Raw genomic sequence first — 57,671 nt, forward strand, 5'->3', positions numbered from 1 at the left:
TATAAATAAAAGTTGATCTGTCTGGCAGCGTAAAAGAGAAATACATCATGGATAAAATGAAAAAAATAGTATCACATTGTAGTTTATTAGCTTTTGTTTTTACCCAATTAATTAGTTGCCAAATGAAAAAAGAATTACCACAATTTCATGTAGAAATGTGCCATCCTGAGAATAAGTATTTAATAGAGCCTGTTTATGATAAAATAAAAACCGTTGAGAATGGCTGGTCTGCTTCGTTCCCGTATGGAGGCTCTTCGGGCGAATGGGGTTCTGCTCATGCGCGATGGACAGAACAGTACGGCACTCCTATAGGGGTCGATGTTACTTATTATGCAAAGTATGAAGATACTTTTTATCGTTTAAATGTTGATTTTCCGGTGGAAACTATACAGGATTTAACCAAAAGATTTTATTCTAATTATGAAGATTTAGAATATAATGACGATATAAAGGAATATGTATATGAGAGAAAATCACATCAAAGAGCTTATACAGGGTTTGGCGATATTATTTTTGGCTTTGCGCCAAAAGGAGTAGTTGTGGTTTGGTTACGATATGGTGCTACCCAAAAAGAACTGGGGCGTTATCAGGCAGAAGCCATAAAAGACGACAAGGCATTAGCAGATAAATTATTTTCTAGCACAATTACAGTTTCTAGGGAGCAAATAAGAAATACCCGACTGATTGGAGATGCAAGCCCTGAAAAATGGGATAATTACCGTAAGAAATATATTTGGCGTCCCGCCATAACTTCTACAAAGCCAAATTTTAAACTCTTTGAGACTATAACAGGATATTTTAATGGGGAATCTGAAATTGCAGTTAGACCTGTATTATTAAATCCTGCTAAGAGAGAAAGGGCTATACCAAGTCATATAACTTTTTTTTGGGAAACGGGTAAAGGAGAAAAATTTGAAGGCAGAGTTTTTTTTAATTGGCAAAAAACCAACGAACAGTTTGAAAATGAGAATACAGGAGATAATGAAATTCAAATAAAAATAAATGAAGATAATAATGGTTTTCAGGTATTTTTAAATAATAAGCCTTTGGAAACCGTAAATAAAAGAGTGTATTTGAGTAGTCAGAATTTTAAGGAATCATATAAGTAATTTTAGTTAATTAGGTAACTATAAAGGATCTTAGTTTAATTAACAACAAAATAGAAAATCTCATTCGCCACAACGAATGGGATTTTTTTATTTAGCAGAAGCCTTATTTAGATTTTTAAATATTCGTTTTAAAGATCCGAGCATTAACTTGTCCGAGTTTCTGTAGAATGTTATATTGTCTATAAGTTTATTTGATTTTTCTGTTTCCCACACAGATTTTGTGTCTTTTTTATGGGCTGTACCAACTACTTTTTGGGAGAAAATAATTTCCTGTAAGTTTAAGTCGTATATCTCTAGCGTTACAGCGCTTTCGTTTTTGCCTCTGTCGCTTTCGTCTTGATAAAGTTCAACAGAAGAAAAATCGCTTTTGTTTTTTGTGGAAACAATATTAATAAAGTAATCAAAGCCAGTTCCGTCTTTAAGTTCTTTTAGTTTTGTTTTGTTGGGTTCTAAAGGAATCTTTCGTGTAATTAATAATCCATTTACATCATTGATATAAGATATTCTTTCGCCTAAGTTCTTCTTGAAATATTCTAGAGTCTCAGAAGTTAATTTGTCTTTAGAATTTTTAGGACAATTTAATTCGTTAAGCAGCCATTTTCCAGATGTAAAATCTACACCCGTTTTTGGCCCAGGCATTGTTAGATACGATGATGATTCGCATGATGAAATAATGAAGAGAAAAATGAAAGGTATTAATCTTAAGCTTTTCATAACTATATTTTTGTTGGCTTCAAATGTAGTTTAAAAAAGGAGTTTCTTTAAAGATTTTGACTACAAAATTAAAAATCCCATTTGCCGTAACAAATGGGATTTCTTTTATTTCAATCTGAAAAGGTATTTTAAAACTGACTATTGTTTTTGAATACCTCTTGGTTTACTTCGTCGATATAGTTTAAGACATCATCTTTACCAGTAGATTCTGTTGCTGATGTTACAAAATAATGAGGCATTTCGGCCCAGTTATTAGCGAACATTTTCTTTTTGTAAGCGGCAATATGCGAATCGATTTTTACTTTACTGATTTTGTCAGCTTTTGTAAAAATGATGCAAAACGGAATTTCGCTTTCTCCCATGTACGACATAAATTCAATGTCGATGGCTTGGGCTTCATGGCGAATATCAATCAAAACAAAAGCGCAAACTAATTGTTCGCGAGTTTCAAAATAATCGGTAATGAACTGTTGGAAAACAGATTTTGTTTTCTTAGAAACTTTAGCATAACCATATCCTGGTAAATCGACAAGGAACCAATTGTTGTTAATCAGGAAATGATTTATCAATTGTGTTTTCCCAGGGCGACCAGAAGTTTTTGCTAGGTTTTTATGATTGGTCAACATGTTGATCAAAGAAGACTTTCCTACATTTGATCTTCCTATAAAAGCATATTCTGGCAAGAAGTCCTTAGGACATTTGCTTACATCAGAATTACTAATTAAAAATTCGGCGGTATTTATTTTCATATCTATACTATTTCTAAAACCTCCTCAAATTCGAAAGCGTTTATTATAAATTGGTTTTTTGTAACCACTCTTCAAGAATTTTGTTAAACTCTTCTGGATGTTCCATCATGGCAGCATGTCCACATTTGTCTATCCAATATAAAGAAGAGTTAGGAAGTAATTTGTTAAACTCTTCGGCTACGTCCGGTGGAGTTACTTTGTCATTTTTACCCCAAATGATACAAGTTTCTACTTGCATTTTAGGTAAATCTTTTGCCATGTTATGACGAATGGCACTTTTTGCTATTGTTAGCGTTTTAATTAATTTTATACGATCATTTACCGAAGCGTAAACTTCATCGATAAGTTCGGGAGTTGCAATCTTAGGATCATAAAACACATCTTCAGCTTTTCTTCTTATGTATTCGTAATCTCCTCTTTTAGGATAGCTATCGCCCATTGCACTTTCGTAAAGACCAGAACTTCCAGTTATAACAAGCCCAATTACTTTTTCAGGGTATAATTTGGTGTGGTATAAAGCAATATGTCCTCCTAATGAATTTCCTAATAAGATAACTTTATCAAACCCTTTGAAGGTGATAAAGTCCTTAACATATTTGGCAAAACTTTTTACGTTGGTTTTTAGTATGCTTTGTGTATATATCGGTAAGTCAGGTATTACTATTTTATATCCTCTATTTGAAAAATATTCGGCTACGGCATCGAAGTTACTAAGTCCTCCCATGAGTCCATGTAAAATAACAATAGGTGTCCCTTCTCCAGCTTCATAATAGCTGTATCTGCCTTCTTTTTTGTAATGTTTATCCATCTAACTAAATACCGATTTCAATTTGGACAAATATAGGGTTTAATACATAAATATGGATTTTTGAAAACATTTTTTAACTAGATAATTTTAGTCGAAGAAATAAAAGGCTAAAAATCAGTTGCTAGTTGTTTTGTTTTTTTTCTTTTTCCTTATGAAAATTCCCAAAATTTGATCTGAATTTTCGATAATATCATTTCGTTTTTTGTTATGTAGAATCATTCTTACAAGTATTTTTTGAATAGCTAATGTGTTGACTCTGCATAATTTAAGGCTTTTGGGGCAAAAGTGGTTAAACTTATCAACAAAGTGGTATATAGTGGTAAATTGTGGTAATATTTTTTATATTTTTGCTGTGTAACATATCCATACATTTTTTTGAACACAATTGTCGGGACATATGAGTGTAAAGTCGATGCAAAAGGGAGGCTGTTAATGCCTGCACCTTTAAAAAAGCAGTTGGCGACCTCTCTTCAAAACGGATTTGTTTTGAAGCGTTCTGTTTTTCAGACGTGTCTGGAGTTGTATCCAATGGAAGAATGGGATTTAATGATGCAGAAAATTAATAAACTGAATCGTTTTGTAAAAAAGAACAATGATTTTATCAGAAGGTTTACCGCTGGAGTTAAGATTGTTGAAATTGATGCATTAGGACGTTTATTGGTTCCGAAAGATTTAATGACATTTTCTGGTATTTCAAAAGACGTGGTGTTTTCATCAGCGGTAAATATTGTTGAAATATGGGATAAAGAGTTATACGAAAAATCAATTAGCGGCGAAGATATGGATTTTGCAGATTTAGCCGAAGAAGTAATGGGAAATATAAATGACGACGACAATGGAATATCATAATCCGGTTTTGCTTCATCCAACAGTAGATGGCTTGAATATTAAGCCCGACGGCATTTATGTAGATGTGACGTTTGGTGGTGGGGGACATTCAAAAGAGATTTTAAAAAGGCTAGGGCCAAACGGAAAATTATTTGCTTTTGATCAAGACGAAGACGCTTTAGCGAATGCTTTGCCAGATGAAAGGTTTACTTTGATAAATGAGAATTTTAGATTTATAAAAAGGTTCTTGCGTTTTCATGGTGTAAGAGGAGTAGATGGGATTTTGGCAGACTTAGGTGTTTCATCACACCAGTTTGATGTTCCCGAAAGAGGTTTTTCTACTCGTTTTGATGCTGAGCTAGATATGAGAATGAGTCAGAAGAATGATTTAAACGCATATCGTGTGGTAAATGAATACGACGAGCAGGATTTACGCCGCGTTTTCTTGGATTATGGAGAATTGAAAAATGCACCAGTTTTGTCAAGAACAATTGTAGAGGCAAGAGAGCACAGTCCAATTAAAACCACTGACGAATTAAAAGAAATTTTAGCGAAATATTTACCAGAAAGAGTTCGAAACAAAATATTAGCTCAGATTTATCAGGCCATTCGTATAGAGGTAAATCAGGAAATGGATGTGTTAAAAGAATTTATCGAGCAATCGTTAGAAGTATTAAATCCAGGAGGAAGATTAAGTGTTATTTCATATCACTCATTAGAAGACAGATTGGTGAAACGTTTTATTAAAAACGGAATGTTTGAAGGAGAGCCAGAACGTGATTTTTATGGGAATTTTTCAGTTCCATTTAAGACCATCGGAAAGCTAATAGTACCAGATGATGCAGAGATAAAAATAAACAACAGGGCTAGAAGCGCAAAGCTAAGAATAGCCGAGAAAATATAGTACTATAATAAGGTATAATGAAACACGGAGTATTTGACATATTAAAAGCAAGATTTCTTATTAATGATGACGCAGTGAAAAATTGGCGTTTTATCGTTTTTATCATTTTGCTGGCAATAATAATGATTGCAAATACACAACGATACGAACAAAAGGTTTTTGAAATTGCAAAATTGAATAATGAAGTAAAGGAATTGCGATCAGAGTTTGTAGACAGACGTTCGGAATTGATGAAGTTAAAAATGGAATCGACAGTATCGGAAAAAATGCTTAGTAAAGAAATTTATCCATCGACAGTTCCGCCGATTAAAATTGAAGTGAAGAAAGAAAAAGAAAAGAGCTTTTTTAAACGCATATGGCAGTAGACGATAAAAATATATCCTACAGAATTTATCTGGTAGCAGTTTTCATCTTTTTGATGGCAATTGGTATTGTCGTAAAGTTAACTAATATTCAGTGGGTTGAAGGTGATTATTACAGGAAATTAGCCAAGCAACGTACTGTTAAGAATTTTGTTATTCCTGCAAATAAAGGGAATATTTATTCTGCCGATGGGAGCCTTTTGGCAACCTCTATTCCTAATTACGAAATTAGATTTGATGCGGTTACACCTAAAACTGATGTATTCGAGAAAAATGTAAAATTGCTTTCGGATTCTTTGTCTATTGTTTTAGGAAGACCAAGTGGTTATTATCAAAATGAATTAAGAAAGGCTAGAGCCAATAAAAATAGATATTTTTTGATAGCTCGAAAATTGAGCTATACAGATTATATGAAGATAAAAGGGTTTCCATTATTTAATTTGGGAGCTTATAAAGGAGGAATTATCGTTGAGCAAGAAACGGTAAGAGAACATCCTATTGGTAAAATTGCCGAGCGTACTATTGGGTATGATAAAGGAGGAGTCAATGGAGACTCAATGGGAAAAGGAATTGAATGGGCATTTAGAAAATACCTGAATGGTAAAGATGGTAAAATTCTAAAGCAAAAAATTGCAAAAGGTCAGTGGAAACCTATTCGTGATGTAAACGAAGTAGATCCGCAAGATGGTTACGATGTAATATCGACTATTGATGTTTTTATTCAGGATATCGCGCATCATGCATTGCTAAAACAAGTAGAAGATTACCAGGCAGATCATGGTTGTGTAGTGGTAATGGAAACAGAAACTGGACGTATTAAAGCGATTTCTAACTTAGGTAGAGCAGAGGATGGTTCTTATTATGAGACTACAAATTATGCAGTAGCTGAATCGCACGAGCCAGGATCGACTTTTAAACTAGTTGATTTAATGACAATTTTAGAAGATAAAGTTGCGGATACCAGTACTATTTATGATAGTCAAGGAGGAACAATAAAATATTATGGTCGTTCTGTTAATGATTCGCACAGAGGTGGTTATGGTAAAGTTTCATTAGCTAGAGGGTTTGAGCTTTCGTCAAATACAGTAATGGCTCAGGCGGTTTATGATAATTATAAGAGCAACCCATCCAAATTTGTAAATCATATTAATGGGTACGGATTAAATAAAAGATTAGGGTTACCATTTGAAGGAGAAGGAAGACCATATATTCCACAACCAGGAGATAAACATTGGTCGGGAGTTTCATTGCCATGGATGGCTTTTGGATATGGTGTTTCGGTAACGCCCTTGCAAACTTTGACTTATTATAACTCGGTTGCGAATAACGGAGTAATGGTTAAGCCACAGTTTGTATCGGAGATAAAAGAATGGAATAGAACGATTAAGAAGTTTGATGTAGAAGTTATTAATCCAAAAGTTTGTTCGCAAGAAACCATTAATAAACTAAAAGCTGTTTTGGCGAATGTGGTTAAAAAAGGAACTGGATCTAAGCTGTATTCTAAAGATTTTTCGATGGCAGGAAAAACAGGAACAGTTAAGGTAAATTACGGAAAAGCTGACAAAGGAAATTTTTATTACGCTTCTTCATTTGTAGGATATTTTCCGGCAGATCATCCTAAATATTCTTGTATTGTAGTTGTTCACAAACCAAATACATCTAAGAATAATTATTATGGGGCTGATGTTGCAGGACCCGTTTTTAAAAGAATAGCACAAAAAATATTTACAGATGCACCATCTGCAAATACGATTAAAAAGATAGACGGTAAGATACCAAAACAAGAGGATAATTATAACACATATTATACTCAAGTGCAAAAGAAACAGTCAGTTCCAGACGTAAAAGGAATGCCGGGTATGGATGCCATTGCTTTGCTTGAAAATTTGGGACTTAAAGTAAAAGTTAACGGAGTAGGAAAAGTGAAAAATCAATCACTTCAGGCAGGGCAGAATATAGCCAAAAACACAATTATAATATTAGAATTATCGTGAATATATTAAAAGACATATTATACAAAGTAGCTATTGAATCGGTAACGGGTTCAACTGATATTGCTATTCATAAAATAGATTTCGATTCTAGAAAAATAGAAACGAATGATATTTTTGTTGCTATTAGAGGATCACTTTCTGATGGGCATGATTATATCCAAAAAGCAATTGAACTTGGGGCAACGGCTATTATTTGCGATACATTACCTGAGGTTTTAGCAAAAGAGGTTACCTATATTAAGGTTAAAGACACTAATTCGGCTTTGGCTTTTATGGCAGCTAATTATTTTGATAATCCATCAGAAAAAATAAAATTAGTTGGTATTACAGGAACAAACGGAAAAACTACGATTGCTTCATTGTTATATCAATTATTTAAAAAAGCAGGATTTAAAGTAGGTTTATTATCTACAGTAAAAATATTGGTAGACGAGACGGAGTATAAAGCAACTCATACAACACCAGATTCTATTACAATCAATCATTACTTAAATGAAATGATTGAAGCTGGAGTTACGTATTGTTTTATGGAAGTAAGTTCGCATGGAATTCATCAAAAGCGTACCGAAGCTTTACATTTTGTAGGTGGGATTTTTACAAATTTATCACATGATCATTTGGATTATCATCCAACTTTTGCAGAATATAGAGATGTAAAAAAGTCGTTTTTTGATTCATTACCAAAAACAGCATTTGCATTATCAAATATCGATGATAAAAATGGACCTGTAATGTTGCAAAATACAGTTGCTAAAAAGCGTACTTATGCTTTAAAATCCTATGCAGATTATAAAGCGCAAATTTTAGAAAACCAATTATCAGGATTGTTATTAAAAATTAATGATAATGAAGTTTGGGTAAAATTAATAGGAACATTTAATGCTTATAATTTATTAGCGATCTACGGAACAGCTATTGAATTAGGAATTGATAGCCTTGAAGCGTTGCGTTTATTGTCAGATTTAGAAAGTGTTTCTGGACGTTTTCAATTTATCGTGTCAGATTCTAATATCACAGCAATTGTAGATTATGCACACACACCAGATGCGTTAGAAAACGTATTGAAAACCATAAATGATATTCGTACTAAAAACGAACAATTAATTACGGTTGTAGGTTGTGGAGGAAACAGAGATAAAACCAAGCGCCCGATTATGGCACAAATTGGTTCAGAATTAAGTGATAAGGCAATATTTACATCTGATAACCCTAGAAATGAAGATCCAGAAACTATAATTAGTGAAATGGAAAAAGGTGTTGAACCTCAAAATTATAAAAAAACATTGGCAATTACAGATCGAAAACAAGCTATAAAAACAGCTTGTCAACTTGCTCAGCCTAACGATATTATTTTAATAGCAGGTAAGGGACACGAAACGTACCAAGAAGTAAATGGGGTGCGTCATGATTTTGATGACATGAAGATAGTTAAGGAGATTTTAGCACAACTAAACAAATAAAACAAGATATATGCTATACTATTTATTTGAATATTTAGACAAAACATTAGATGTGCCAGGAACAGGAGTTTTTCAGTACATTACTTTTAGATCGGCTTTAGCTTTCTTGCTTTCGTTGCTTTTATCAACAATCTACGGAAAAAGAATTATCAATTTCCTAAGAAATCAACAAGTAGGCGAAACTGTTCGTGAACTTGGACTTGCTGGTCAAAACGAAAAAGCTGGTACGCCAACAATGGGAGGTTTAATTATCATATTTGCTACCCTTGTGCCTGTTTTGTTGTTTGCTAAACTGCATAATATTTATATCGTATTGCTAATTGTGACCACGCTTTGGATGGGAGTAATTGGTTTTGTGGATGATTATATCAAGATTTTCAAAAAAGACAAACAAGGACTTAAAGGAATTTTTAAAGTTATAGGTCAAGTTGGTTTAGGTATAATTGTAGGGTCAGTGCTTTATTTTAGCCCAAATGTTACCGTAAGAACAGATACTGGTAATAGTGATATTTATAGAGTACAGTCAACAACAAGTGTTATAGTTCCTGCATTAATAGAAGAAAAGTCGACGGTAACAACTATTCCTTTCTTTAAAAATAATGAATTTGATTATGCTGAATTATTGGCTTGGACAGGTGAAGGATATGAAAAATGGGCTTGGTTAATTTTTATACCAGTTGTAATTTTTATTATCACAGCAGTTTCTAATGGAGCTAATTTAACAGATGGAATAGATGGTCTTGCAGCGGGAACTTCGGCAGTGTCCGTCCTCGCGCTCGGGATATTTACGTTTCTATCCGGAAATATTATTTTCTCGAATTACCTCAATATAATGTATATCCCCAATTCGGGAGAAATGACCGTTTTTATATCCGCCTTCGTAGGTGCATTAATTGGGTTTCTATGGTACAATTCATATCCGGCATCTGTTTTTATGGGAGATACGGGAAGTTTAACAATAGGTGGAATCATAGCTGTTCTGGCAATTGCGGTTCGTAAAGAAATGCTGATTGTTTTGTTCTGTGGAATTTTCTTAGCAGAAAGTGCTTCGGTAATTATTCAGGTAGCTTATTTTAAATATACAAAAAAACGTTTTGGCGAAGGACGAAGGATTTTCCTGATGTCGCCATTGCATCATCATTACCAGAAAAAAGGGTATCATGAAAGTAAAATTGTAACCCGTTTTTGGATTGTTGCAATCATGTTAGCCATATTGTCTATCGTAACATTAAAACTAAGATAATATATGAGGTTAGTTGTTTTAGGTGGTGGAGAAAGCGGTGTTGGTACTGCTATTCTTGGAAAAAAGAAAGGATACGATGTTTTTGTTTCCGATTACGGGAAGATAAACGAGAGTTATAAAGAAGTTCTTATTATTAACGGAATTGCCTGGGAAGAAGGAAAGCATACCGAAGACTTGATTTTAAATGCCGATGTCGTCATGAAAAGTCCCGGTATTCCTGATAAATCACCTATAGTTAAGAAGTTAGTAGAAAAAGGAATTAAAGTAATCTCAGAAATTGAGTTTGCAAAACCTTTCACCGAAGCCTTAACAGTTGGAATTACAGGAAGTAATGGTAAGACAACAACAACAATGTTAACCTATCATTTGCTGAAGTCGGCAGGATTAAATGTAGGATTGGGAGGTAATATCGGAAAGAGTTTTGCATGGCAGGTAGCCGAAAACAAATTCGATTTTTATGTGCTTGAGTTAAGCAGTTTTCAATTGGACGGGATTATAGATTACAGGCCAGATATTGCGATTATAACCAATATTAGTCCAGATCATTTAGACAGATATGATTATAAGTATGAAAATTACATTAACTCGAAGTTTCGGGTAACGATGAATCAGACTGAAAGTGATTATCTTATTTATGATGGTGATGATGAAGCATCAGCCGAATGGCTTAAAAATAACGCGACAAAAGCAAAATTAATTCCTTTTTCATTGACAGAAGAATTCAATGAAGGAGCATTTATAAAAAACAACAAAATGGAAATCAAGATTAACCAAGAAGAGTTTACAATGGATACTGAGTACATTGCTTTAGAAGGAAAACATAATTTGAAAAACGCAATGGCAGCAAGTTCAGTAGCTAAGTTGATGCAAATCAGAAACGCAACAATTCGTGAGAGTTTATCTAATTTTCAAGGTGTTGAACACCGCTTAGAAAAAGTTCTGAAAATTCAGAATGTACAATATATTAATGATTCAAAAGCAACAAACGTAAACGCTACATTTTTTGCTTTGGATAGTATGAATGCTCCAACAGTTTGGATTGTTGGTGGTGTTGATAAAGGAAATGATTATAACGAATTAATGTCATTAGTTCGTGAAAAAGTAAAAGCAATTATTTGTCTTGGAGTTGATAACAGAAAAATTATCGATGCTTTTGGAAATGTAGTTGACATTATGGTTGAAGTTAATAATATGAATGACGCTGTAAAAACAGCACAGCGCTTAACCGAAAAAGGTGATGCAGTATTATTATCTCCAGCTTGCGCAAGTTTCGATTTATTCGAAAACTACGAAGACAGAGGTAAGCAATTTAAGCAGGCAGTACACAATCTATAAAAGTTTAAGTTTTAATGTTTAAGGTTGAGCAACTTTGAACATTAAACAAAAATAACTTTAAACAAAATTGAAGATGAAAGAGCTAGTAAACAAATTAAAAGGAGATAGGGTAATATGGTCATTTGTGGCTTTATTGGCTTTGTTTTCGTTTATGCCTGTTTTTAGTGCGAGTAGTAATTTAGCCTATTTAGGTCACGGAACAGGAAATACACTGGGTTATTTGGTAAAACATTTGGCTCATATTTGTATTGGGTTTTTAATTATTTACTGGGTGCACAAAGTGCCATACCATTATTTTAGAGCAATTTCGAAGGTTGCTTTGCCAGTAGTTTGGCTTCTGTTAGCCTATACACTTCTAAAAGGAACTGTTATTGCTGGAGCAAATGCGAGTAGATGGATACAGGTTCCGTTTATCGGGATTACATTCCAGACCTCTACATTGGCATCGATGGTGTTGTTTATTTTTGTGGCGCGTTATTTATCGAAAACCAGAGATGAAGATGAACCTTTTCAGACCTCGTTGATACAGCTTTGGATGCCAGTTTTTGTTACGCTGATGCTTATTTTGCCAGCCAATTTCTCGACAACAGCACTTATCTTTTCGATGGTATTAATGCTTACGTTCATTGGTAAATATCCTTTAAAATATATCGGATTAATTATAGGTTCGGGAGTTGTAATGTTTTTGTTCTTTCTTCTTTTAGCGAAAGCATTTCCAGAATCTCGTTTTTTTAGCAGGGTAGGAACATGGGGAAGTCGAATCGAGAATTTTACGACCGATAAGCCAGATGAAGATGATTATCAGATAGAGAAAGCAAAAATTGCAATTGCATCTGGAAAATTAGGAGGTTTAGGACCAGGAAAAAGTGTTCAGAAGAACTTTTTACCACAATCATCTTCCGATTTTATTTATGCAATTATTGTAGAAGAATACGGTTTAATAGGAGGTTTAACAATCTTGTGTTTGTATTTGTTATTACTGTTTCGATTTGTAATCGCATCGCATAAAGCCAATACACTATTTGGGAAGTTAGTCGTCGTCGGGCTCGGGTTTCCAATGATATTTCAGGCGATGATTAATATGGCTGTTGCGGTCGAATTATTGCCAGTAACAGGACAAACATTACCACTTATTAGTAGTGGAGGTAGTTCGATATGGATGACATGTTTTGCACTTGGAATCATTATTAGTGTTACCAAAAAAGACGAAGAAATTGAAGAAGAGCTGAAAGAAAAAGAAAAAAGAGAAGAAGCACTTCAGAAATTAATTGACAAACAACTAGAAGAAGAGAATGAAGTAAGAAGTAGTCAAGAAGTAACAGCAGCATATTCTATAGAAGACAATGCAAAGAATCCAATGGAAGCTGTTATGAGGTAGTTAGAGTTAAGAAGAGAATATAATAATTTTTAAAATGTAGTAACATTTAAAAATATGACAAAATATAAATTCATATTAAGCGGTGGTGGAACAGGAGGACATATTTATCCTGCAATCGCAATTGCGAATGAATTAAAATTACAATATCCTGATGCTGAGTTTCTATTTGTTGGTGCCAAAGACAAAATGGAAATGCAGAAAGTACCACAAGCAGGATATGAAATAAAAGGTCTTTGGATTGCTGGGTTACAACGAAAATTAACGTTACAGAATGCCATGTTTCCTTTTAAGTTAATGAGTAGTTTATTGCAATCAAGAAAAATAATTAAGGCATTTAAACCAAATGTAGTTATTGGTACAGGAGGTTTTGCTAGTGGGCCGTTATTAAAAATGGCAGGCTCGGCAGGAATTCCAACAGTTATTCAAGAACAAAACTCTTTTCCGGGAATTACAAATAAATTGCTTAGCAAAAAAGCGAGTGCAATTTGTGTAGCATATAAAAATTTAGAACGTTTTTTTCCTGCAGATAAAATTGTTTTAACTGGTAATCCGGTTCGTCAGGATTTAATTGATATTGGTAGCAAAAGAGACGAAGCAATTGCATTTTACAATTTAGATGCAAATAAAAAAACATTGTTGGTTCTTGGCGGAAGTCTTGGTGCTCGAAGAGTGAATCAATTAATAGAAAAAGAATTGCCAAATATGCTATCGCAATATGTTCAGGTAATCTGGCAATGCGGAAAATTATATTTTGAAGATTATAAAAAATACAATCAGCCAAATGTAAAAGTGGTTGATTTTATAGAACGAATGGATTTTGTTTATGCAGCTGCCGATGTGATTATTTCAAGAGCAGGAGCATCGTCGGTTTCGGAATTATGTATAGTTGGAAAGCCAGTCATTTTTATTCCGTCACCTAATGTTGCCGAAGATCATCAAACAAAAAACGCACAAGCTATTGTAGATCAGAATGGTGCGATTTTATTGAAAGAATCTGAGTTAAATAGCGAGTTTAGCATTGTTTTTGAAGCGTTGTTGAAGGATGAAGAAAAGCAAAAACAGCTTAGAGAGAATATAAAAAAATTGGCAATGCCAGGTGCAACAAAAGCAATTGTTGCAGAAATTATAAAGTTGATTAAGTAAAAAAATAGTCATAAAGTTGAAGGTCTACGCGTAAAGCTTAGTTCCTAAAGCCTAAAGCAAAAAAGAAATGAATTTAAACCAAATACAGAACGTCTATTTTATAGGAATTGGAGGCATCGGAATGAGTGCTCTGGCTCGTTATTTCAAGAACATTGGAAAACAAGTTTCAGGTTACGACAAGACACCTTCAACGCTTACAAATGAGCTTATCGAAAGTGGGATTAATATTCATTTTGAAGATAATATCAGTTTAATTCCAAGTGATTATTTTGTAGAAAACACATTGGTTATTATCACGCCAGCAGTTCCGACTTCACATTCGGAGTGGAATTATTTTTTAGAAAGAAATTATCAGGTTAAGAAAAGAGCCGAAGTTTTAGGAATTATTACCCAAGGTACTTTTTCTTTTGCTGTAGCAGGAACACATGGTAAAACAACAACATCTAGTATTTTAGGACATATTCTTTACGAAAGTGGTGCAGATGTTACTGCTTTTGTAGGTGGAATTGTAGAGAATTATAATTCGAACTTAATAGGAAACGGGAAAACTGTTACTGTTGTCGAGGCAGATGAATTTGATCGTTCGTTCTTGCATTTACACCCAAATATTGCTTGCATCACATCTATGGATGCAGATCATTTGGATATTTACGGAACAAGTGAAGCAATTGAAGAATCATTTGTAGAATTTGCTTCAAAAGTTGAGGATAAAAATAATCTTTTTATAACCAAAGAATTACCTCTTGAAGGAGTTCAATGTGCTATAAACGAAGACGCTCCGTTTAAAGCATTTAATGTAAGAATTGAGAAAGGAAGTTATGTTTTTGATGTGCAAACGCCATCAGAAACTATTAAAGATTTGCATTTTGGATTGCCAGGTAAGCATAATTTAATGAATGCTTTAATGGCTATTGCAATGGCAAAAACATACGGAACATCAACCGATGCAATTGCAAAAGCTTTGGCTTCGTTTAAAGGAATAAGAAGACGTTTTTCTTATCAGATTAAAACAGATAAACTGGTTTATATAGATGATTATGCACATCATCCGACAGAAATAAATGCAGTAAATCAAGCGGTTAGAGAGTTGTATCCAGGGCAAAAAGTACTGGCTGTATTTCAGCCTCATTTGTTTAGCAGAACAAGAGATTTTGCAGATGGATTTGCTAAAAGTTTATCCGCATTTGATGAAGTGATTTTATTGGATATTTATCCAGCAAGAGAGTTGCCGATGGAAGGAATTACATCGCAATGGCTAATGGATAAAATGAGTAATTCTAACAGGAAAATAGTTGCTAAAGATGATTTATTAGCATCAATTAAGGCGAGCGATGCGACCATAATTGTGACTATTGGAGCGGGTGATTTAGGAGAATTAGTGCCGTCAATTAAAAACATCTTAAATGAAATTAATTAATTGGATAAATATTCGTTTGATACTCATGTTTGGAGTAGTCATTTTTTTATTTTCGTTTACTTCACATAGAAATGGAGAGCGAAATTTAAAGAAATCTACTGTTGTTTTTGTAGGAGAAAACGCTATTTTTATTAAGCCGGAAGCGGTTAATAAATTGTTAATAGAAAATGAAAAAGATGCTTCTAGCATTAAAAAAGAAGGGTTAGATTTGAATAAGATAGAGAAAGCCCTTAATACGCAAGTGATGATTGAAAAATCGGATGTATTTGTGAGTATTGATGGTATTCTAAAAGCAGTAGTAAAACAGAAGACGCCGATAGCCCGCATTATGAACGGGAATGAGTCGTTTTATATTGATTACGAGGGTAATAAAATGCCTTTGTCGGATAATTTTACGGCTAGAGTTCCTCTTGTTTCGGGGAATATAAATGAGAAAAATAACGAAGAATTAGCTACATTATTCCGCATGATTTTTGACGATGCATTTTTGAAAAAAAATATCATTGCGATTCAAATTATGCCTAATGGTAGCTTAAAATTGCTTAACAGAAATTTTAATTATGAGATAGATTTTGGCAGAACGATAAATGTTGAGCGAAAATTTAATAATTATAAAGCCTTTTTTCAAAAAGCTGTTTTGGATAGTTCGTTATATAAATATAAAAGGATAGATCTTAGGTTTACGGAACAAGTAGTTTGCACAAAATAATAGATAATGGGAAAAGATAATATTGCAGTAGGTCTAGATATTGGTACAACCAAAATTGTTGCCATGATAGGTAAGAAGAATGAATATGGTAAGCTTGAGATTCTAGGAATAGGAAAATCAAAAAGCTTAGGTGTTGCGAGAGGTGTTGTAAACAATATTACTCAAACAATACAATCTATTCAGCAAGCGATACATGAAGCGGAGAATAATTCGGGTTACAAGATTAAAGATGTAGTTGTAGGGATAGCAGGACAGCATATTCGTAGTATTCAGCATACAGACTACATAAGCAGAAGCAATCCTGAAGAGGTAATTGGCGAGAATGACATTCAGCTTTTAATAGACCAAGTTAATAAACTGGCTATGTTACCAGGTGAAGAAATTATTCACGTTTTACCACAGGAATTTAAAATTGATGGACAATCGGAGATTAAAGAACCGATTGGAATGTACGGTGGAAGATTAGAATCTAGTTTTCACGTTGTAGTTGGACAGGCTTCATCTATAAGAAACGTGGGAAGATGTATTCAGAGTTCAGGAATTGAATTATCAGGCTTAACATTAGAGCCATTGGCTTCGGCAGATGCTGTATTGAGTCAGGAAGAAAAAGAAGCAGGAGTAGCACTTATCGATATCGGTGGCGGTACAACAGATTTAGCAATTTTTAAAGACGGAATCATTCGTCATACTGCTGTAATTCCTTTTGGAGGAAATGTAATTACAGATGATATAAAAGAAGGTTGTTCAATTATTGAGAAACAAGCCGAATTATTGAAGATTAAATTTGGATCTGCATGGCCAGGTGAAAACAAAGACAATGAAATTGTTTCGATTCCGGGATTAAGAGGAAGAGAGCCAAAAGAAATTTCTTTGAAAAATTTATCAAAAATAATTCATGCTCGTGTTGTCGAAATTGTAGATCAGGTTTTTACAGAAGTAAAAGCTTATGGACATGAAGATCCTCGTAAAAAATTAATTGCAGGAATTGTTCTTACAGGTGGTGGAGCTCAACTAAAACACATTAAGCAATTAGTAGAGTACATTACAGGAATGGATACCAGAATTGGTTACCCAAATGAGCATTTGGCAGGAAATTCTAACGAAGAAATCTCTAGTCCGTTATACGCTACAGCTGTTGGTTTAGTAATGAACAGCATAGAAAATAGAACTCAAAGTGCCGTAAGATTGGATGTTATAGAACAACCAAAGGCACCAGTACATAGAGCCCCGGTACAACAGCAACATTATGAGGTTGAAGAATCTTATGTAGAAACTGTTGAAGAAGTGAAGAAGGTAGTTAAGGAAGAATCGACTGAAACAAAAATAAGAAGATCCTTTTTTGACCGCTATGTCGATAAAATCAAAGATTTTTTAGACAACGCTGAATAAGCGATTTGAAATAATACAAGAATTAATATTTAATATCAAAAAACCAAAAATATGATGGGCAACTCAGAATTTGGAAGCATTTCATTTGATTTACCAAAGAATCAATCAAATGTAATAAAAGTTATCGGTGTAGGAGGTGGAGGTAGTAATGCCATAAACCATATGTTTAAACAAGGAATTAAAGGAGTAGATTTTATCGTTTGTAATACAGATTCACAAGCGCTACAAAATAGTTCCGTGCCTAATAAAATTCAGTTAGGGGTTAACTTAACAGAAGGTTTAGGAGCAGGTGCCAATCCAGATGTAGGACAACAGTCGGCTATCGAAAGTATTGCAGACATCGAGAAGATGTTGGATCGCAATACCAAGATGGTATTTATTACTGCAGGTATGGGTGGAGGTACCGGTACAGGTGCTGCGCCAGTAATTGCACAATTATCCAAAGAAAGAGAAATTCTTACAGTTGGAATCGTTACTATTCCGTTTCTTTTCGAAGGTAAAGTACGTCAGGAGCAAGCGCTTTTGGGTATCGAAAAGTTACGTAAACAAGTCGATTCATTAATTGTAATTAATAATAATAAATTAAGAGAAGTTTACGGAAATCTTGGTTTTAAAGCAGGATTCTCTAAAGCTGATGAAGTTTTGGCAACAGCCTCAAGAGGTATTGCTGAAGTTATTACGCATCACTATACTCAGAATATCGATTTACGTGACGCTAAAACAGTATTGTCTAATAGTGGAACTGCTATAATGGGATCATCTACTGCATCTGGAGAAAACAGAGCAAAAGATGCTATTATTTCGGCATTAGATTCTCCATTGTTAAATGACAATAAAATTACGGGAGCTAAAAACGTATTGTTGCTTATCGTTTCAGGTTCTAACGAGATTACACTTGATGAAATTGGAGAGATCAATGATCATATCCAGGTAGAGGCAGGTTTTAACGCAAATATCATTATGGGGGTTGGTGAAGACGAAACTCTTGGTGATGCTATTGCTGTTACTATTATTGCGACAGGTTTTGATGTGGAACAACAAAACGAAATCGTAAATACTGAGCCTAAAAAAATTATCCATACGCTAGAAGATGAGCAAAGAAGTGTTCATAATTTAACGAATAAAACAGTTACTACTTTTGATTTGAATGCTGAAACCCCTTCAACACCAAAACCAGAAGATAAAATAGTTTTTGAACTAATCGACGATACACCAGCACCTACACCTGTTGCACCGATTGTTCAAACACCAGTGATTAACGAAGATGAATTAGTTGTAATGTCTGAATTTATTAAAAATTTAGATGTGACTTTTGAAATCGTTTCTCCAATTACAGATATTGATTTTACTATTTCAGCTCCTGAAGTTGCCCCTGTAAGAGCTGTTCAACAGAGAATCATTGAAAAAGAGGAACAAACTACTTTTTCTTTTGACTTGCCTCTTTTTAGAACTGAGCCAGAAGTTAAAGCTCCACCTGTAGTTGAAGATACTAGAGTTTTATTTGAATTATCAAATGAAACACGTGATATTAAAGTAAATCAGCCAGTTCAATTTGTTCCAGTTACAGAACTTTCGGATAAAGGTATTATCAAATATTCTTTGGAAGAGTATATGGAACTTGAGAATGATTTAAGTTCATCAAAACCTGTTGAAAAGGTAATTGAGGAAGTTATTCCAGAAGAACTTAATATTACAGTTCACCAAAGAGCAGTTGTGCCTGAAACTAATTTTTCTGCAGAAGTATCTCCAATGGAGTTAACTATCGAAGAAACATTACGTTTGAGAGCTGACGAAAGAAGAAAGAAATTAAAAGAATTTAACTATAAATTCCATAATAACGTTTCTAGAGTTGAAGAACTAGAGAAAGAGCCAGCCTATAAGAGATTGGGTATTGATCTTTCTAACAGTTCACAGAATAACACAAATTCTAGAATCTCTGTAGGAACAGATAGTAATAATGATTTACAGTTGCGTTCTAACAATTCATTTTTGCATGACAACGTAGATTAATATTATAAAATCAAAATGAGGTAACCCGAAAATTGAATTTAATTTTCGGGTTATTTTTTTTATCTTCGCACAGAATTAAAATCGGCTGAATTTTATACCGATTCTTCGGGATTTTGAATTCAAAAATCAAATTTTCAAATCATATAAGCCTAGCTTATTAAAAAATATAAATCAGATGAGTTTACAAACACAAATCATGGACGAAATTAAAACCGCCATGAGAGCAAAAGATACTGTTGCATTAGAGGCTTTAAGAGCTATCAAATCAGAAATGTTATTGGCTGCTACAGCTTCAGGATCTAAAGAAGAATTAACTGAAGATGATGAAATTAAATTACTTCAGAGATTAGTTAAAACTCGTAAAGAAAGCGCTAGAATTTTTACAGAGCAAAACCGTCCAGATTTAGCAGAGCCAGAATTGGCACAAATTGCTGTAATCGAGAAATTCTTGCCTGCACAATTAAGCGAAGAAGAAGTAGAAGCAGTTATTGCAAAAATCATTGCAGAAACTGGAGCTTCAGGAATTGCTTCAATGGGCAAAGTAATGGGATTGGCTTCTGCTCAATTGGGTGGAACTGCTGAAGGAAAAACCATTTCGACTATTGTAAAGAAATTATTAGTATAAGAATTTTATAGTTTGGATTTTAGATTCCTAATCGGGAATCTAAAATCTGAATTTCAATAATCTATAATCAAAATGACTGCGTAGTTCAACTGGATAGAATATCAGATTTCGACTCTGAGGGTTGTAGGTTCGAACCCTACCGTGGTCACATATTAATTGCTAATTCATTTCAAAACGCCTTATTTTAAAGGCGTTTTTTATTTTAAAATGAATTTAAATCCCACAATAGCCTTCTGAAACAAGGAACTTAGTCAGATATGAATATTTCAAATTTGAACTTCCTTTGTTTTGATAATAACCATGACTGAAAATGATTACTTGTTATTTTTTTGGCTGAATTTGGCGTGTAGAAAGGAACCGGTACAATACAGTTTCTTGAATTGTCGAATAAGATCAAGCTATCAATTTTAACTGTATAATTCTGATTTGTCTGATTGTTCGTTATTTTCTGTTTTTGTGTTGCACAATTTGTAAGTCAGAGAATAAAAATTACTTGTAAATATATTTTGTTCATTTTTTTTGATTAGCGCTAGATTCCTTATTCTGCTGTACAATGACCACAAACGTTTCGCAGCTGGGGACTTTTAAGTAGAGTATTTTTGACTGAACGTAAACGTGATTGTTTACGGTAATTCCACTAAAGCTCCAATCTACCCAAACTGCTGTTGGCGGATGGTATTATCGTTTGTTGGGTTCTAAATCCTTGTTTTTACTCTTCAAAACTTCAAACTCAATTAAATTAACTGGCTTTAGTAGAGGTTCTATTTTGGATGGATATTTCAGTAGCAATTCTTTCGGTCTAATTGGTCTTTTCTCAAATCCACCTCCGCAATTTGGGCAAACATTTTCTAAGAGATTGTCTACACAATCCTTACAATAAGTACATTCAAAAGTACAAATCATTGCTTCTTCACTTTCGTTTGGTAAAGATTTTGCGCAATGTTCACAAATAGGTCTAATTTCTAACATTCTTTTTTTATTTGTTATTCCACGAATAATAATTATGATCTAAGTCCATTGAAAATCCAGCTTTTGGATATAGTTTGTTTCCAACATCGTTTGATTTTGCAGTTTCTAAAACTATTCCACAAGAATTGGTTTCTATGCAAAGTTCTTTTGCTTTATTGATTAACAAAACCGAAACGCCAAGTCCTCTGTGATTATCAACAACAAATAAATCATTCAAAAGCCAAAGTCTTTTCATTCTTGTCGATGAGAAAATTGGATACATTTGAACAAAACCAATTAAGTTGTTTTCTGGATTCTCAGCTACAAAAATCTCGGATTCCTTGTTTTTAATTCTTTCAAGCAGGAATTTCTCTGACCCTTCCAAGTCAGATTCCATTTCATAGAAAATTCGGTAGTCATTAAAAAGCTCGGATAAATTCTTAACGTCATTTAGTTCTATTTTTCGTATTTTCATATGTTTCTTATTGGTACGTACGAATGTTCGTTTCTGCTTGCCGCCAACTTGTATATATGTCTGACGATAGCCGACTTATCTACACTAAATTGGGGCGCTATGTCTGACAGATGTCAGTGTTATTTGTTTTCAAAAATAGAATTTTTATTTCATTAACCACCAAATGGACTTTTTATTTATTAAATACTTTTCGTACTAATACGATTGTAAATCTTGGCGTTATTGTTACTTTGATGAATTAGCGAGAACTCAACTCTAACCAATAGTGATATTAAATTCAAATTGCAAAATTAGACATCATTCAAAATCTTTAAATCTTCCAATAATTGGTTCGGATTTTGTACCGTCAGGGTCACAATTTTCACTTTATTTTAAAAGAAAACGCCTTATTTATAAGGCATTTTCTTTTCTTGTAAACGCACGATTCTAATTCCATACAGCGAAGTCCGTAATTATAGGATATACCAATGTAGGTTTAATTTTCTCTTAATGCATCAGGGTACTTTTTTATAGTCATAATATTCTTTTTATTTATCTTCGTAAGTAATCAAACTCAACAATGGTGCTACTGAAGGTTTATTTCAATAGTCTGAAGTTGATGATATTATTAACCCAAAATAACGAAAATTGATATTCGACAACTTAAATTTATCTGACCAAATTTCATCAGATTTCTTTGAAGATTTTAGTAAACTAATGACTTTTCAGGAATTTCCAAGCAAGCACTTATTACACCGTGAAGGAACTATTTGTAATCAATTTTTTATCCTGCATAAAGGATTGGCAAGAGCATTTTATTACAAGGACGCCAAAGATATCACGGCTCATTTTGCGATAGAAAATACAACTATAACAGCTATTGATAGTTTTATCCAAAGAAAAAAAAGTCGGTATAATATTGAATTATTAGAAGATACTTCTTTGTCATATGTGAACTACTATGATTGGATAAAATTACTAGAAGATAAACCCCATTATGAAAAATATGCTCGTATTTTTCTAGAAAACATCTATATAGATATTGCAGAACGTATTGAAGATTTACTTTTTCACTCAGCAAAAGAGCGTTATGTAAAGCTAAACAACAAATTTCCTTCGCTTCAACAAAGAGTTAATTTAGGATACATTGCATCTTATATAGGTATTACACAAGAAACATTAAGTAGAATTAGAGCCGAAAAATAAAATGCGATTTTGATATTTGTCAAAAAGATACAAATATATTTGACTGAGCTTTGTAAAAAAAGATAATGAAAAATATTGTATTTGAAAGTGCGACAGAGCTCGTTAAAAAAATAAAAGCGAAAGAAATAACAGTTGTAGAAACTGTTACCGCTTTTTTAAACCATATAGAAAAATTTAATCCTAGAATTAATGCTATTTCAGATTTAAGAGAAAAAGAAGAAATTTTAAATGAAGCAAGGGAAAAAGATTTAGCTATTGAACAAGGGAAAAGTCTTGGACTCCTTCATGGATTACCAATAACTGTAAAGGATAGTTTCTTGGTAAATGGATTAAAAAATTCAAATGGAGATCCTCTTTCGAGAAATTATGTTGCTACAGAAGATGCAGAATTGGTTAAAAGATTGAAAGATGCAGGAGCTATTATTATTGGAAAAACAAATACTGCACTTTATTGTCTTGACTGGCAAAGCACTAATTTTTGGAACGGACAAACGAATAATCCGTACGATATTTCGAGAGTTGCAGGAGGAAGTTCTGGTGGTTCAGCAGTTTCGGTAGCTTCAGGTTTTAGTCCTTTGGAATTAGGAGCTGATGCTGGTGGATCGATTAGAGTTCCTGCTCATTTTAATGGTATTTGTGGTTTGCGTCCATCCGAAAATTTTCTTTCTAATAGAGGTCATCTAAAAGTCAAAAACAAACCACAAGGAAGGCGACATATTATTACACCTGGTCCTTTTGCAAAAAATGCTACAGACTTACTTTTAATGATGGAAGTTTTAGGGAATAACACGAAATATGAACTTCCCGAATTGTTTCCAACTAATTTAAACATTAGTGAATGGAACAAACAATCTTTAACTATTGCTTATTCTGAAACCATAAACGATACAGAAGTTGACACTGAATATTTAGAATTGTTTAGGGATTTTATAACCAAGATAAAAAATGAAAATCATATTTTAATTATTGACCACCCAAAATATGACGAACAAAAAGCCTATTTAGAATGCAGTAAAATTATTGGATTTGAAATAGGAATTAACAATCCCAAAGTACCGTTATTAGCCAGCTTTATGTATGCGTTTATTCGTCTGAAATATAGAGACCATTTGTGGGCAAAAGGAATGGCTTTGGGACAACGTTTGTCCAACATCGATTATGCAAAAGCAATAGATTATAAAGATGATTTTTCTAAAATTTATAATGATTTTTTGACAACTTATGACGTTTGGATTACGCCAGTTTGTTCTTTTGAAGCTTATAAACATCAAAATGCGGGAAAACCTTTTACCGTTAATAATAAAAAAATAGGCTATACTAAAGCCCTCGCTTCCTTTAACTTTACTACTGCATTTTCGGGACATCCAATAGTCGTTATCCCGATTGGAAAAAAGAAAAACGGAATGCCTGTTGGAGTTCAAATACATTCCAAAAAATGGACAGATAAGAAATTATTAGAAATTGCTCAATATTTTGAAAAATTCACTAATGGATTTGAAAAACCTATTTCGTACTGAAATAGGTTTTTTAAATTTCTTTAGAAACTTCATCTTATTTATTACTAGAAACAACTCTAGAGTCAGTTATGAAATTGTTCCAAACAGTTAAAGGAATTATATAAGATGTTTGATAACTTGTATCAAAAATAAAGGCTTTGTCTTTTACTCTTAAAGTATCAACATTAAATCTTTTTAGTCTTTTTTGTTGCTTAAATAAATCGATTATATAATGAGTTTTAGGACAGCAGCAATACCCTTCATTTTTTGTAGAATCAAATAATGAATCAAATTCTTTTATTTTCTTTTTATCAAGTATTCTGTCTAATCTAACAAGTTTTGTTGTGTCCTGCCGAGTATCGTCTTTAATTTTATATAGAGAAATTTCTATTCTATCCATTTCATTTCGTAGCTTTTTGAAATGATTTTTGTGATACTCTAAAACTAAATGCTTTTGGTCTTTAACGTCTTGTTCTATCTTTGGTTTTACAACTTCATTTTTTTTATTGCAACTACTGCAAAATATTGCAATTCCAATAATAATCACTTTTCTAAGTTTAATCATATGTATAATTAATGTGTTGCAGATGTATTTTTTGTTTCAAGTTACAGCTAATTTTATATATAATAAAATAGTTTCTGTATCTCTATTTGATAGAGATACAGTTTATTAGCATGTAATTGCTAATGTATAACTATTTTTTTATTAGATCGATTGCCTATTAAAGCAGATCTTGGTAAAAGGTAATGTTACGTACATTTACAGGATCCCAGCCTCCGTTGGAAATACGGTGCAATTCGATATAATAAATTCCTTCTTCCAGATGAACATCTCCCAACTGGTCGATTTGATAGTTGTTGAAATTATTACTAGTTGTAGTAAATGGATATTTAATAGTTGAAACATTATTTATCACCAATTGAAATTTACCTGAATAACCGGATAGTTCGCTTTTCCAATGGTAAATACCTGCTGTATTCACTTTAACTCTCCAAGCTGGATAAGCTGCTGCATTTGTCCATCCGCCAATGTTATAATTTGGAGCATGTTCTATCACGATACCACTTCCGTGTAGTATGGCATTTTGAGCAGGAAGCACAAGCGTTCTATCTGCATTTTGATTGATAATAGGAGTTGTATCGACTGGAAGATGAATCGAAATTTGACGCACATTAACAGGATCCCAACCTCCGTTTGAAATACGATGTAATTCGATGTCATAAACACCAATAGGTAAATTAACTGTTCCTATAGATAAGGTTTGATAATTAGTAAAACCACCTGTTGAAATTGTAAACGGATAAGGTCCTTGATCTACTCCGTTTACTTTCAGAACAAACTGTCCCGAATAGCCAGATACAACAGCATCCAAAATAAAGTTTCCGGGTTGTGTAACTTCCACATGCCAAGTAGCAAATTTAGTATCATCAGTCCATCCGCCAAGATTATAAAGGGGACCATTTTCGATACTGAGTCCACTTACAATAGCATCGACAGCATTCAGATTAAGTGTGCCATCTTTGAATTGCTTAACAAAGTTGATTAGTATATCTATAATTCCTGACATTTCTAAGACAATCGTTGTACTAATACTATCTATAGGGTTGGCAGGTACTGGAATAATATATCCCGAAGCATTTTCATTAGGCGCTATATTCAGTGCTGTTTTGGTAGTATCGGCAAGAAAATAGGCTTTAACAATGCTACCTTCACGAAGGCTAGGAACAACTAAATTTCCATTTTCGGGCCAATTATCAGTAAATACATGTAGGTATAGGTATTGAGTTCCGTCTATAATTTTTCGGGTAGCTCGTCCCCAAGGCAATTGCTTTGTGTATGGACTTGGATCTGCTTTCTCGATAGCCGTTTTATTTATAATCATCCAAGCTGCAAAACCATCAAGTCTGTTTATAGCTTGTGGAGGGAATGTTCCGTCTCCTTCAGGACCAATGTTGAGCAAGAAATTACCTCCTTTACTCACAATATCAATCAATTTTTGAAGCAAATCTGTTTCTGTTTTCCAGCGCGGGTCGTATGCATCATATCCCCAATTATCATTCATGGTCATACATGTTTCCCAATCTGTTCCATTCCCGTTAGGTGGCATACTAGGAATGTTTTGTTCAGGAGTAGCATAGTCTCCAGTCAAACCATCTTCCATTCGGTTATTGAATATCAAGCGGTCTGATCCGGGGATGTTTTTTATTGCCTTCATCATTCGGTAGCGGAATTCGGGTGTGCTACCGCCTCCCATATCCCACCAAAGTAAGTCAACACCATAATCGTTAATCATGGTCTGGATATGAGGTATTACAATGGTATCAGTATATGTTGCTTGATCCTCATAAGAAGCCTCATGACTTGGTGTCGTATTTTGAGGAATCCATCCCATTCCTCCCGGATTCATCCAGTCCAGACATTGCGAATAATAAAACCCAATTTTTAATCCTGCAGCATGAGCTACAGTGACCAGATTTTTTAAAACATCGGCTGTAATATTGGTATCATCCTGAATATTGTATCCTACGTGATGGGTATGCATCAAGGCAAAACCTTCGTGATGTTTGGCAGTAATAACAATATATTTCATGCCAGCATCTTTTGCCATTCTTACCCATTCGGTTGCATCAAAGTTTTGTGCTGTAAAGTTTTGCTGCCAGCGTGATTTGTATTCGACTCTGGGAATTTGAGCTGCAAACATAATCCACTCGGCATATTGACCGCGTTGGTAAGGTTCTCCTGTAGAAGGATCGATTTTAATAGTTCCATCAGGATTGATCCATTCAGGACGATAAGCAGAATAGTAATCTTTCATCCAGTAATCAGGCCCTGTATACGGACCGGATTTCATTAAAGTTGGTCCTTTATAAAATCCTGCAAGTCCAGCGTAAGCACCCCAATGCAAGAATAGTCCAAAACCAGCTTCACGCCACCAGGCCATTCTTGCGTCTTTATGGGCTTTTGTTTCCAGCGTTGCCACATAAAGATTATTACTGAGTTTTGTAAAAAGATTTTGGTTGTCATCTCGTCCTCTTACCGAGAAAAAGTAAATATCAAAAGCATTCAGGTTATGAATGGTGATCGAAGTATGGGCAACATTTTGATGAAAAATACCTTCTTTAAACACATCATACGAAGTGATTCCGGGAAGTTCATCCCACGATAAAGTAATTGAATCTGTTTGTATATCAGTTGCTACAAGTTCTTTAGGATTGTTATTGTAAAAAGGATCAATATCAATTTCGGTATCGCTAAAAGTTAAATTATCAATGTATACAATATCTCCAATGGCACGATTATCAGTAAAATCGGGCTGAATACCAAAAGCCGAGATATCTTTTACTTTATTCGTTAATAAATCAAAGACTGCAACTCCCCATTCGTTTACTTTATCTAATGGACTTTGTGACATGAATTCAGTTGAAATATTAAGTCTAATCTGAGAATTCGGATTATTGCGATAATACTTCATGTACAAATACTTATACTCTGTGAGAGGCTGATTCAGCGTACAGTAAAATCCTGCCCATTTAGCGGTATTATCTGTCCGTTTAAATTTCAGGACTTTATTACTTTGGTTAGATCCTGTTTTATCTGGATTATCTACCACCGTAATTTGCATATCGCGAGCAGGGTTTATGTTTATTTTATCTGTAAAGTTAATTTGTCCATTTTCAAAATTATCAATTATGAGAGGCTCTCTAATTATTGGACGAGGATAATAATCTGGTTTAAAGTTCAGTTTACCAAGAGCGGTCTGAATTTCGGGAGCCGACATAAAGTAATCCCAAAGCAAACCCGAGCGGTAATTTTCGATCATACAAATAATCGGACCTTGATCGATAGCAAGATAACTACCATCGACCCAATTGACAGTTTCATTAAAAGAGTCTATAAATCCTGCTTTTTCGTTCCAGATTTTTGTTCCCAATTTTTCATAAAAATACCTTAGAGCGGCTAATGATTCTTTCGGAGTATAGGGCATTGATGATATGGCTGCGGTTGGAGCAATTACTCCCTTGTCGTTTCCGGGTGAGTGGGCGCTGTAACTTATATTTCCATCAGAGGCAGTTAATCCCCAAGCTTTGTTCTCGCCATATCCTTTATATCCTAGCGGATTTTGTTCGCAATAGGCTCTGTTTATTAGTGTGTGAGCTACATTTTGCTGAAAATAATTTACATCATTATAAGTATCTCTCAAATTTTTAGGGTTGAATCCCAGAAATGAATAATGAGCAAAAAATAGAGGTCCACCTTTTGCATTTCCGTTACCGATAGGAAGTGTAATATCATAAAACTTTTGATTCTTGGTTTTATACGTACCACCAGATGACCAGCCACTTTGCCACAAACTAGGGTCGATGGCATGAGTTGGGGAAGCAATTGCCAAGAGGTAGGTAATCATACATTCGTTCCAACCAACAACTTGTAATTTGAGTGTATTTTGTAACGCATTATCGCAATGCCAGTACAACTTATTAGAACCAAATGTAAAGTAATTCCAGTCGACATTGTTCCAAAGTATATTAATCTTAATAACAAGAGCCTGTTCTATTAATGTAGGTTGGTTAAAATACTGACGTGCCGTAATCAAGCCCTGCATCATATAGGAGGTTTCGACCAAATCACCACCATTATCGTTTGTGCTAAACGGAATTGTTTCACCCGTATTTCCATTAATCCAATGAGCAAAAGCTCCTTTGTAATTAGTAGCGGAGTTGGTTAAGAAATCGACAATTTTTTCAATACGCTGACGACCTTGCTCTCTGGTTATAAATCCTCTCTCTATGCCTACTAAAATAGCCATTACTCCAAATCCAGAACCGCCTGAGGTAACGGTATTTCCAGCTGTTCCCGAAACAGGAATGCGTTCGTGTGCCATTCCTGAACTTGATGCATTATCCCAAAAGTATTTAAACGTGTATTGTTGCGTTTTGGTAAGCAACTGTTCATCCGTAAGCGTAGGTGTTACTAAAGCAGATTCTTTCATAAGATTAATTAATTTTTAGGTTATAAATAATAGTAAGGAAAGCGGTGTGGTATTGTCAATTTTCAAACAACTCGTATAAAATAACTTATATCCTGTTGTAGATGATATTGTAATGGGGAATCCTGATAGCTTATTAGAAACTAAACGCTTATGGTTTTATGTATTTGAAAATCAATACAATACGAATGTATCGATTATTATTGAATAACACAGTATGAAAAATATTATTTATTTAATTTATTTATTTATTTATTCTGTGATGATCTATTTATCTTTAAATTGTTTTCTTTTTTATTTCAAGAAATTGTTTGGAGTAATAGTATCTTGTAGGTAATCAAACTATGTCTTATTTTGTCATAAATAAGGCTATGGATAAATTCTCTATTATCTGCTTTTCTATAAGTTTGTGAAAAATAAATTATTGATTATTAGTTGAGTGTGTTTTTTTTTTGAATAGATGAAGTGTTAATTTGGAAAGGTAAATTGTGAAAAATAAAATTTATGAAAGCTAATTTTTTTCAAATTATAATTATTGGAGTTTTATATTTATTGTCGACTCTTTTGTATAGTGTTTTTTTTGGATTTCCTCCCTTTAATCATGGTTTAGTAATTGGGTATCCTGCAATATATTATCAGTTTTATGTTTCTGAAGGATATAGACAATTTGGTTTTACAGGAATTGGTAATCTAATGGTAAATTGCGCTGTAATTCTTTTTGTATTTTTTATTTTTAAGTTTTTAAAACTAAGTAATAAATGAAAAGAAGTTTTATTATACTGCTGTTAATTTTAATGAATCTAGTCATCATTTTTTATATTGACTATAAGATAAATTTACCCGATTTAGATTATTACCACGGGAAAGACGGTGGGATAATTGTAAGATTTCAAGTAACTATCGTTATGAGTGTTATCTATTTTTTTATCATGAGTAAAAAGAATAAAATTATATATGCTATTTATGGATTAATCATTGGGATATTATCAATGGTTATTTGTTATTTGACTCTAGCAAAGTTTACAAAATTGGATGATGTTTTTTATCAATTAATTGCAACTATAGTTTTTATTTCGGTATTTCATTTTATTGAAAAAATAAATACGGTTCATAAGGCATAAGTAGAGTGATAAAAGGAATGAGGCTAAATATTTAAGAAATAAAATTTTAAAATGGAAAATAATACAATACTAGAAAATATTGATTTAATTCAATATGTATCAAAAAGACCAGCAATGTTTTCTATTCATAATGTAGAATCTTTTTTTATCTTTTTTAGAGGATATTCAAGCGGTAAAAGTGATTCAATAGTCTATGATTTTTTTGAGTCTTTTGGTAATTTTATTCATGAAAAATTTGCGGAAGATGGGTTGAAAAATATTGACCCTGAAAGAATTATTAGACTTTATAGTGCTAATGATAGCTACTCTTTGGAACTTTTAAGAAATTTGATAGAAGAATTTATGGAGTCTGATGTAATAAAGGATAAAGTTTAATTTCATTATCAAAAAGTTAATCTTTAGATTGTCTTTTTGGTAATATCCCAGATTAGAATATTTTATAAAAACTATTAAGATTTATGTCTTTGACTTTCTTTAATCGCTCAGAAATATCGTCTGATTATATGTGGAAATTATTTTACGAATAATTTAAAATTAAAATAAAGAGAATAATTAATGAAAATCATAATTAATATTGCCTTGGTATTGTTTTACACCTTGCTTGTATTTTTTGCCGTAATTTGGTTTCTTGCTCATGGTTCAGGTCACGAAATACCACTCGAAACAGATTTAAGTATAGCAGGATTTATAGTATTAGATATTCTAGTAATACTAGTTTTGAGATTTGCTAAAAAAAGGATTTCAAAAGATGAATAAATTTAATGATTTTGTATTCAGTTAACCAATGAAATACACCAACTGGAATTCACGAAAACAATTAAAAATATGAAGAATTTATATTTAATTATTTTGTTAGGAATTATAACGGGTTGTTCTTCTAAAATTGATGAAAATCAAATAATAGGAAAGTACGAAATAGATAAATTTGTAATAAGAGATTCATTAGTTAAAGTTGAAGAATATAGATTGTTATTATTAAATCGAGACAAAACTTTTGAGCTAAAGAATTATGATAAAAAAGAAAGTTCTAAAGGTACTTGGAAAGCTGAAAAAACTATGAATGATAACGGAATTATCATAGAGTTTAGTTTCTTAAATCGAAAAATAGAAGGAAAATTAAATGGTAGTAGTAACATAATTACTTTTAATCATCCAAATGATTTGTACTTAGGGAAGTATAGTCATTTACTCTACGTAAAACTAAATAAGTAGGGAATAGGTTAAGGTTGTATAATCCTCAAATCCCTAAACACAGACTTAGTGATATCTTTTCGGCAAGGACCGAAATTAGTACTATTTAATTTTCTGTCTTGTATAAGGCGTGTTGCAAAAAAGTAAGTTCCGTTTTTATTCTCGATATAACCAACCCACCAACCCGTATTGATTCCGTTTTCTCTAGTCCAACCCGTTTTAGAGTGAATAGTATATTCCGTATTTTGTTCAGTTATCATTACCTTTTTTACTATTTCGATGTTTCGTTTAGAAAAAGGAAGATTTCCTTCGTAAAGTCTTTTAAGAAATTCAACTTGATTGATTGGCGAAATTCCGAAAGCACCAAAATTCCAGAAGTCAGCATCTGTTTGTGAGAGGTCTAGATTACCGTAATTACAAAGCGTTAAATATTTTTTGTAATTGGCCTTACCAATCTTTTTCGCTAATTCTATAAATGCCCATCCTGCCGAAACTTCAAAAGCTTCTTTTACCGTTATATCGTGGTAAATACTTGGTCGGAAATCATATTTTATAGTATCAGTACTTCCTGGCCATTTTACTATCTCATTCTCGCTGGCAATGGTTTTTGTTTCTAATGCAATAAGAAGATTAATAATCTTAAATGTAGATGCTGGTAAGGTTTCTTTTCTTGTAGTAGTTGTGTCAGATAAAATCCAAGTATGGTTGTTATTATCATAAACAGCAATTGAGCCTTCGGCATTGCAATTATCAAAATGTTTTTTAAAATCCTCACGTATCAGAACTTTATCACTATTTGATGTAATTGAGGAATTGTCTTTTTTCTTGTTTGAAGAACAAGAGAAAAGAAGTCCGATAAATACAAATCCAAAGAATAATTGTTTCAATTTCATTTTGATGCTTTAAAATGTGTTCATGACTATTTTTTAGCCACAGATTAAAATAATTTTGTGGATTTCTTTATAAAAAGGTTTGCCACAAATTACACAGATTTACACTAATGTTTTATGTCAATTGAACATAGTGAATATTCAATTTGAATATTCAGATTTGTGAAAACTTGTGTAATTCATGGCGCCCCCAAAAAAACTAAAAAAAAAATTTACTGTATATTTTATACTTTAAAAATCATTTTCTTTTTATAGAAAACCCAAAGTATAAGTGACCAAAAAATAGCGTATGATATTGCATAAGCTAATGATGCATTTAGCGGATTTTCAAAACAAGGCACTATTCCAAATTTGTAAATCAAGGCTTGAAGATTGATTTCTTCTGCCGCTATATCTGGACTTTGAACTTTAATAGAACTCAAAACTCTAGGGATTATTCCCGAGAAGTAAAATACAATCATTGGGTTTACTCCCCAAATTAAAAACAGTTTAGTCCATTTTGTATAGTTTGCTACATCTATTATATAGTATAAAATGGTTAAGCATATTGTAGCTATACCAGCTGTATATAAAACATAAGAACTTGTCCAGAGTGATTTGTTTATTGGGAATATTATGTTCCAAAGCATACCAATAACCAAGAGTACAATTCCTGAAATGGCTAATTTTTTTAGAATCTCAGTTTTTGTAATTTTTAGGTTTAATATTTGACCTATAAACATTCCGAGAATTCCTGTACCAATTGCTGGTAAAGTACTTAAGATTCCTTCTGGATCCCAAGTTTTAGAGAAACTCCATAAGTGTCCGTTCAAAAGTAAATCGTCTAACCAAGCAGCCAGATTGGTGCCTTTATCAAAATTAGGATCGCCAAATCCGGGAACAGGTACAAAAGCCATTAAAATCCAGTAAATCAACAAAATTGAAGCTGTAACCAGAAGTTGTGTTTTTAAATTTGTTTTTAGATATAATAATGAAGTAAAGAAATATACAATCCCGATACGTTGTAAAACTCCAGGGATTCTTACGTCTTCAAAGGCTTCTATTTTGCTATAAGCTAAAAACAATAGTAAGGCGAAGATCCCAAAAACAAGATATGTTTTAATTTTTAAAGTAAAGTTTCCTAAAAGGGCATAAGCTACTGCAAATGTTATGCTTAACCTAAGAAGCAATAAAGGGATTCCTTCCAGACCAAACAATTGGATTCGGCTGAAATAATTTAAAGATAATCCTAAACAGAATATACGTAACGAACGAACCAAAATTTTATTAAAAACACCTGAATCAAGATGTTTTGTAGGCATTGCAAACGGGATTGCTGTTCCCATTATAAAAATAAAAAAAGGAAAAACTAAATCGGTAGGAGTACAGCCGTGCCATTCGGCATGTTCTAAAGGCGGATATATAGAAGCCCAGCTTCCTGGGTTATTAACAATAGTCATTAATAAAATCGTAAATCCTCTAAATACATCGAGTGATATTAAACGTTCTTTTGTCATTGGTTTAGTTTATTTTTTGGTTTCATTAATTATATAAAAGCGTAAACTTTTAGTAGTTCTTTATTTTAACTAGGAAAAGAAATTTTCCCCATCGATACAGATGGAATTCCTTTGCGTGTTCCAAAATCTGAAGTTCCACCAGAAACAGTTTCGTTTGCTAAAATGGCAAACAATATGGCTTCTTTTGCATCTCCTGAAATTCCTAGAGAATCAGTATTGGAGAAAGTACATGGCAACAATTCTTTAAGCCAACTTACCAGTAATGGATTGTGTGCACCTCCGCCTGACATATAAATTGTAAAACTTTCGGCAGAATATGTTGTGTTGTTTATAGCTGTATGTATAGCACTGGCTATTGTTTCGGCGCTAAATCGGGTTAATGTTGCTAATAAATCTTCAACAGAAATATCGTTTGTATTGCTCTCGGTTTGCGCTTTTCTAACATATTCTATATTAAAAAGTTCAGGTCCTGTAGTCTTCGGGAAAGAGGCAAGGAAGAACTCATCGGCTTTTAAAGCTTCTAAAAGAGAATTATTTACTTTGCCTTGTTTTGCGATTTCGGCATCTTTATCATAGGCTTTATCAGGAAATGAGAGTCTGGTAAAAGCGTCGATTAGTGTATTTCCTGTTCCTGTATCGGTAACAAAAACTTCTTCGGGACTACTGCTTGATGGCAAATAGGTAAAATTTGCAATACCACCCATATTAAGCATGATACGATTTTCGCCTTTTTTCCCAAACAAAAAGTAATCTCCATAAACGGCAAGTGGTGCTCCTTCGCCTCCCGCAGCAAGATGCTTTTGACGAAAGTCTGAAAGGGTTATAATTCCGGTTTTTACAGCAATATGATCACCGTCGCCAATTTGCAAAGTAGCGTTTGGGAATTTATCTTGTTGATGTAAAATCTTTGGTGCATGAAAAACAGTTTGTCCGTGTGAAGCTACCAAATCGACTTTGTTGGTTGGGATTCCCCAACGTTCTAAACATTCCAAAATCATATTGGCATGAAGAACTCCAATCCATTCATTTAATAAAACCAGTTTCTGAAAATCAATTGTTTGTTTAGCAAATACAGTTCTGATTTCCGATTTTATTTCTTCTGAATAATCTACAGTATCAAATTGAACTAATCGAACTTCTGTGCTTTCGCCAGAACCTGAGATTTCGCATAAAGCCACATCAAGACCGTCCAAAGACGTACCAGACATTAATCCGATAATAGTTCGGGAAGGTTTTTGAGCAATTTTATACAGTGATTCCAGATTTGCGTTCATGATTTTTGTTTTTTAATAAATGGAATTATTTTTAACACATAGTAACATAGCTTTTAAATCTCAAAAAATAGACGTTTCACTTATTTAAAAAGCACATAAGCTATCTATGCGAAAGAAATGTTTTTCTTTTTGTATTCTTCTTTAGGAACAAAATCTATGTTTCTATGTGTTAGATAAAAAACTATAAATTATGCCTAATAGGTTTTTATTTTATAATTGCGTCCTGAATTATTCTCTGAATATCTTCTCTGATTTTTCCTCTGGATAATTTATTCTCTTCATTAATAACTTCGGGATAGGTTCTGTTGGATAAAAACACATAAACAATTTCTGTTTCTGGGTCAACCCAAGCTATGTCTCCTGTAAATCCGGTATGTCCAAAACTAGACTCAGAAACACAACCGCAAGTAGGACCATCTTTTCCAACTCTTTTATCAAAACCTAAACCTCTTAAAACTCCTTTGTCTTTGTAATAACAAGTATTAAAAGTATCAAATGTTTGCTCAGAGAAATATTGTTTGTTACCGTAATTTCCTTTTTGTAAAAATAGCTGCATCATTTTGGCCACATCCATTGCATTAGAGAAAATCCCTGCATGTCCAGCAACCCCGCCTTCCATTGCTGCTGCCATATCGTGTACATATCCCTGAATAACCTGATGTCTGAAATAGTTATCAATTTCGGTAGGCGCAATGTTGCTTCTGTCAAATCTGTCTAAAGGATTGTAAAGCGTATTGTTCATTCCGAGTGTGCTGTAAAAATTTTGCTGACTCAGTATTTCTAATTTTTTATGCGTTTTTCTTTCTAAATATTCTTTCAGAATGATAAAGGTAAAATCGCTATATCTGTATTCTTTCTTTAGGGATAATGGACTATCGGCAATAATTTTCATGATGGTATCATGATAGTCATTTCTAATAAAAAGGTTGTCCGCAACTTTTGTAGAAAAATCAGATTCGGCGACTCTACGATAATATTTTGCCGAAGGTTTACCTTCGCTATCTAGTGTTGCTTTGTAAAACGGAATCCAAGCCTGTAGTCCTGCATAATGAGTTAGTAAATCCTTAAAGCTGATGTTTTCTTTATTTGTTTTCGCGAAAAGCGGCACCATATCTTTTAATTTGGTATCCAAGTCTACTTTTTCATGATCATACAATTGCATTACGTTAGGGAGTGTCGAAATCATTTTAGAAATCGAAGCAACATCGTATAAATCTGAATTTGTAACTTTTCGGGTATTATCATAAGTTTGGTTACCGTATGATTTCTGGAAAATTACACTTCCTTTTCTAGCTACAAGAACTTGCATTCCCGGAGTCATTTTACCATCAATTGCTTTTTGTGCGATAGCATCAATTTTAGATAAAATAAGCGGATTCATACCTACATTTTCTGGTTTTGTAAAACCTAAACGATTTATTTTTTCGGTAGTTAAACCATCATTTACATTAAAAGAGGTATTAATAGATACGGGTAGTTTTCCTTTGGCAGGGATTGCTCCAAATAATAATTCTGCCGAAACGATCTGACTAATATCTGAGTTTTGATAAGATACTACTAATCCTTCTATATCATCAAAGTTGGTGATTGGTAATAGGGAATATGGTTTTGTAAAAATATCCAAAATCACTTTGTTGTGTTTTGCAATTTCTTGTAACCAAATCAGTTCAGAATCGGTAAAATTTTGTTTCTCCCAAGTTTTATTTACTTTGTGAAAACCAATAATAACGAGGTCGTATTTTTTTAATTCTTTGTTTAAACTATCTAAATTAGTATTGGCTACTTCTGTAATTTCAGTATATTTTTTTAGGGTAGTTACAAAATCACTGTTAACATCTTCTCCTAGTTTTACATACGCTATCTTTTGCTCTAAATCTTTGATAGGAAGTATTTCCTTTTCATTTTTTAAAACGGTAATGGCATTTTCATATAATTTATAGTGTAAAGCATCGTTTTGTGACGGATTAAGGTCATCGTATATGTTTGCCATATTGATGGGCTTGTATTTGTTTAATCCTGCTTTAAACTTATAATGCAATATTTTTTTTACCGAATGTGCCAAGCGTTCTTCGGTAATTACCCCTTCGTTATAAGCTACTTCTAGTTTCTGGAATGCTACAGGTACATTATCTGAGCAAAGCAAAATATCGTTTCCTGCAAGTAGTACCGCAATTTCTAAATCACCAGGGCCTTTAAAATTACTAGCGCCTTTCATGGCTAAACCATCTGTAAAAATTAAGCCTTCAAAGCCTAATTCTTTTTGAAGCAGATTGGTTACAACATTATAAGAAGCCGAAGAAGGAACATTTGGCGTTGGTTCTAAACTTGGAATATTAAGATGGGCAACCATAACCGATGCTAAACCTTCATCAAAGATTCTTTTGTACGGATATAATTCGACTAGCTCAAGTCTGTCTTTTGAGAAATTAACCAGAGGCAATGCATGATGAGAATCTGTTGCCGTATCTCCGTGCCCAGGAAAATGTTTTCCGGTACTAAAAACACCTTGACTTTGTACTCCTTTCATTAAGGCAATGGCTTTGTCGCTTACATTAACTTTGTCTTCGCCAAAAGAACGGTTTCCGATAATAGGGTTTTTAGGATTGGTATTAATGTCCAGAACTGGAGCGAAATTAAAATGAATTCCGATTCGTTTGTTTTCGTTGGCCATGTTTCTTCCAACATTCTCAATTAGGCTTAAATCCTCGATTGCTCCTAAGGTCATATTCCAAGGGTAACGATAGGTAGAGTCTAATCGCATACCCAATCCCCATTCGGCATCAATTCCTACAAACAAAGGAACTTTTGCTTTTGATTGGTACAGGTTGGTTAATTTTGCCTGACGAACTGGACCTCCTTGAAAAAATATTACTCCACCTACTTTATAGTCTTGAACTAATTTACTGATTTGGTTTGTATGAACAGAATCTTTATTAGAATAGGCCGAAATCATAAACAGTTGACCTATTTTTTCCTGAACCGACATTTTGTTGTAAATACTATCAACCCAACTAGTTTCTCGGTCAGAATCTTTAAAAAAGGTTTTCTTTTCGGATTTATTTGGAGCTACATAAACGACTGTATCTGTTGAGGTATTTTCTTTTGAATCTGTAACTGTGTTCGTTTTTCTAGAAACGCCACAATTGGTGATTAAGAATAAAAATGTGGCACAAAGGCTAATTTTTATAAAGTAATCTTTCATATCATTATTTTTTGACAATTGAATGCTGAACGTATCTAAAAGCGTTCAATTGATTAGTTAATTAGTTTTGTTTTTAAGATGGTTTTAAAAACTTATTTTTTCGCTACTGCGTGAACTTGTTAGGTATAATCCTAAATAGGTTAATAATCCGTTTAGCACGATTAATTCATTATCAAATACATATCCTGCAAACAATACTTTTGAGTTTTCATTTATTAAATACGTGAAAAAAGGTGATAATAAACAGATTAACGGAACTAGTTTATCATTTACATTTCTAGATTTCTGGAACAATCCAAAAGCATATAATCCTAACAATGGACCATAAGTGTAGGAAGCAACTTTAAATATCATCCCAACTACTGAACTATCATTGATGGAATTAAAAATGAGTATTACGATAAAAATTAATGCTGAGAAGCTGATGTGAACCAAATGTCTTATACGTACAGAGTTTTTCTTATCGCTATTTTCAGCTTTGTCCATGCCTAAGAAATCGACACAAAATGAAGTCGTTAATGCTGTTAATGCTGAATCTGTTGTGGCAAATGTTGCGGCAATAATTCCTAATAAGAATACTATTGCAGGAATTGTTGCTAAATGATTTAAAGCTATTTCAGGAAAAAGTAAATCGGTTCTTGGCTTTCCTGTAATTAAATCTGTTGGGATTGCAATTCCGTTTTTATTAGCATAAATGTATAGTAAAGCTCCAACGCTCAAAAAGAATATGTTGATTATAACGAAGATTCCTGTAAATGTGAACATGTTTTTTTGTGCTTCGCCAATGTTTTTACAGCTCAGGTTTTTTTGCATTAAATCCTGATCTAGTCCTGTCATTGCTATAGTAACAAACATTCCTCCTAATATTTGTTTTACAAAATGGAATTTGCTTCCTAGAAAATCATCAAAGAAAAATATTTTAGAGTAATTACTATTTTTAACTTCTTCAAAAGCACCAATTGCACTTAAATCCATGCGATCACAAATAAAATAGATGGTAAGGAAAACCGAAGTAACTAAGAAAAATGTTTGTAAAGTATCTGTAATAATAATCGTTTTTAATCCTCCTCTATAGGTATAAGAAAAAATAAGAAGTAAGGAAATCAATACCGTAAAGGCGAACGGAATACCATAATAATCGAATACGAAACGCTGTAATACAATTACCACTAAGTATAGTCTGAATGCTGAACTAACGGTTCTACTAATCAGGAAAATAGAAGCTGCGGTCTTATAACTGTAAAACCCCATTCGTTGCTCTATATATCCGTAAATAGAGGTTAAGTTCATTCGGTAATAAAGCGGCAATAATAACTTTGTAATTATTATAAAACCGAGCGCATTACCTAATACAAACTGAAAATATTTGAATTGTTCTCCACTTGCAGCACCAACTTCTCCTGGAACAGATATAAAAGTTACCCCAGAAAGAGCAGTTCCTATCATCCCAAAAGCAACTAAATACCATTTTGAGTTTTTATTAGCGGTAAAAAAAGCATCATTTCCATCATCCTTTCGGCTTACTCTATGCGAGATATAGAATAGTGTTCCGAAATAAATGATAATAAGAAGAAGGATAGTACTTGGTGTCATTTTATAGCTTTTGTGGTTTGGTTTTTATTCTTTTGATTAAACCTAACAGGTTTTAAAAACCTGTTAGGTTTCTGTTGAATCTCGAAAGTTATAGATTGTGGTCTTAATTTATATAAATCTATAAAAAAGATTTTGATTAGTTTGGAAGTTAAATTTCCAGATTTTTATTTTCTGCCAATAAAACGGCTCTTACGCTTTTGTGTTTTTTCAATAATTCTGAAGCTAGTTTCTCGTCAATTTGAAGTTCTTCTACAATCATTTCTACACCTCTTTGTACTAGTTTTTTGTTAGACAATTGCATGTCTATCATTTTGTTGCCGTAAATTCTTCCTAGTTTAATCATAACTGATGTTGATATCATGTTTAAGACTAATTTTTGAGAAGTTCCCGCTTTCATTCTTGTACTGCCTGTAAGGAATTCTGGTCCTACAATTAGCTCAATAGGATGGTCGGCTTCTTTAGAGATAAGACTTGCACTATTACAAGAAATACTACCTGTAATGATATTATTTTCTCTTGCTTTTTTTAATCCTCCAATAACATAAGGAGTATTTCCTGAAGCTGCGATTCCTAAAACAACATCTAAACTCGAAATATCGTAGGCTGATAAATCTCTCCAGGCTTGATCAATATCGTCTTCGGCATTTTCTACCGCTTTTCTAATGGCAGAATCTCCTCCTGCAATGATACCAATAATCCAATTGTCTGGAACTCCAAAAGTAGGAGGACACTCAGAAGCATCCAGAATACCGATTCTTCCAGATGTACCTGCGCCGATATAAAATAGTCTTCCGCCAAGTTTCATTTTAGAAACGATAGCATCTACTAATTTTTCAATATTAGGAATTTGTTTTTCAACAATATCGGCTACTTTTTTGTCTTCATTGTTTATATTGGTAAGCAACTCATTTGTGCTCATTTTATCTAAATTAGAGTAAAGTGACTCACGTTCTGTATCGGGATTTATCTTTGCCATTTTATTTTTTTTAGCTGATTTTTTTAATTTTTTGAATTTTGTTTGGAACATATTTTATGATTGGGCATCATAAAATACAGCCCAGAATTTATTTGACAATAAATAAGGGTATGATTTAATAGATTAGGTATTTTGTACGCATTTTTTTAAATGCTTCTAAATCCTTTTGCCAAGTCTTTCTAATTTTATCTTCAGAAATTCCGCTTTCAATTTGCTGTTGTAATTTCTTTGTACCAGCAAGTTTTGTAAAAAAGGCATTGAAGAATTTAGTTTTATCACTTGTATTTTGGTAAGCTTTAATTAGCCATTTTAATTCTAAACGTGTTAGTTTAGGATAAGATGTTAAATCCTCGCCAAAGCATTCTTTCCCATTATAAAGAGGATCTTTGGCTCCAAAATTTGGTTTAGGAGTAAAGCTAAAATTTGTTTTCGTTAAATAAGGAGAACCATAAATTTGGAATTGTTTCTCAGTTCCACGTCCCATACTTACATTCGTACCTTCAAAAAGGCATAAACTTGCATACAGGTTTATAGATTGATCATTTGGTAAGTTTGGTGATGGTTTTGCAAGCAAACTATATTCCATTTTTCGGTCATAATCTACGCAAGGAATAACGGTTAACTTACATTGAGCTCCGTTTTTAAGCCATTTCTCACCATTAATCATTTGAGCATATTCGCCAATGGTCATTCCGTGAAGTAGTGGGATAGGGTGCATGCCCACAAAACTTGTATATTCTTTTTCTAAAAGTGGCCCATCAACAATAGCTCCATTAGGATTTGGTCTGTCAAGAACAATAAGCGGAATTCCGTTTTCTGCACAAGCTTCCATTACATAGTGTAAAGAAGAAATATAGGTGTAGAAACGTGCTCCAACATCTTGTAAATCAAATATCATTACAGCGATTCCTGCTAATTGTGCTGCTTTTGGTTTTTTATTATCTCCGTAAAGAGAAATAATCGGTAGTGCGGTTTTTGGATCTTTTCCGTCTACAACATGTTCACCAGCATCGGCAGTTCCTCTAAATCCGTGTTCGGGAGCAAAAATGGTCTGCACAGCAATTTTTTTCTGTAATAAAAAATCTACTAAGTGAGTTTTGTTAGTCAAAATCCCTGTTTGATTGGTAACGATTCCTACCTTTTTATCTTTTAATAAGGGTAAGTATTTTTCATAATTATCAGCTCCGGTTTTAATTACTGGTGCATTTAATTCTGATGTATTGTTTTTTGTAATTGTATGGAATGAACTGGAATAAGTTGGTGTGTAAAATATTGATGCTACAATAAGAATACATTTGGCTATAAATTTTATCATTTTAAATTACAGTTTAATAGTTTAGAAGGCAGAAATTAACTAAATAAAGTTAGATTATTATTTGATTGAAATTCTGTATTTTTTTGGTTGTTGTTGTGTGGTTTATTGTAGTAGATTTTATCTGAGTTTTCAGACTTAGAATTTTATTTTCGTTGGTTTATTAATTGATGACTTTGTTGTACGAAATGATAATTTTAAAATACTACCTCTGGGTTTTAAATGCAGAGGTAGTTTATTATTTTGTTAGTATTCAGTTTTTAGATTCTGAATTACCAACCTGGGTTTTGTTTTAATTCAACCCCTTGAGCTTTATATAAATCAATATCGTTTGTTGGGATATTCATTAAATAATGTTTGGCTTCAAAAGTTCTTGTATTTGCTGGGTATAATTTAATATATCCGTTACCATCTACTATAACTTGTGTTCCTACAGGCGTACCTATTCTTGCACCAAGATTTACATCTAGATTTTTTGAAGTATCAAGGTAATCTCCTTTTTTCCAACGGTAAATGTCCATTTGTCTAAGCGTTGTCCAGCTCATAAATTCAATCTGACGCTCACGACGTACTTCCCAGATAATAGGGCTAACAGAACCAGAGATTTGCTCTAAAGTTGCCGTTCTTCTTGGGTCATTAATTTGTATTCCTCCAGCAGAAGCATTAGTTCCATCTGTAGTTAAAGGCGTAATTCCTGCACGAGCACGTACTTTATTGATAGACATATCAAGATCAGTATTTGTAGCTGTACCAAGTTCAGCACAAGCTTCGGCATAATTTAAATATACTTCACTTAATGTAAATATTGGTGCATCAGTATAATTACGTCCTCCTGTAGTAACATCTGGGCCTGTTGTTGCAGGATTGTTGTATAATTCAAACACATATCCAGACATTGAAACTAATGTAGCCGCGCTAAAAGGTTTCCCTTTGTATCCATAGCTAGTAGGATTTACAGTTTTACCAAAACGAGGATCTCTATTAGCAAACGTTTTTGTAATATCAGTATCACCAGTATATTGGCTGTTTCCTGCTTGTTGTATAGGTAATCCATTTGTAGTTACATAACTATCGGCAGCCCATTTTGTTAAACCATATTGTATAGTTGATGTATTGGTATAGTTTTGAAGAGAATGCATTAATACGTTTGATAAATAACGTTTTGTAAGTATTACTTCTGTATTACCAGCCAATTCAACAGAGTTGTAAAGAGATTTCCAATCTGAGTTTAATTTATAACCACCATTGTTCATTACGGCAAGAGATGCTGCTTTGGCTTTGTTAAGATAAGCGCTTCCGTCTTGACCTAAATGGTATTTTCTGTACGTTCCTTCGTAAATACAAATGTTGCTTAAAGCTGCATACGCTGTATATTTATTTACAGTAGTATTTTTATCATCTACAGGAAGTAACAAGTCTATAGCTTCTTCCATATCTTTAATAGCTCTGTCAATAACTTCTGCTCTTGGCGTTGCTGGCGAGTAAACTGCAGCATCACTTTGAGCTAAAAATTTATCGGTGTACGGAACATTCCCCATTTTTTGTACTAAACGGAAATAAGTGTATCCTCTGAAAAATTTAGCTACTCCTAAGTAATGATTCTTTTTTACTTCTGCCATAGGAACAGTAGGTACTTTTTCTAGCATTAAATTGCAACGACGAATTAGTGTGTAATATTCATCCCAAGAATACTGATTAGTAGTACTTGCTGTAACAGGCATTTGAAAAAAAGTATAAGCTGATAAGTTATCGTCTACTTTAGAGTCACTACCATGGAAATAGAAAGAAGAAACCCCAATTGATGTCCCATTCCCATAACCAAAGAAGGTGTCGTAATTAAGCCAAGAAAATGTTTTTACGTTGTCTTCTGATTGCCAAAAGTTCTCGTTTGTAAATTTATCTGCAGGCTCATCTGTCAGGTAGTCTGAACAACTAACAGCACTCATTGCTATTATAGTTGCAGCAAACATCAGCTGTAATTTGGATTTTATAATTGATTTTTTCATTTTAAAATTTTTGAATTGTTAGTATTAGAAAGATAGCTCAATACCAAAAGACCATGTTTTGGTAAAAGGATAAGCTCTTCCCCAGAAGATTTCTGATTCATCAAGTTCAGGATCTACAGGAAGACGGCTATCTGCCCAAGTCACTAAGTTTTCTCCCGAAGCGTATATTCTTAATTTTTCTAAGCCTGCTTTTTTGATAAATTCTTTTGGTAAAGAATAACCAAGAGTTACATTTTTAAGACGTAAATAAGACATGTTAAGTAAATATCTTGTTTGAGTAACGAAGTTGTTCATACCTTCAGTACTACCCCCAAAAGCTTTTGATTCATTACCATAATAAGGATTAGGCCAGTAAGCTTCAGTATTATCAGGTGTCCAATAGTCAGATTGGTTAGCATACATTTGTTGAGGTGCACGATAGAATGGTAAAACAGCATCTGATGCAGCCCAATAATCACGTTTAGCAACTCCTTGGAAGAAACCAGAAATATCAATACCATGATATTTTCCACCTAAAGTTATTCCGTATTTGTAACGAGGTGTTGTATTACCAATTTTGCTTAAATCTCCATGGTCATCTGCAGTTCCTGCTCCACGTGATATAGTTCCATCTCCATTTGTGTCTACATAATGTACATCTCCAGGCCCGTATTTAAAACTACCAAGCATGGTTTTAGAATAGTCAACTCCATTTACCGTTTTACCATTGTTAGTAAACACGTCAGTAGATTGTAAAAGTCTATCACTTGTTAAACCCCAGATTTGACCAATTTCATATCCGTCATAATAGGTAGTTAATAATTTAGAACTGTTGTTCCATTTTGTAACTACCGATTTGTAATCAGATAAAGCAAGGTCTACAAATACTGATGCATTATCATTTATTTGTTTGTTAAAGTTCAATGCCAATTCCCATCCTCTTGTTCTCATGTTTCCTGAGTTTGTTTGAGCAGCATCTTGACCAAATGAACCCGGAAGTGTTATACCAGGAGCAAGCATCCCTTTTGTATCACGTTGGTACCAGTCAAACGAAGCACTAAGCATATCAAAAATTCTAATATCGATACCTACATCTTTAGTATATACTTTTTCCCAAGTTAATGATGGGTCAACGTTGCTTGGTAACTCTGTAGAAGGAGGCAATACGGCTCCACCATTTATCCACGAAGGATTTTTAGTTTTCATTATAGATAAGAAAGCATTGTTTCCAATGTTTTGATTTCCGATAGATCCCATAGAAGCACGTAATTTAAGGTCGTTTAACCATCCACGTGTACCTTCCATAAAAGATTCATTAACAATTTTGTATCCTATAGATGCTGATGGGAAGAATCCCCATTGTTGATCTGTAGGAAATTTAGAAGAACCATCATAACGAGCATTTAATTCTAATAAATAAATTCCGTTATAATCATAATTTACACGACCGAAGAAACCTGCGATAGAATAGCTTGTTACATTCGGGTTCAAATCAGTATTTGTAGCTCCAGAAACAAATTGTTCTCCTACTGCAAGGTTAAATTCTGGTTTTGTTTTGTCTAAAAGTGTATTTCTTCTTGCATAAGTACGAGAGAAATCTTGCCACTCTGAGTTAAAACCTCCTAAGAATTTTAAATTATGTTTATTGAGTTGCTTTTTATAGTTAGCATAAATATTAACAACATTTGTTCTTGTTTCTGCTTTTGATTGTGCTACAAAATCATTTCCTGCTTCAAGAGTTGCAGGTGTAGCTGTTTGTATTGTTGTAGCGTCGTATGGCATAGATGACCAGCTATCCCAAGCTTGAAATTTACCACCGTTTTGTTTTCTTGAGTAATAATCAGTAACACTGCTTATCTCAGTAATTAAATTAAGATCTTTGGTTATTTCTGCTGTAAATTTAGCACTTAATCTATTATTGTATTGGTCATTTTCGTTCATAGAAGCATTAGATAAATATCCTCCCGCAGTACGGAAATTATATCCTCTATACGTTCCAAAGTTTGGAGTGTATTGTCCCCAACGAAGTGCATAACCAAAATAACCTCCATATTTTGTATCATCAGTACCAGAACCACCATAATAGTTAAATGGTTGATCATAGCTACTACGAATAGTCATTACCTTGAAATCTCCTGTAAGCCAATCCGTTAATTTTGTAGTAAAACCTAAATTGATATTAGTTCTCTTTCTAGTTTCCTGATTTACTCTTAACATACCTTGTTGGTCTGTAATAGCAAACGAAGCAAAGAAGGAACTTTTTTCTCCCAGATTACCTTGTGCAGAGAAATTGTGAGAAGTTTGAAGTGCATTTTTTGCATACATTTCTTTATTTGCATCCCAAACTCTGTAGAAATAAGGTGTACCATTTTTAATTTCCCAATCTTCACCATAAACCATTTCATTACTGGTACGATTGTTTGCGTATTTTTCTTTCCAGGTTTTAATACCTGCAAGTAAAGTATTGTAGTTTGCACCAAAAAATTCTGGGGTAGAACCATCAGTACGAGTTCCAGCTGCAATTAGTCCCGGAATTTCTTCTGTAGGATCTAAGAATTGTAGTGTAGAAATAGGATTGGTAAAAGCAGTGTTTCCGCTATAAGAGAATCTAACTTTTCCTTCTCCCGTTTTTCCTCCTTTTGTAGTAATAAGCACTACTCCAAAAGCAGCACGAGCACCGTATATAGATGCTGAGGCGGCATCTTTAAGTACAGATATTGTTGCTACATCATTAGGGTTAATAAGAGATAAATCCGTAGGGACTCCATCAACCAATATTAAAGGATCGTCAGAACCATTAGCATTCACAGTTCCAGATCCACGTATGTTTATTTTTGCCATACGATTAATGTTTCCAGAGTTAAAGCTAACATTTACACCAGGTGTGGTACCTTGTAAAGCCTTGCTCACATCAGTTAAAGGTCGGCTACCAATTGTTTTGGCAACATCGATAGACGCAACAGCACCAGTTACATTAGTTTTTTTCTGAGAAGAGAATCCCACGACAACTACTTCATCTAATTTTGAAGCGGTTTCAGAGAGATCAACATTAACCTTTTGTTGTCCCTCAACTTTTACCACTTTGGTTTCAAAACCCATGTAGCTAAAGCTAAGGCTTTCTCCTTGTGATACTGCGATACTGTAGTTACCATCAAAATCAGTAGAGCTACCTTTTGCAGTTCCTTGAATAAGGACACTAACTCCAGGTATAGGAATCCCATCCGCTTTGTTTTTTACAGTTCCGGTAATTGTTTTCGTTTGCCCAAATGTTACTTGAATGAACAAAACCAACAATGAAATAAGGAATAATTTTTTCATGATAATTTGGTTTTTTTAATGGTTGTTGAGCAAATATATTTATTTAATGCATATAAATGCGTCATTTTGTAATTTTTTTCAAAAATTAACTAAAATAACGCAAAACAACGCATTTTTTACGTAACAATACCCTATAAGGTCTATAGGGGATTCAAAATATGCAAACTATTGCATATACTAAGGAGTCCTCAGCTTTTGAATTGAATTATTTGATATATTTGTGCTGAATTTTTAATTTTTAAAAAATGCTGAAAGCCGAAAGACATAAATACATAATGACTAAACTCCTTGAAGAACAAAAGGTTGTTACAACGGATTTGGCTTTGGCTCTAGATTTGTCTGAAGACACTATAAGGAGAGATTTGAATGAATTAGACAGTAAGAATCTTCTTGAGAAAGTTTACGGAGGTGCTATACAGCCTACAGAAAAATCTGTTGATGTTTTTGATATTGTCATATCGGCAGAAGAAGAAAAGAAAAAAAATGTCACAAAAGCATTGTCATTATTGCATGATGGACAGGTTATTATAATGAGCGGAGGGAGCACCAATCTTGTGTTTGCGAAGCTAATTCCTTCCGATTTAAAGGCTACAATCTATACATATAGCTTACCTATAGCGATGCAATTATCCCAGCATCCTAATATAGATTTAATATTTATAGGTGGAAAAATGCAAAAAAATGCAATGGTTACTATAGGTATGGATGTAATCCAGGTTTTATCTAAGATTAAAGCCGATATCTGCTTTATAGGAGCTAGTAGTATTAATGTGAAACAAGGTTTAACAGAGATAGGTTATGAAGTGTCTATTGTAAAGAAAGCAATGATAGAGTCTTCTGACAGAGTGGTTTCGATGTTTTCTTCGAATAAATTAAATACTAAAATGCCTCATGTAGTTTGCGAACTTAGCCAACTAGATACTATTGTTACAAATCTAGATCCCGAAGATCCAGCGCTGGAAGAATATAGAAAATCAGGGGTTTTTGTATTGTAATTTGAGATTCAGTCAGTGATTTCTGCGTTATTTTACGGTATTTTAATTTAATTTTGTTAAATAACGCAAAATAATGTATTCGTTTTGTTTTTTGTATATATTTGTTAAACTAATTTTTTAACTAAGAGATATATTATGAAAACCAATACTTCTTTGGCTTACGACATACCCGGCAAATTTGAAGAAACCCGATTTGAGAAAAATCATAATGTGATTTTTGATAATTCTATTGTAGGTTCAAAAGCAGTTGCTCAGGAAATAGCCGAATTAATCCGTTCAAAACAAGCCAAGAATAAAACTTGTGTACTTGGTCTGTCAACAGGCTCATCACCTATAAAAGTATACGAAGAGTTGGTTCGCTTGCACAAAGAAGAAGGTCTTAGTTTTTACAATGTAGTTACTTTTAATCTGGATGAATATTATCCGATGACCAAAGAGAACCGTCAGAGTTATCATTATTTCATGCACCAGTATCTGTTTAATCATATAGATATAAAGCCAGAAAACGTAAATATTCCAGACGGAACAGTAGTTTTAGAAGAACTGAATCAATATTGTGTTGATTATGAAATGAAAATAAAAGAAGCTGGAGGTCTTGATTTTCAACTTTTAGGAATTGGTCGTACAGGACACGTAGGATTTAATGAGCCAGGATCACACATTAATTCAGGAACAAGAATTATTACACTAGATCACATTACCAGAGTCGATGCTTCATCAGACTTTAATGGTATCGATAACGTTCCTAAAAGAGCAATTACCATGGGAGTTTCTACAATTCTTAGATCTAAAAGAATTGTTTTGATGGCTTGGGGACAAAATAAAGCCGAAATCATCAAGAGAACTATTCAGGGAGATATAAGTTCAGAAGTTCCTGCTACATTTTTGCAAAATCATTCAAACGCAACTTTCGTATTAGATAAATCTTCAGCATCAGAATTAACACGATTTGAAACACCGTGGTTAGTAGGCGGATGTACTTGGACACAAGAATTAAAAAGCAAAGCAATCGTTTGGCTTTGTAAAGAAACCAAACAATCTATATTAAAACTTACCGACAGAGATTATAACAATAATGGTATGTCAGATCTTTTGGCGCAAGAAGGTTCTGCTTATGATTTGAATATTAATATGTTCAATGTTTTACAGCATACCATTACAGGTTGGCCAGGAGGAAAACCAAATACAGATGATTCACACCGCCCAGAGAGAGCCAATCCAGCTAAGAAAAGAGTAATCCTTTTTAGTCCACATCCAGATGATGATGTGATATCTATGGGAGGAACATTTTCTAAATTAATAAAACAAGGACACGATGTACATGTAGTATACCAAACTTCAGGTAATATTGCAGTTACAGATGACGAAGCATTAAAATTTGCCGAAGTATGTAGTGATTTTGTTGGAAAAGAAATTGGAGAAGTTAATTTTTCATCAGTTATTAATTTCCTGAATAATAAAACAGAAAATCAAATTGATTCTTTAGAAGTTCGAAAATTAAAAGGACTTATAAGAAGACGTGAGTCATACGCAGCCACAAGATATATTGGTTTAAAAGACGAGAATACCCATTTCCTGGATCTTCCTTTTTATGAAACAGGACAAGTAAAGAAAAATCCTTTAGGCATTGAAGACATTGCTATCGTTAAAGATATTATTGCCAAAATAAAACCACATCAGGTATTTGCAGCAGGAGATTTGGCAGATCCACACGGAACGCATGAAGTATGCTTGAATGCAATATTTGCAGCCATGAAAGAGCTAAAGTCAGAACTTTATATGAATGATTGCTGGTTGTGGTTATATAGAGGAGCTTGGCACGAATGGGATATTCACGAAATAGATATGGCAGTACCATTAAGTCCATCAGAAGTATTATTAAAACGTCATGCGATTTTATACCATCAATCTCAGAAAGATAGAGTAATGTTTCAAGGAAATGACTCAAGAGAATTCTGGGTTAGAGCCGAAGACCGTAATAAAAATACAGCCTTTTTATATGATCAATTAGGATTGGCTGAATACGAAGCAATCGAAGCATTTAAACGTTTTGATTATTAATAATTTGTGTTAGTTTAATAGATTTCCAATTAAGGATTATAATCCTGCAAGATTTTGTACCGCAGACCTAACTTTTTTAAATGCAGTTAGGTCTAATCTTGCTAACTTGCAAGGTTAAATAATACCTTGGAGTACAATAGTAAAAAATAATAGCAATATCACCATTAAATGTCTGATTCTCTTCAATTACAGCAATTATCCGATTCATTAGAAGGAACCCTTTTTTATGACGAGCTTCATAAAAAATTATATGCCACTGATGCATCTGCGTATAGAATTATACCGCAAGCAGTAGCAGTTCCAAAAACAGAAGAAGATATTGTTAAGATTATTCGCTTTGCGGCAAAAAATAAGATTTCGATAACGCCTAGAACGGCAGGAACTTCTTTGGCAGGGCAAACGGTAGGAAACGGAATAATTGTAGATGTTTCTAAACATTTTACCAAGATTGTTGCTTTTGATGCTGCGAAGAAAACCATAACAGTTCAGCCCGGAGTAATTCGTGATGAACTGAATTTATATTTAAAACCACACGGATTATTCTTTGGCCCTAATACATCGACTACAAATAGATGTATGATTGGCGGAATGGTAGGGAATAATTCATCAGGAACAACATCAATACGCTATGGAGTTACACGTGATAAAATAGTCGAGATAAAAGCTGTTTTAAGTGACGGAAGCATTGTTGTATTTAAGGAAATGTCTTCGGAAGAGTTTATAGAAAAGACAAAAGGAGATTCGCTGGAAAGTAAAATCTATAAAGCAATTTATGAGGAACTTTCGAATAAAGAAAATCAGGAAGAAATTGTAAAAGAATTTCCAAAACCTGAAATTCACAGAAGAAATACAGGATATGCAATTGATTTATTATTAAAATCAGACTTATTTTCGGGTACAGAAAACACAATAAATTTAGGGAAGCTACTTTGCGGAAGTGAAGGAACTTTGGCATTTACTACAGAAATTACACTGAAAGTAGATGATTTGCCACCAACAAATAATGTTATGGTAGTGGCACATTTTCATACTATTCAGGAAAGTTTAGAAGCCGTAGTTACCGCAATGAAACATCATTTGTACACTTGCGAAATGATGGATGATACGATATTAGATTGTACCAAAACAAATAGAGAACAAGCTAAAAACAGGTTTTTTATTGTGGGAGAACCTAAGGCAGTTATAATGCTCGAAGTAGGATCACACATTAGTATGGAAGATGCCGAATTACAGGCAGATGCTTTGATTAAAGATCTTGAGGAAAATAATTTTGGGTATGCTTTGCCTAAAATTTATGGAAGCGATATTGATAAAATAAATGAATTACGAAAAGCAGGATTGGGACTTTTGGGAAGTATTGTAGGCGATGATAAAGCTGCAGATTCTATAGAAGATACAGCGGTTGAGCTAAGTGATTTACCTAATTATATTGCCGATTTTTCTGCCATGATGGAAAGTCATGGACAAAGCGCCATTTATTATGCACACGCAGGAGCAGGAGAAATACATTTACGTCCGGTTTTAAATTTAAAAACAAAAGAAGGATTACACCAATTTAGAAACATTGCTACTGAAGTGGCTATTTTGGTAAAAAAATATAGAGGTTCACTAAGTGGAGAACACGGTGACGGAATAGTTCGTGGAGAGTTTTTACCTTTTATGATAGGCGAAAAAAATTACGAATTATTAAAACGAATTAAAAGTGCTTTTGACCCACATACAATTTTGAATGTTGGAAAAATTGTAAACGCTTGGAAGATGGATGAAAATCTTCGGGTAGAATCGGGAAGGGTAGAACCAGATATTAAAACCATTCAGGATTTCTCAGATAGTATGGGGATTTTGCGTGCTGCCGAAAAATGTAATGGTTCAGGCGATTGCAGAAAATTACCTTCGGCAGGAGGAACTTTATGTCCAAGTTACCGCGCCACCAGAAATGAGAAAGATACAACTCGCGCTAGAGCCAATGCACTGAGAGAATATTTAACCCATTCGGAGAAAGACAATAAATTCGACCACGAAGAATTGTATAAAGTATTTGAGTTGTGTGTGAGCTGTAAAGCCTGTGCAAGCGAATGTCCGAGTAATGTAGATGTAGCTACTTTAAAATCGGAGTTTTTATACCAATACCAAAAAGCAAACGGATTTTCGGTTCGAAATAAAATATTTGCTTTCAATTCGAAATTGAATAAGCTAGGAAGTATTGCACCTTCCATGACAAATTTTGTAGCAAATTTAGGTTTTGTTAAAAAAAGCATGGGAATTGCATCTCAAAGACAAGTTCCATTATTAGCGCCAACAACGTTTAGAAAGTGGTACGAAAAAAATAAAAAATCAGCAAAAAGCAATTCTTTTACAAACGGAAAAGTCTATCTGTTTTGTGATGAGTTTACCAATTATTATGATGTTCCAGTTGGGATAGATGCTTATGAATTACTTACAGGATTAGGTTACGAAGTAATAATTGTAGATCACGAAGAAAGCGGGAGAGCCTTTATATCAAAAGGATTTTTGGAAGAAGCACAAGAAATCGCCAATAAAAACGTAGGTATTTTTAAAGATTTAATTTCAGAAAATACGCCGCTGATAGGAATCGAACCATCGGCTATATTGACTTTTAGAGACGAATATATTCGATTAGCAAAGGACAAAGAAAGTGCTGAGAAATTATCAAAAAATACATTTACAGTCGAAGAGTTCTTTAAGAGAGAAATTGCAACAGGAAAAATTCATTCGGGGCAATTTTCAGATGTAGAGAAAACAATAAAAATTCACGGGCACTGTCATCAAAAATCATTGAGTACAGTCGAAGCTTCTTTTGCTATGCTTAATGTACCTAAAAATAGTTCGGTTACTATTTATAATTCAGGTTGTTGTGGTATGGCAGGTTCATTTGGATATGAAAAAGAGCATTACGAAATCAGTATGCAAATGGGTGAGGATACGTTGTTCCCGAAAATTCGTTCAACCGAAGCAACAACTGCAATTGCGGCTGCAGGAACGAGTTGCCGTCATCAGATTTTTGACGGAACCAACAGAAAAGCAATGCATCCAGTGACGATTTTGAGGGATTGTTTGAAGTAAATTTCTCGAACATAAATTTTATGTTTTTTGAGTTTCATTAAATAAATAAGATTGTAACAAAAAAAGTTAACCATATAAGAGATAAAAGGAAATATAAGCATGGCTGATTGGCATAAAACTTAAATGAACTTATATCGCTTATATGGTTAGAATAATTTTATTGACCTAGCTGTAGCTTTAAAGTCAGTGAAATAAGGACTTAGAGAAAGAAAGTTAAATCATTTAACCCGTTATATTTTCTTGTCAAAATGTATTAGAAATAAAAATTCTCATACATTTTGAAGAAAAGCTATTGCCCCTTTTTAACCAAAAGAAACCATAATTCTATGAAAAAAACAATCTATACATTACTCTTAGTATTTCTGTTTTTCTCGGCAAAAGCGGCTAAGACAGACACAATACAAGTGTTTAGCACATCGATGAATAAAAACATAAAGACGTGTGTAATAGTTCCTGATAATTACAAAAAAAGCAAGAAAAATTTACCAGTTGTGTATCTGCTTCATGGATATAGCGGAAATTATGCAACTTGGGTAAAAAGTTTTAAAGAAGTTGGAGAACAGGTAGATAAATATGGATTTATAGTAATTGGTGTTGATGGAAATTATTCAAGTTGGTATTTTGATAGTCCGATTGACCCAACTTTTAAATATGAAACTTATGTTGTAGAAGAGTTAGTTCCCTTTATAGACAAAAATTACAAAACAATTGCAAGTCGTGAGGGTCGTGCCATATCAGGTCTTAGTATGGGCGGACACGGAGCATTGTATCTTTCGTTTAAACATCAGGATGTGTTTGGAGCTGCGGGAAGTATGAGTGGAGGAGTAGATTTTCGTCCGTTTCCTGAAAAATGGGATATAAAAAAACGCTTAGGTTCCATAACAGAATTTCCTGATAATTGGGACAAAAATACAGTAGTAAATATGCTCGGATTGGTAGAGAGCAACAATATAAAACTTATTATCGATTGCGGTGTGGATGATTTTTTTATTGATGTAAATAGAGAACTTCATACAAAGATGCTCAGTCTAAAAATAAATCATGATTATATAGAACGTCCAGGGAAACACAATATCGAATATTGGGAAAACTCCCTGAAATTTCAATTACTGTTTTTTTATAATTTTTTCAATAGCGTAAAGTAGGTACAAAGGTTCAGAGAAACAAAGGTTCAAAGGTTTCCTATAGATACGCATATAGACGCACAGTGTAGAGACGCACCGCAGTGCGTCTAACGCAACAATAACAGACATTGCGTCTAAAGGATCAAAAGATTTTTTTTCGCCACGAATTAATGAATTTACACGAATTAAATCTGCTAAATCTGCGAGAGAAAAAACACAAAGATGTTTTGTAGAGACGCACCGCATTGCGTCTAACACAACGTAACCACAATATAATTTGTTTCAAAATAAAGTAAAAAACAAACCAATGAAACATTCATTTTCGATAATATTATTACTTTTTATAATTGCATCAGGGTTTTCTCAGAAGGCAGAAAAATCAGGGAATATCAAGTTTGTACAACTTACAGATTTGCATGTTTCTGTGGGGAACGAAAATGATTTTTTGTTGCAAGACATTATAAAAGAAATCAATAATTCGGATAATGAATTTGTTGTAGTAACAGGAGATTTAACAAATCGTGGCGCAGACGATGAACTAAAGCAAGTACATTCAATTCTTGCAAAACTGAAAATTCCGTATTATGTAATCTCAGGAAATCACGAAACCAATTGGAGCGAAAGCGCAGGACTAACGTATAAAAAAATATGGGGCAATGATAGATTTGTTTTTTCAAAAGGAGACTATCTTTTTATCGGATTTCCGTGTGGTCCATACATGAAAATGGGAGATGGTTTTGTAAAGCATGAAGATGTCCTTTGGCTTGACCAAACCTTAAAAGACAGTCTTAAGAACAGCAATAAAAAAGTACTGAACTTTGCACATTACCCATTAGATAATAGTGTGAGTAATTATAAAGAAGTACTCTCTGTTCTAGAAAAGTATCCTACAGTTGTAAGTTTCTGTGGTCACGGACATACTTTAAAAAAATACGATTTCTCGGGATTAAGCGGAATAATGGGAGCATCTATTACTTCACGCGACGGAAAAACAAAAAGTTATAACGAGGTTGTAATCAGTAATGATAGTATTAGTGTTTATCAGAAAATGATAGGTAAAGCAGGAGTATTTAATTTCTCAGTTCCAACAAAACCTTCAAAAATTGAAATTCCAAAAGACAATTTAGAGGCTAATTTCCCTCCATTTATAAAAGACATTGCATCTATTTATAGTGTTCCTTGTTTTGATAAAAAGAGTGTTTATTTTACCAATTCTATTGGTGAGATACAATCGGTTAATTTGAAAAATAAAACGCTTAATTGGAAAACAGAAACAGGAAACGCAATTTATTTCGCACCAATTATTGTAAAAAACAATCTTGTTATTGGTACGATAGAAGGGAATTTGTTAGGGTTTAATGTCGAATCGGGAAAGCAAAAATGGAGCATAGTAGTTGGCGGAGTTTTGGTAGGTTCGCCAATTGTCGAGAATAATAAAATTTATACAGCAAGTTCTACAGCATTTATTTGTATTGATGCCGTTAGCGGACAGGTAATCTGGAAGAATAACTTACCACAATCGTATTCGCAAGGAACACCATTAATACAAGGTGATAAAATCATTTTTGGAGCATGGGATGCCAATGTATATTGCTTAAATAAAAATACGGGAGCACTTATTTGGAGATGGAATAACGGTAATACAAATCAGCTTTTATACTCGGCTGGAAATGTAAATGTAGCATCTACAAAAAACAGACTTTACTTTGTTACTCCCGAACGTTTTCTAACCATTTTGAATATCGAAACAGGTAAAACTCTTTTAAGAACTTCTAAATGGAAAGTTAGAGAATCGATGGGGAAAAGTCAAGAAGGAAAGTGGTTTTATGCAAAAACAATGAATGGCGAATTGCTAAGATTACCATTAAGTGACAATCTGGAATTGACAGAAGAAAATTTGATTGCAAAAAGCAAAGTTTTAGATTTAAAACTAGGGTACGAACATAATCCGGCAGCAATAATAGAAAGTAACAATAAAATATATATAGGAAGCAGAAAAGGAGAAGTTGTTATTGTAGATGCAGAGAAATTTGAGATTATAAAATAAATTAATTTAGGAAGTTCGAGTGTAAATGGATTTACAGTAGATGATAAAGGGAACGTTTGGACATCACTTATTGAGGGAGGAATTTATTTGTTAGAGTAATTTGTTTCGTCTAGTCTGTCATTTCTGAAATGACAATATTAGGAAAAGCCTTTGCGAGCTTAGCGTAAAACCTTTGCGAGCTTTGCGGTTAATTTTTTCGCCACAGATTAAAGGATTAAACAGATTAATACTATAGCGAGCATAGCGTAAAACCTTGCGAACTTAGCGGTTAAATTCTCCGCTAAAGATTAAAATGATTTAACAAGCTTATGAGACTGTATACCGATACTGAATACTTTTCTCGTAACAGATAAAAATAACTAACCAAAAATAGAATTTATGAAAACCTTAAAAATTTTAATTCTAGTGTTGCTAATTCAAGCCAATCTTTTTGGACAGCAACCGCCTAAAAGAGAAATGCGGGCAGCATGGATTTCTACTGTCGATAATATAGATTGGCCTTCAAAACCAGGTTTGTCAGACAAAGCGATGAAAGCCGAAATGATAACAATTCTGGATAATTTACGATCGTATAATCTGAACACTGTAATTTTTCAAATTCGTCCTACAGCCGATGCTTATTACAAATCTACAAAAGAGCCAGCATCACATTGGATAACAGGAACACAAGGCGTTGCTCCCGGTTTTGACCCATTACAACTAATGATTGATGAAGCTGGAAAAAGAGGAATGA

Annotated in this window: 44 protein-coding genes and 1 tRNA gene (1 of these 45 running past the window's edge); 29 read left to right on the forward strand and 16 right to left on the reverse strand. The window is 33.4% G+C overall.

Going from position 1 to position 57,671, the window contains the following annotated elements:
• Positions 1 to 122: 122 nt before the first annotated feature.
• Positions 123 to 1,109, forward strand: coding sequence for a DUF2931 family protein (locus tag IW20_RS21875; protein WP_051886106.1), 987 nt, complete (start codon positions 123 to 125; stop codon positions 1,107 to 1,109).
• A gap of 87 nt (positions 1,110 to 1,196) precedes the next feature.
• On the opposite strand, the gene IW20_RS21880 is transcribed toward IW20_RS21875, so the two are convergent.
• The 3 genes from IW20_RS21880 to IW20_RS21890 all read right to left on the reverse strand — a co-directional run bounded on the left by IW20_RS21880 (position 1,197) and on the right by IW20_RS21890 (position 3,380).
• A complete protein-coding gene (locus IW20_RS21880; RefSeq protein ID WP_123869530.1) occupies positions 1,197 to 1,823 on the reverse strand; it encodes a hypothetical protein in 627 nt (208 codons plus the stop codon).
• Between the two features lie 128 nt (positions 1,824 to 1,951).
• Positions 1,952 to 2,572 (reverse strand): ribosome biogenesis GTP-binding protein YihA/YsxC, encoded by a 621-nt coding sequence (yihA, locus tag IW20_RS21885; protein ID WP_035627606.1) that lies wholly within the window; start codon positions 2,570 to 2,572, stop codon positions 1,952 to 1,954.
• A gap of 43 nt (positions 2,573 to 2,615) precedes the next feature.
• Complete coding sequence (locus IW20_RS21890) at positions 2,616 to 3,380, reverse strand: alpha/beta fold hydrolase (RefSeq protein ID WP_035627608.1); 765 nt, start codon at positions 3,378 to 3,380, stop codon at positions 2,616 to 2,618.
• 375 nt (positions 3,381 to 3,755) lie between these two features.
• Between IW20_RS21890 and IW20_RS21895 the strand changes: the two genes are divergently transcribed.
• From IW20_RS21895 to IW20_RS21965, 15 genes are all read left to right on the forward strand, one after another.
• The gene (locus IW20_RS21895) at positions 3,756 to 4,229 is read left to right on the forward strand and encodes a division/cell wall cluster transcriptional repressor MraZ (protein WP_035627611.1); all 474 of its coding nucleotides are present in this window, start codon (positions 3,756 to 3,758) and stop codon (positions 4,227 to 4,229) included.
• The gene (gene rsmH / locus IW20_RS21900) at positions 4,204 to 5,112 is read left to right on the forward strand and encodes a 16S rRNA (cytosine(1402)-N(4))-methyltransferase RsmH (protein ID WP_205625923.1); all 909 of its coding nucleotides are present in this window, start codon (positions 4,204 to 4,206) and stop codon (positions 5,110 to 5,112) included. Before IW20_RS21895 ends, rsmH begins: the two co-directional genes overlap by 26 nt.
• Before the next feature lie 17 nt (positions 5,113 to 5,129).
• Positions 5,130 to 5,477: an FtsL-like putative cell division protein gene (locus IW20_RS21905; protein ID WP_035627620.1), complete on the forward strand. Its 348-nt coding sequence runs from the start codon at positions 5,130 to 5,132 to the stop codon at positions 5,475 to 5,477.
• On the forward strand, positions 5,468 to 7,468 hold the full coding sequence (locus tag IW20_RS21910) for a penicillin-binding protein (RefSeq protein ID WP_035627623.1): 2,001 nt from the start codon (positions 5,468 to 5,470) through the stop codon (positions 7,466 to 7,468). Before IW20_RS21905 ends, IW20_RS21910 begins: the two co-directional genes overlap by 10 nt.
• Complete coding sequence (locus tag IW20_RS21915) at positions 7,465 to 8,928, forward strand: UDP-N-acetylmuramoyl-L-alanyl-D-glutamate--2,6-diaminopimelate ligase (RefSeq protein WP_035627626.1); 1,464 nt, start codon at positions 7,465 to 7,467, stop codon at positions 8,926 to 8,928. Before IW20_RS21910 ends, IW20_RS21915 begins: the two co-directional genes overlap by 4 nt.
• A 10-nt stretch (positions 8,929 to 8,938) precedes the next feature.
• A complete protein-coding gene (gene mraY / locus IW20_RS21920) occupies positions 8,939 to 10,171 on the forward strand; it encodes a phospho-N-acetylmuramoyl-pentapeptide-transferase (protein ID WP_035627627.1) in 1,233 nt (410 codons plus the stop codon).
• 3 nt (positions 10,172 to 10,174) lie between these two features.
• Positions 10,175 to 11,506 carry a UDP-N-acetylmuramoyl-L-alanine--D-glutamate ligase gene (murD, locus tag IW20_RS21925; protein ID WP_035627628.1) on the forward strand — a complete coding sequence of 444 codons (1,332 nt, stop codon included), beginning with the start codon at positions 10,175 to 10,177 and terminating at the stop codon, positions 11,504 to 11,506.
• 73 nt (positions 11,507 to 11,579) lie between these two features.
• Positions 11,580 to 12,884 carry an FtsW/RodA/SpoVE family cell cycle protein gene (locus IW20_RS21930; RefSeq protein WP_035627629.1) on the forward strand — a complete coding sequence of 435 codons (1,305 nt, stop codon included), beginning with the start codon at positions 11,580 to 11,582 and terminating at the stop codon, positions 12,882 to 12,884.
• Positions 12,885 to 12,938: 54 nt separating this feature from the next.
• On the forward strand, positions 12,939 to 14,027 hold the full coding sequence (gene murG / locus IW20_RS21935; RefSeq protein ID WP_035627630.1) for an undecaprenyldiphospho-muramoylpentapeptide beta-N-acetylglucosaminyltransferase: 1,089 nt from the start codon (positions 12,939 to 12,941) through the stop codon (positions 14,025 to 14,027).
• 67 nt (positions 14,028 to 14,094) lie between these two features.
• Positions 14,095 to 15,444: a UDP-N-acetylmuramate--L-alanine ligase gene (gene murC / locus IW20_RS21940; RefSeq protein ID WP_035627631.1), complete on the forward strand. Its 1,350-nt coding sequence runs from the start codon at positions 14,095 to 14,097 to the stop codon at positions 15,442 to 15,444.
• On the forward strand, positions 15,431 to 16,153 hold the full coding sequence (locus IW20_RS21945) for a cell division protein FtsQ/DivIB (protein WP_035627636.1): 723 nt from the start codon (positions 15,431 to 15,433) through the stop codon (positions 16,151 to 16,153). Before murC ends, IW20_RS21945 begins: the two co-directional genes overlap by 14 nt.
• Positions 16,154 to 16,159: 6 nt before the next feature.
• Entirely contained in the window at positions 16,160 to 17,542 is a 1,383-nt protein-coding gene (ftsA, locus tag IW20_RS21950) for a cell division protein FtsA (protein WP_035627639.1), read from the forward strand.
• 51 nt (positions 17,543 to 17,593) lie between these two features.
• Positions 17,594 to 19,552: a cell division protein FtsZ gene (gene ftsZ / locus IW20_RS21955; protein WP_035627641.1), complete on the forward strand. Its 1,959-nt coding sequence runs from the start codon at positions 17,594 to 17,596 to the stop codon at positions 19,550 to 19,552.
• Between the two features lie 175 nt (positions 19,553 to 19,727).
• Complete coding sequence (locus IW20_RS21960) at positions 19,728 to 20,177, forward strand: GatB/YqeY domain-containing protein (RefSeq protein ID WP_035627643.1); 450 nt, start codon at positions 19,728 to 19,730, stop codon at positions 20,175 to 20,177.
• 74 nt (positions 20,178 to 20,251) lie between these two features.
• Positions 20,252 to 20,325: transfer RNA gene (locus tag IW20_RS21965), tRNA-Arg, on the forward strand.
• A gap of 530 nt (positions 20,326 to 20,855) precedes the next feature.
• Here the strand turns inward: IW20_RS21965 and IW20_RS21970 are convergent.
• Both IW20_RS21970 and IW20_RS21975 read right to left on the reverse strand, forming a co-directional pair.
• Positions 20,856 to 21,146 (reverse strand): DUF1272 domain-containing protein, encoded by a 291-nt coding sequence (locus tag IW20_RS21970; RefSeq protein ID WP_035627646.1) that lies wholly within the window; start codon positions 21,144 to 21,146, stop codon positions 20,856 to 20,858.
• Between the two features lie 7 nt (positions 21,147 to 21,153).
• Positions 21,154 to 21,600 (reverse strand): GNAT family N-acetyltransferase, encoded by a 447-nt coding sequence (locus IW20_RS21975; RefSeq protein ID WP_035627648.1) that lies wholly within the window; start codon positions 21,598 to 21,600, stop codon positions 21,154 to 21,156.
• 627 nt (positions 21,601 to 22,227) lie between these two features.
• Between IW20_RS21975 and IW20_RS21980 the strand changes: the two genes are divergently transcribed.
• Positions 22,228 to 22,785, forward strand: a complete 558-nt coding sequence (locus IW20_RS21980) for a Crp/Fnr family transcriptional regulator (protein WP_123869527.1) — start codon at positions 22,228 to 22,230, stop codon at positions 22,783 to 22,785.
• Between the two features lie 65 nt (positions 22,786 to 22,850).
• Entirely contained in the window at positions 22,851 to 24,302 is a 1,452-nt protein-coding gene (locus IW20_RS21985) for an amidase (RefSeq protein WP_035627651.1), read from the forward strand.
• A gap of 34 nt (positions 24,303 to 24,336) precedes the next feature.
• Here the strand turns inward: IW20_RS21985 and IW20_RS21990 are convergent, their stop codons facing one another.
• Entirely contained in the window at positions 24,337 to 24,846 is a 510-nt protein-coding gene (locus tag IW20_RS21990; RefSeq protein ID WP_035627654.1) for a hypothetical protein, read from the reverse strand.
• Between the two features lie 157 nt (positions 24,847 to 25,003).
• Entirely contained in the window at positions 25,004 to 29,272 is a 4,269-nt protein-coding gene (locus tag IW20_RS25980; RefSeq protein WP_081912544.1) for an alpha-L-fucosidase, read from the reverse strand.
• A gap of 501 nt (positions 29,273 to 29,773) precedes the next feature.
• On the opposite strand from IW20_RS25980, the gene IW20_RS22000 reads away from it, so the two are divergent.
• The 5 genes from IW20_RS22000 (at position 29,774) to IW20_RS22020 (ending at position 31,602) form a co-directional block, all read left to right on the forward strand.
• A complete protein-coding gene (locus IW20_RS22000) occupies positions 29,774 to 30,031 on the forward strand; it encodes a hypothetical protein (RefSeq protein WP_035627656.1) in 258 nt (85 codons plus the stop codon).
• Entirely contained in the window at positions 30,028 to 30,390 is a 363-nt protein-coding gene (locus IW20_RS22005) for a hypothetical protein (RefSeq protein WP_035627658.1), read from the forward strand. Before IW20_RS22000 ends, IW20_RS22005 begins: the two co-directional genes overlap by 4 nt.
• A 51-nt stretch (positions 30,391 to 30,441) precedes the next feature.
• Entirely contained in the window at positions 30,442 to 30,765 is a 324-nt protein-coding gene (locus tag IW20_RS22010; protein WP_035627660.1) for a hypothetical protein, read from the forward strand.
• A 180-nt stretch (positions 30,766 to 30,945) separates the two neighbouring features.
• Positions 30,946 to 31,146 (forward strand): hypothetical protein, encoded by a 201-nt coding sequence (locus IW20_RS22015; RefSeq protein WP_035627663.1) that lies wholly within the window; start codon positions 30,946 to 30,948, stop codon positions 31,144 to 31,146.
• Positions 31,147 to 31,215: 69 nt separating this feature from the next.
• Positions 31,216 to 31,602: a hypothetical protein gene (locus IW20_RS22020; protein WP_035627666.1), complete on the forward strand. Its 387-nt coding sequence runs from the start codon at positions 31,216 to 31,218 to the stop codon at positions 31,600 to 31,602.
• Positions 31,603 to 31,610: 8 nt separating this feature from the next.
• On the opposite strand, the gene IW20_RS22025 is transcribed toward IW20_RS22020, so the two are convergent.
• From IW20_RS22025 to IW20_RS22065, 9 genes are all read right to left on the reverse strand, one after another.
• The gene (locus IW20_RS22025; RefSeq protein WP_035627669.1) at positions 31,611 to 32,474 is read right to left on the reverse strand and encodes a penicillin-binding transpeptidase domain-containing protein; all 864 of its coding nucleotides are present in this window, start codon (positions 32,472 to 32,474) and stop codon (positions 31,611 to 31,613) included.
• 221 nt (positions 32,475 to 32,695) lie between these two features.
• A complete protein-coding gene (locus tag IW20_RS22030) occupies positions 32,696 to 33,967 on the reverse strand; it encodes an acyltransferase family protein (RefSeq protein WP_035627671.1) in 1,272 nt (423 codons plus the stop codon).
• Between the two features lie 65 nt (positions 33,968 to 34,032).
• Positions 34,033 to 35,241, reverse strand: coding sequence for an anhydro-N-acetylmuramic acid kinase (locus tag IW20_RS22035; RefSeq protein WP_035627673.1), 1,209 nt, complete (start codon positions 35,239 to 35,241; stop codon positions 34,033 to 34,035).
• Positions 35,242 to 35,446: 205 nt separating this feature from the next.
• Positions 35,447 to 38,443 carry a glycoside hydrolase family 3 N-terminal domain-containing protein gene (locus tag IW20_RS22040; RefSeq protein WP_035627675.1) on the reverse strand — a complete coding sequence of 999 codons (2,997 nt, stop codon included), beginning with the start codon at positions 38,441 to 38,443 and terminating at the stop codon, positions 35,447 to 35,449.
• A gap of 84 nt (positions 38,444 to 38,527) precedes the next feature.
• Positions 38,528 to 40,036: a sodium:solute symporter gene (locus IW20_RS22045; protein WP_035627676.1), complete on the reverse strand. Its 1,509-nt coding sequence runs from the start codon at positions 40,034 to 40,036 to the stop codon at positions 38,528 to 38,530.
• 148 nt (positions 40,037 to 40,184) lie between these two features.
• Entirely contained in the window at positions 40,185 to 41,012 is an 828-nt protein-coding gene (murQ, locus tag IW20_RS22050; protein ID WP_035627738.1) for an N-acetylmuramic acid 6-phosphate etherase, read from the reverse strand.
• A gap of 115 nt (positions 41,013 to 41,127) precedes the next feature.
• Positions 41,128 to 42,327, reverse strand: a complete 1,200-nt coding sequence (locus IW20_RS22055) for an exo-beta-N-acetylmuramidase NamZ family protein (protein WP_035627678.1) — start codon at positions 42,325 to 42,327, stop codon at positions 41,128 to 41,130.
• 269 nt (positions 42,328 to 42,596) lie between these two features.
• Complete coding sequence (locus tag IW20_RS22060; protein ID WP_035627680.1) at positions 42,597 to 44,330, reverse strand: RagB/SusD family nutrient uptake outer membrane protein; 1,734 nt, start codon at positions 44,328 to 44,330, stop codon at positions 42,597 to 42,599.
• A 24-nt stretch (positions 44,331 to 44,354) separates the two neighbouring features.
• Complete coding sequence (locus IW20_RS22065; protein WP_035627683.1) at positions 44,355 to 47,627, reverse strand: SusC/RagA family TonB-linked outer membrane protein; 3,273 nt, start codon at positions 47,625 to 47,627, stop codon at positions 44,355 to 44,357.
• Between the two features lie 245 nt (positions 47,628 to 47,872).
• On the opposite strand from IW20_RS22065, the gene IW20_RS22070 reads away from it, so the two are divergent.
• The 6 genes from IW20_RS22070 to IW20_RS22095 form a co-directional block, all read left to right on the forward strand.
• Positions 47,873 to 48,622: a DeoR/GlpR family DNA-binding transcription regulator gene (locus IW20_RS22070; protein WP_035627685.1), complete on the forward strand. Its 750-nt coding sequence runs from the start codon at positions 47,873 to 47,875 to the stop codon at positions 48,620 to 48,622.
• Positions 48,623 to 48,757: 135 nt separating this feature from the next.
• Complete coding sequence (gene nagB / locus IW20_RS22075; protein WP_035627687.1) at positions 48,758 to 50,683, forward strand: glucosamine-6-phosphate deaminase; 1,926 nt, start codon at positions 48,758 to 48,760, stop codon at positions 50,681 to 50,683.
• A gap of 168 nt (positions 50,684 to 50,851) precedes the next feature.
• A complete protein-coding gene (locus IW20_RS22080; protein WP_035627689.1) occupies positions 50,852 to 53,767 on the forward strand; it encodes an FAD-binding and (Fe-S)-binding domain-containing protein in 2,916 nt (971 codons plus the stop codon).
• A gap of 326 nt (positions 53,768 to 54,093) precedes the next feature.
• Positions 54,094 to 54,912, forward strand: coding sequence for an alpha/beta hydrolase (locus IW20_RS22085; RefSeq protein WP_035627691.1), 819 nt, complete (start codon positions 54,094 to 54,096; stop codon positions 54,910 to 54,912).
• A 286-nt stretch (positions 54,913 to 55,198) separates the two neighbouring features.
• Positions 55,199 to 56,938, forward strand: a complete 1,740-nt coding sequence (locus IW20_RS22090) for an outer membrane protein assembly factor BamB family protein (protein WP_035627693.1) — start codon at positions 55,199 to 55,201, stop codon at positions 56,936 to 56,938.
• A gap of 378 nt (positions 56,939 to 57,316) precedes the next feature.
• Positions 57,317 to 57,671, forward strand: the 5' end (the start) of a protein-coding gene (locus tag IW20_RS22095) for a glycoside hydrolase family 10 protein (protein ID WP_035627696.1). Its footprint extends 1,118 nt past the window's final position; only the first 355 of its 1,473 coding nucleotides appear in the window; the start codon lies at positions 57,317 to 57,319; the stop codon falls past the right edge of the window.

Source organism: Flavobacterium hydatis, from assembly GCF_000737695.1.
Classification (GTDB): Bacteria; Bacteroidota; Bacteroidia; order Flavobacteriales; family Flavobacteriaceae; genus Flavobacterium; species Flavobacterium hydatis.

What these genes read in the sequence shown, in the direction of transcription:
- IW20_RS22020 (WP_035627666.1), top strand. Translation starts at nt 31,216, where the DNA reads ATGAAGAATTTATATTTAATTATTTTGTTAGGAATTATAACGGGTTGT.
- murQ (WP_035627738.1), bottom strand. Translation starts at nt 41,012, where the DNA reads ATGGCAAAGATAAATCCCGATACAGAACGTGAGTCACTTTACTCTAAT.
- IW20_RS22035 (WP_035627673.1), bottom strand. Translation starts at nt 35,241, where the DNA reads ATGAACGCAAATCTGGAATCACTGTATAAAATTGCTCAAAAACCTTCC.
- IW20_RS22005 (WP_035627658.1), top strand. Translation starts at nt 30,028, where the DNA reads ATGAAAAGAAGTTTTATTATACTGCTGTTAATTTTAATGAATCTAGTC.
- IW20_RS22045 (WP_035627676.1), bottom strand. Translation starts at nt 40,036, where the DNA reads ATGACACCAAGTACTATCCTTCTTCTTATTATCATTTATTTCGGAACA.
- IW20_RS21985 (WP_035627651.1), top strand. Translation starts at nt 22,851, where the DNA reads ATGAAAAATATTGTATTTGAAAGTGCGACAGAGCTCGTTAAAAAAATA.
- IW20_RS21905 (WP_035627620.1), top strand. Translation starts at nt 5,130, where the DNA reads ATGAAACACGGAGTATTTGACATATTAAAAGCAAGATTTCTTATTAAT.
- rsmH (WP_205625923.1), top strand. Translation starts at nt 4,204, where the DNA reads ATGACGACGACAATGGAATATCATAATCCGGTTTTGCTTCATCCAACA.
- mraY (WP_035627627.1), top strand. Translation starts at nt 8,939, where the DNA reads ATGCTATACTATTTATTTGAATATTTAGACAAAACATTAGATGTGCCA.
- IW20_RS22055 (WP_035627678.1), bottom strand. Translation starts at nt 42,327, where the DNA reads ATGATAAAATTTATAGCCAAATGTATTCTTATTGTAGCATCAATATTT.
- IW20_RS22030 (WP_035627671.1), bottom strand. Translation starts at nt 33,967, where the DNA reads ATGACAAAAGAACGTTTAATATCACTCGATGTATTTAGAGGATTTACG.
- IW20_RS22060 (WP_035627680.1), bottom strand. Translation starts at nt 44,330, where the DNA reads ATGAAAAAATCAATTATAAAATCCAAATTACAGCTGATGTTTGCTGCA.
- IW20_RS22080 (WP_035627689.1), top strand. Translation starts at nt 50,852, where the DNA reads ATGTCTGATTCTCTTCAATTACAGCAATTATCCGATTCATTAGAAGGA.
- IW20_RS22065 (WP_035627683.1), bottom strand. Translation starts at nt 47,627, where the DNA reads ATGAAAAAATTATTCCTTATTTCATTGTTGGTTTTGTTCATTCAAGTA.
- murG (WP_035627630.1), top strand. Translation starts at nt 12,939, where the DNA reads ATGACAAAATATAAATTCATATTAAGCGGTGGTGGAACAGGAGGACAT.
- yihA (WP_035627606.1), bottom strand. Translation starts at nt 2,572, where the DNA reads ATGAAAATAAATACCGCCGAATTTTTAATTAGTAATTCTGATGTAAGC.
- IW20_RS21890 (WP_035627608.1), bottom strand. Translation starts at nt 3,380, where the DNA reads ATGGATAAACATTACAAAAAAGAAGGCAGATACAGCTATTATGAAGCT.
- IW20_RS22015 (WP_035627663.1), top strand. Translation starts at nt 30,946, where the DNA reads ATGAAAATCATAATTAATATTGCCTTGGTATTGTTTTACACCTTGCTT.
- murD (WP_035627628.1), top strand. Translation starts at nt 10,175, where the DNA reads ATGAGGTTAGTTGTTTTAGGTGGTGGAGAAAGCGGTGTTGGTACTGCT.
- nagB (WP_035627687.1), top strand. Translation starts at nt 48,758, where the DNA reads ATGAAAACCAATACTTCTTTGGCTTACGACATACCCGGCAAATTTGAA.
- IW20_RS22025 (WP_035627669.1), bottom strand. Translation starts at nt 32,474, where the DNA reads ATGAAATTGAAACAATTATTCTTTGGATTTGTATTTATCGGACTTCTT.
- IW20_RS21990 (WP_035627654.1), bottom strand. Translation starts at nt 24,846, where the DNA reads ATGATTAAACTTAGAAAAGTGATTATTATTGGAATTGCAATATTTTGC.
- IW20_RS22090 (WP_035627693.1), top strand. Translation starts at nt 55,199, where the DNA reads ATGAAACATTCATTTTCGATAATATTATTACTTTTTATAATTGCATCA.
- IW20_RS21910 (WP_035627623.1), top strand. Translation starts at nt 5,468, where the DNA reads ATGGCAGTAGACGATAAAAATATATCCTACAGAATTTATCTGGTAGCA.
- IW20_RS22010 (WP_035627660.1), top strand. Translation starts at nt 30,442, where the DNA reads ATGGAAAATAATACAATACTAGAAAATATTGATTTAATTCAATATGTA.
- ftsA (WP_035627639.1), top strand. Translation starts at nt 16,160, where the DNA reads ATGGGAAAAGATAATATTGCAGTAGGTCTAGATATTGGTACAACCAAA.
- IW20_RS21960 (WP_035627643.1), top strand. Translation starts at nt 19,728, where the DNA reads ATGAGTTTACAAACACAAATCATGGACGAAATTAAAACCGCCATGAGA.
- IW20_RS21970 (WP_035627646.1), bottom strand. Translation starts at nt 21,146, where the DNA reads ATGTTAGAAATTAGACCTATTTGTGAACATTGCGCAAAATCTTTACCA.
- IW20_RS22085 (WP_035627691.1), top strand. Translation starts at nt 54,094, where the DNA reads ATGAAAAAAACAATCTATACATTACTCTTAGTATTTCTGTTTTTCTCG.
- IW20_RS22000 (WP_035627656.1), top strand. Translation starts at nt 29,774, where the DNA reads ATGAAAGCTAATTTTTTTCAAATTATAATTATTGGAGTTTTATATTTA.
- ftsZ (WP_035627641.1), top strand. Translation starts at nt 17,594, where the DNA reads ATGATGGGCAACTCAGAATTTGGAAGCATTTCATTTGATTTACCAAAG.
- IW20_RS21875 (WP_051886106.1), top strand. Translation starts at nt 123, where the DNA reads ATGAAAAAAGAATTACCACAATTTCATGTAGAAATGTGCCATCCTGAG.
- IW20_RS22040 (WP_035627675.1), bottom strand. Translation starts at nt 38,443, where the DNA reads ATGAAAGATTACTTTATAAAAATTAGCCTTTGTGCCACATTTTTATTC.
- IW20_RS21945 (WP_035627636.1), top strand. Translation starts at nt 15,431, where the DNA reads ATGAAATTAATTAATTGGATAAATATTCGTTTGATACTCATGTTTGGA.
- IW20_RS21930 (WP_035627629.1), top strand. Translation starts at nt 11,580, where the DNA reads ATGAAAGAGCTAGTAAACAAATTAAAAGGAGATAGGGTAATATGGTCA.
- IW20_RS22070 (WP_035627685.1), top strand. Translation starts at nt 47,873, where the DNA reads ATGCTGAAAGCCGAAAGACATAAATACATAATGACTAAACTCCTTGAA.
- IW20_RS25980 (WP_081912544.1), bottom strand. Translation starts at nt 29,272, where the DNA reads ATGAAAGAATCTGCTTTAGTAACACCTACGCTTACGGATGAACAGTTG.
- IW20_RS21975 (WP_035627648.1), bottom strand. Translation starts at nt 21,600, where the DNA reads ATGAAAATACGAAAAATAGAACTAAATGACGTTAAGAATTTATCCGAG.
- murC (WP_035627631.1), top strand. Translation starts at nt 14,095, where the DNA reads ATGAATTTAAACCAAATACAGAACGTCTATTTTATAGGAATTGGAGGC.
- IW20_RS21880 (WP_123869530.1), bottom strand. Translation starts at nt 1,823, where the DNA reads ATGAAAAGCTTAAGATTAATACCTTTCATTTTTCTCTTCATTATTTCA.